The sequence below is a fragment of the Anaerococcoides asporogena genome (assembly GCF_029590275.1).
In the GTDB taxonomy this organism is placed as follows: domain Bacteria; phylum Bacillota; class Clostridia; order Clostridiales; family Clostridiaceae; genus JG1575.
The window spans coordinates 2,243,051-2,300,721 of sequence record NZ_CP120965.1 but is presented as its reverse complement, the minus strand read 5'-3'; the positions used below and the strand labels follow the sequence as shown (position 1 = coordinate 2,300,721).

Here is a 57,671-nt window from a genome sequence, read left to right as displayed (position 1 = left end):
GAGCTTCATGTGAACAGCCCCCGGCTGCAGACCGCAGAAACGGACCCTGTTCGGATTGCGATCGGAGTTCTGCGCCAGACAAAAAATTCCCTGCCGGTGCTTGCCCGCTATATCCAACAGCAGCCGGAGTATCAGGATATCCAGGTTCTGGTCAGCAAAACACTGCTCAATCGGGGACTGAAAGGGCTGGGGTTTGAGGTGACCGAACTGGAAGATACTCTTCACAATCGCTGGATTGGATTCATGCAGAGACTGATTCTGAAAGTCTACCATCCCCAAAATGAAGGCACACATATGGGTCAGCCCAAGATGGTCTGGATGACCCGAGAGGTCTTAATGACAAAATGGCTGCCGAAAGCTCAAAACCATACAGAGTAAACACCCGAGCTCCCGTGATACAATGAAATCACGGGAGCTCGATGCAAAAAAAGCGCCGGGGGCGGCTGCCCATTTTTGAAAAAACAGAATTTCATGAGATTAATTGATGAACAGAAACACAGCATGATCCTGCTGAATAAAGTGGACCCAAAAGAACGGATTATTATGAGCTGCTCCTGCTTCCGTCCGGATCATCAATGCTGGTTGTATGAGGCAAGTCAAGTCAGAAAGACAAGCTTCATCGCTCATCCGTCTCGAGAGTTATTTTGTGACCGACAAATGGACAGACCGACACGCAGGCAGACAGACTTCCACATAGACAGACAGACATCCACATAGACAGACAGACATTTACATAGACAGACAGCCGGACTGGCAGTCTGACAAATAAGTAATATTGGAGGATTAATAATTAATGATGATTGAGGAATGGATTCCAAGAATGCACCAGCTGGAAGAGGAATATTATGAGGAATTCTGCGAGCGGACGGATGACCAGGGGGTCAGTCGATACCAGGATGACTTGATCCATGATATGTATTCCCATAACTTCACACTGATTCGAGAACCGCTTGCCAAGGATGAACTGGCGAGTTTCATCGAACGGGAAATCGAACGGAGAAAGCAGGGGGGCAAGGATTTCCTGATGCTGAAGTTTCCTGTGGCGGTGGATCACACGGACATTCCGGAGCGATACCGCGACGGAGCCACCGATATTGAGTATTACCGGCTGCCGCTTGTAGTCGTGCAGCGCCTGCCTGAACGGGAGGATCTGGAGATCATTCGTGTATCCGAACTGCTGCTGGATGAGGCTGCGGAACTGGATGAACTGTGTGAAGACGGAGAGTCCCTGGATTTCACGCAGCGGCGGTTTCAGCGGCGAAGCCAGGTTTATCTGAGCGATTCAGGTCCGGATCAGTATTTGGCCCTCCTGGACTGGGAGGCGGTGGGATCCTGCGATTTTTACTCGAATGGGACGACCTGTACTTTGGAAGACTTCACGGTCGACCCGGAGTATCGCAGACAGGGCATTGGGACCTCGCTCCTGAAATCTCTGGCACTGAGAGCTTATCACCAGGGATGTGATCTGGTGTTTCTGACGGCAGACACAAAAGAAACCGCCCGGGAAATGTACCGGAAGCTGGGATTTGAAAAAATGACAGAATCGACAGAACTGCTGATTAAGTTTTAGCCATTCCAGCTCAGCTGCGGAACGGATCGAAGGAGACTGAGGATATGGAGACAGAGCGATTCTTTGAGAACCATCGGGAAGTCATGGATCTCTATCAGAGCCTGGAACAGGCATTGATCGAGCGTCATCCGGACATCACCGCCAGGGTATCCCGCTCCCAAATTGCCTTTTGGAATGACCGGCCCTTTGCCTGGGCCTGGCTTCCGATTCGTTCCGGAATCAAGGGTCGACCGGAGCACTATCTGATCGTGAGCTTTGGCCTGGACCGGGAAATCAGACATCCGCGGCTGATCGATACGGCAGAGCCCTATCCTGGCCGCTGGACGAATCACACAATTGTGGTCAGCCGGGAAGAGGTGGATGAGGAGCTGATGGGCTGGCTGGAAGAGGCTTATTGCTGGAAAAAGAAAAAATGGTCCTGGGCAGGGCAAGGAGAAAGTAAATGATTTTCAGCTACGGGAAAAATGACTGGAAGGATCTGAGACGGGGTCAGGAGAACTGTTATCTGCTGACGAATCGGCTGGGAGGCTATTCCAGTGTCACTATGATCGATTCTTTGGCCCGAAATGAACACGGGCTGCTGATGGGGGCCGTGAAAGCTCCGAATGAATGGGTGCAGTTTGTGACAAAACTGGAAGCTGTGGTCCGAATTGACGGAACGGATGTGGAGCTGACCAGTCAGGAATATCTGGATCCGGCAAAAAACCAGTATGGCTGCCGCTGGCTCAACAGCTTCTCAGTGGGTGCCTGGCCCGAATGGGATTACCAGGTTGAGGGCGTTCGGGTGAAGCGATCCATCCTGATGAAGTATGAATCGAACCTGGTCATGGCAAGGTTTGTCCTCGAAAATCAGAATCAGTCCCAGGTGCAGATTCGCCTGCGGCCCTGGTTTCGATTCACGCCGAAAGGAGTCATGCCGGAGGCCGCGCAGGAATTTCTGATCGGCGATGGTCAGATCAGCAGCAACGGCTACAAGCTGTATTTCAAATCCGATCTCCCCTTAACCCAGGAGGAACCGTTCTTCGTGGAGAATCTCTATTTTGAGCAGGATGAACGGGATGGCCGGGAGTTTGTGGGCTCCATGCACTCCAGCCACTACTTTGCCTGTGAACTGGAGCCGGGCGAAGTCCGCACCGCTTATCTCATTTACAGCATGGATCCGATTCATGAGACGCCGGATGAGCTGGCCGCAGCAATTCTGAGACGTCGGGATCAGCTGGCTGACACGGCCGGACTGACCTCAGAGCTGGGACGCACGCTCACTCAGGCAGCGGATGCTTTTATTGTCGACCGGGCTTCCACGGGCTCTCGTACCATCATTGCCGGGTATCCCTTTTTCGGAGATTGGGGGCGTGATACCATGATCGCGGTCATGGGATGCTGTGTGGCCACCGGTCGGGCAGAGGATGCCAAAAGCATCTTCCGGACATTCATGAAGTATATCCGCAAAGGCATCATGCCGAACATGTTCCCTGACGGGGCGGAGGAACCCCGGTACAACACGGTGGATGCTTCACTGCTGTTTATCTGTGCCGTCTATGAGTATTACCTCCGGTTTCTGGATGAGGACTTTGTCCGTGAAGCAATGCCGGTCATGCAGGAGATCATTGACTGGTATGAAACGGGGACGGATTTCGATATCCGAATGAATGAGGATGGCCTGATTTCAGCCGGTTCCGGCTATGACCAGGTGACCTGGATGGACGTTCGGATCCAGGATATTCTGCCAACCCCCAGGCACGGCAAGCCGGTTGAAATCAATGCCTACTGGTACAACGATCTCAGGATCATGGCCCGATTTGCTGAATTAACCGGACAGGGGAATCCGGAGCGGTTCCTGAATCTGGCGGAACGGGTCAGACAGTCATTCCGCCAGCAATTCTGGAATTCCAAAGAGGGTTGCCTGAAGGATGTTGTGTCCGGTCAGCCCTGCGATGACCAGATCCGCTGCAATCAGATCTGGGCGCTGTCCCTGCCCTTCGGCATGCTGGATCAGACGGAGGAGCTTCAGGTGCTTCATGCAGTTTACCGGCATCTGCATACTCCTTACGGGCTCAGATCGTTGTCCCCGAAGGATCCCGAGTTTAAGCCCAATTACGGCGGATCCCTCTGGGACCGGGACAATGCTTATCATCAGGGAACGGTCTGGACTTTCCCGCTGGGTGCCTATTATCTGGCATACTTGAAAGTCCATCGGTACAGCGACCAGTCCAGACAGATCGTCATAGAACAGCTGGATCAGCTCAGCAGCGCGCTGAGGGAAGGCTGTGTCGGTCAGCTCCCGGAAATCTACGACGGACTGAACCCCAATGTTTCCCGTGGCTGCTTTGCCCAGGCCTGGAGTGTGGGAGAACTGCTCCGGGCAGTCCGGGCCGTCGAGAGCGAATAGAATCACTGGTTGGAAGTCGTTCGGATCGGATCGGATCCGGGCGGCTTCTTTGCACGTTCAGGCAGTTCAATGCAAGTGGAATCAAGGCTTCCATCAACCAGTATGGAGATATAGCACTTCCCCTGTTCGGGCAGATTGGGGCGTCTGTTTATTTACTTTTCTTCATCAAAAGAATACTATTAAGATAACAAATTCAGAATATTCAAGTAAAACGGAGATGGTGAATATGCTGTTTCAGGATCGGAAAGACGCGGGACAACGGTTGGCCCAGGTTCTGAAAAAATACCGTGAGGCAGACGTCATCGTATTTGCGCTGCCCCGGGGCGGAGTCGTGCTGGGAGCTGAGATTGCCAGAGAGCTGGGCGCGCCGCTGGATCTGATTATTACAAAGAAAATCGGTCACCCGATGAATCCCGAATATGCCATTGGGGCCATTGCCGAAGATGGGGAGCCGGTCTGCAACACCAGAGAAGTGGAGCGAATCAATGAAGCGTGGTTTTCAGGGAGAAGTCGAACGGATCCGGAAGGAGATCCGGCGGCGTCGGCAAAAATATCTCGGAGATGACAGCCGGCCGGATGTAACCGCCAAGACGGCAATCATCGTGGATGACGGAATCGCTACCGGACTGACCATGATGGCCGCTGTAGAGGAACTGAAGAGCCGCAGCCCGGCAAAAGTAGTAGTGGCGATTCCGGTTGCACCGGAGGATGTCGCCGCAACCCTGATGACAATGGCTGATGAGCTCGTTTCGTTGGAGATTGATCCTTATTATCTGGGCGCGGTGGGGGCGTATTATCGGATGTTTGATCAGGTGGACGATGCGGAAGTCATCGCGATCCTGAAAAAATCTCGAACCAGTCATCGATCCTCCGAATAGGGAACTGCCTGAACAGCAAAAAACAAAGCTTGGCGAAACGGCAGTGAATCATCGCAGGGAACATCACCGATTGAATTGGAACAAGGCATCAGGATACATCGGAACTCACCGGGAAATGATCACGGATCGAGCAGCAAAGACAGTATTTCAGCCTCGGATCAGCAGTTGACGGAAAACATCCGAATCATCACCGCAGTACGTTCATTCAAGGATACGGGAAACACAAATCGACTCTTGTTCATAACAGGAGGGTAGACCAATGAAATATTCATCGAAATATATTCGCTGGTTTGAAGAAATCAGGATTGAGGATATCCCGCTGGTGGGAGGGAAGAACGCTTCCCTGGGGGAGATGTACCATGAACTGACGCCGAAGGGGATCAAGATTCCCAATGGCTTTGCCGTAACCGCAGCGGCCTACTGGGACCTGGTGGGAACCGATGGCTTGATGAAGGAACTGAAGGATCTGATGGGCGGGATCGATAAGACGGATTTAACGGACTTTGCCTTGCGGGCGAAGAAAGCCAGAGATCTCATCATCGGAGCCGGATTGCCGGATCCTGTCTGGACAGAAATTCAAGAAGCTTACCGGACACTTTGCGAGGAGTATGGCGAGGCAGCGGATGTAGCCGTGCGCAGTTCCGCAACGGCCGAGGATCTGCCGACGGCCTCCTTTGCCGGTCAGCAGGAAACGTATTTGAACATAAGGGGAGAACAGGCTCTCCGAGAAGCCTGCGCCAAGTGCTTTGCCTCCCTGTTTACGGATCGGGCGATCTCCTATCGGATCGATCATGGATTCGATCATTTTAAAGTGGCACTGTCAATCGGCATCATGAAAATGGTTCGGTTCGATCTGGCCACCAGTGGGGTTCTGTTTACGATTGACACCGAAACCGGCTTTCGGGATGTGGTTATGATCACCGCTTGTTATGGATTGGGAGAAACCATCGTTCAGGGAGCCGTGAACCCGGATGAGTATTATGTCTTCAAGCCAACATTCCGTGAGGGTTGTCGGGCGATTATTCGAAAAAATCTGGGCGATAAAAAAAACAAAATGATATACAGTCAGGGTGATTCCAAACACCTGACCCGCACCGTGAATGTTTCGGAGCCTGAACGAAAGGCCTTCTGTGTGTCGGAAGACGACATTCTGGAGCTGGCGGGCTATGGCCTGACGATCGAGGAGCATTATTCGGCAAAAGCCGGCATGAATGTCCCGATGGACATCGAGTGGGCAAAGGATGGCCTGACCGGCGAACTGTATATTGTGCAGGCGCGGCCGGAAACGGTTCAGTCGGCCAAAGCCAAAGATTATCTTGAAACCTTCCATTTGGATGGCAAAGGGACTATTCTCGCAGCCGGAAAAAGCATCGGAGAGAAAATTGGCAGCGGCAGGGCACGAACCATTAAAGATGTGAAGGAACTGAGGGAGTTTGTCCCAGGTGAAATCCTGGTGGCGGACTCGACCTCACCAGACTGGGAACCCGTTATGAAAACCGCAGCCGCCATCGTAACCAATAAAGGCGGCAGAACCTGCCATGCAGCGATCGTGAGTCGCGAACTTGGCATCCCCGCTGTCGTTGGTACGACAAAGGTGACAGAAACGGTCCGGACGGGGGATGAAATCACAGTCTGCTGCGCCCAGGGCGATGAAGGAAAGGTATATCAGGGAATGATTCCGTTCCATGTAGAAACATTCCAGCTGACGGACTTGAAACGACCTCAAACCAAAATCATGATGAATCTGGGGAATCCGGATCAGGCATTTTCCTGCTCGATGATCCCCAATGACGGAGTGGGCCTGGCGAGAATGGAATTCATCATCAATGATTTCATCAAAATCCATCCCATGGCGCTGGTTCATCCGGAACGAGTGACGGATCAAGCGGATTTTGCAACGATTGAAGAGCTGACCTGTGGTTATTCCTCCAAAGCGGATTATTTTATCGACAAGCTGGCTTACGGGGTTGGTACCATTGCCGCCGCGTTCTACCCCAAACCGGTCATCGTGCGCATGAGTGACTTCAAGACAAATGAATATGCCAGCCTGATCGGGGGACAGTCCTTTGAACCGAAGGAAGAAAACCCGATGATCGGATTCCGGGGCGCGGCCCGTTACTATGATGATAAGTACCGGGAAGGATTCGCACTGGAGTGCCGCGCCATGAAAAAGGTACGGGAAGAAATGGGTCTGACCAATGTCATCCTGATGATTCCGTTTTGCCGCAGAGTCGAAGAAGCTGAAAAAGTACTGGCGGAAATGGCCGATAATGGTTTGCACCGAGGCGAGAACGGCCTGGAAGTCTATGTCATGTGTGAAATCCCGAATAATGTCATTCTGGCCGATGACTTCAGCCGGGTCTTTGATGGTTTCTCCATTGGCTCCAATGACCTGACGCAGCTGACACTTGGCGTGGACCGGGACTCAGTCCTGGTAGCTCACGATTTTGACGAGCGGGATCCAGGAGTCTATCAGATGATATCAATGGCCATCAAAGGCTCGCAGCGAAACCACAGCCACATTGGGATCTGCGGTCAGGCTCCCAGTGATTACCCGGAGTTCGCGGAATTCCTGGTTGAAAACCACATTGATTCCATGTCCCTGAACCCGGACTCGGTGATTAAAATAACACTGCGCGTCCTGGAAATGGAAAAAAAGCTGGACCTGAAACGTCATCCAGACTAACATAGCCCAAGTGCTCCTTAAAGATGCTGTGCAATCCACAGATCATCGGTAAGGAGCTTTTTCAATGTCAATCAGAGGGTGAATCGAGATTCAGAAAGAAAGCCTCTCAGTACCCAATCCTCTTCTTCAAATAAGAAGTGATCAAATTAACCTATAATCGATTCAACAAGTATATCTATTATGACAAATATAGTGTAAAATTACACTGAACGATTGATCGGATCATTGAATGAACTGAATGGATGATATGCGAGACGTTAATCCAGGCAAATATCTAACTTAGGTAATATCCAACCAGGGCTGGCATCAAACCAAGGCAGGCATCAAAGTACTGCAGACATTAATGCGAGGCAGATAGCTAATCGAGGCAGACATTGAAACAAGGCAGAAAATGGGAGAAGAAGAATTGAATTAAGCAATCGGATGAAACGGAGTTGATTTTGATGAAAAACACTCAAAGAATCCTGCTGGCGGTGTATCTATTTCTGACGCTGGGAATGCTTTGGTTCAACTGGGTTTATGGCGGGGGGATTCCTTCTCTTCAGGTGACCTACATGGTTCGCCTGAGTATGTTTTTCACCATTCTGGTTATGAGAAAAAAGTACTGGGAACAGAAGATGCTTGTGCTTGCCTTTGCTTTTACGGTGTTGTCTGATTTCTTCTTTGTGTTTGTCAATACGTTGGATCAGCCCGTTGCAAACAGTCCGTTGTATGGCATGCTTGGGTTTGTGGGAGCATATGCCACACTGATATTCATCTTTGGCCGGCATCTGAATTTCAATAAGAACACCATACTCACACTGATTCCGTTTGTCCTGCTCTTTGGGTTTATGTTTCTGAATCTGAGGAAGTATGCCACGGGTTACATGTTTCCCGCTGCCATTGTTCTTGGAATCATCCTGTGTGTTACGGCTGCCGTGATGGTTTCAACCATAAACTCCGGGTATTTCTCGAAAAAGAGTGCCTATCTGATCGCATTGACTGGCTGCCTGATGTTCTTCAGTGATATTTTTGTAGCCTATACTTTATTTCATCCCGACTATGCCAAATTTATCCTTTGGAAAGACAACCTGATTGCTGCCACTTATGTTCCTGCCTGGACCATCCTTTTGCTGATCGCATCGGAAGAAGAGCTTTATCAGTGAACTTCGCAAAAGATGAAAATGAAAGGGCAGGCTGACGCATCCCGGTGACTGAAGATCCTCACGGAATCCAACCTGACGATGTGATCAAACGAGGCAGGTTGAACGGATCAATCAAAGAGAATGAGTCAGTCAGATGTTGCTGACCAATGAAAGGAGGCAAAGCCTGCGCCATGAAAGACAAGCCAGGGTTTGCCTGACCCCGGAGTTTTCAGCCGCCGAGATTTGCAGTACCCGCTGGGGAGAAAGAAATGCTGTTATAACAATGCGTTTTGTTACCGATTTCACCTATTTTCCCCTGAAAAAAACAGATATAATGAAAGCACACAAATATTGGGAAATCCCGATTGAGTGCACACCAGCCTCGATACTAGAAAATACAACAATATAACGGAGGTGTATGATGAGTAATTTCACTCAATCCATACGAAAAGTATTTCAAAACGCAGGAAAGTCCTTTAAGACCTTCCCAGCTGTTATGGTCAATGCAGTCCTGTTTACTCTCGTCTCCCTGGTCCGAATCGCAATGGACTGGCAGACGCAGCAGCCCTACAATTTCCTGTTCAATACTCTTCATGCTTCACTGGCTCTCGGAGCAGTTTTCAGCCTGGCTGCCATCACCTATGCCAAGAGTCGGATCAATACCAAACAATCGTTCCTGATGGCTAATCTGGCCGGCCTGATTGTTCCGGCCGTGACCTTCCTGCTGCTCTATTTCTTCGGTGGATATTACCCGAAGTATGAATTCCAGGAAGGCACCATCTACAAGGCGATAACGGTTCTTGCCGGTACCAGGGTCCTGGTCGGAGGCCTCATCTCCCTGTTGGGATTCCTCCTGTTTGCGGGACGGACCAAAGATGGTTCGGATTTTTCCGGTTCTCTGTTCATGACGCTGAAGGCATTTTTCCTGGCCCTGATCTACGGACTTGTGATCCTGATCGGCGTGTCCGGAGTGTTCGGCGCAATTCAGGCTCTGCTCTATAACAACATGAGGGGCGAAGTATATCAGGTGGTTGCTACCCTCAGCGGATTTGTCGGATTCAGCATCTTTATTGGCTATTTCCCAGACTTCCGCAAGGATGCCGAGGACGAGCACCGGCTGATCGCTCAGCAGCAGCCCCGCTTCATCACCATTTTGCTCGAATACATCCTGGTGCCCATCATGCTGGCCCTGACGGTGGTGTTGATCCTGTGGGCCGGACAGACCATCCTGGGTGGAATGAATACCCGGTTCATCAATCTGTACAGCATCGCTACGGCCTTTGCCATTGGCGGATTGCTGCTCCATATCCTGATTACGAAAAATGATTCTGCTTTGGCTAAATTCTATAAAAAAGTATTTCCCATTGCCGCTCTCTTTATTCTGCTTTTTGAAGCCTGGGCATTGATCACACAGTTCAATAAGTATGGGCTCAAGACCGCGGAATACCTGTTCACCATAGTCTGGATCATCGCATTTGCCTCCTTCATCCTGCTGATCCTGAAACAGGAGAAAGCCCATCGCTATATGGTGTATGTCACCTCGGTCCTGGCAGTGATTGCAGTCCTTCCGCTGGTTGGATTCACGGACCTGCCCTTCATGGAACAGATCAACCGGCTGGAATCGACCCTGAAACGCGAGAATATGCTGCAGAACGATACGATCGTTCCGGCATCCAAAGAGCCGGCTCGAGAAACAAAAGAAGTGATCACGGAAACGGTGGACTATCTGATCAATGCAGAAGGTGCCATCTACCCAACCTGGCTTGATCCGGTCAAGCTCAATTACAATAATTTCCGGACAACCATGGGCTTCGAGCGGCTGCGCGCCGGGGAAGAACCCCAGACGCCGGATGGCAGTCAGTCACTGTCTCTGATGCTGGATACTCAAATTCTGGATATCAAGGGTTATGAATGGGCGCTGAACTCCGCCTACTTTATGAAGGAAGCCGCAGGCACGATTCAGTTTAACGGAAGGAATGGCAAGTATGATCTGATCTGGACTCAGCAGCCCCAGTCCATTCCGGTACTGGAAGTGAAAAAGGACGGAGTGACCATTCTGAAGGGTGATTTAAAGCCATTCATCGATCAGACGCTTCAGAAGTATCCTTTGGGATCAAAAACCGGGATTCCTGAAACAACTGCTGATATGACTTACCTGATGGAATCAGATCAGGTGGCAGTGCTGGTGGTGCTGCAAAATTTGGAGATCAATGCTGGTCCGGAAAATGCAAAGCCTGTTTACTTCATCAACCTGAATTCGATGTATGTGAAGGAAAAACCTTAATCAGCCAGATGCTACTCGGAGCGACACATTGGGCGCGATGAAAAACCTTTTGGTTAGTCCTCGAGCACGAACGAAAAGACTACCTGGCCGGATCCCTGCATCCGGCCAAACTTCAGGAGGGAAACAATGGATTGGATCAAAATTAATGAATGGAGAGAGTTTTTACGGGACAACGTTCGGGAAGAAGTAGATTTTTCTACCACGGACCAGAACAATGATATTCCAATGCCCCCGGTGGAAAAACCCTGGGTCGGCGGAGAGGTCATTTCATTGCCGGGAGAAGAAACCTTCGACTTTCAATTCAAGAGTTTTATGGATATCATCCGGGATCGGGAGTCCCGGCGTGTGTTTGATCAAACGGAAATGAAGCTGAAGGAACTGTCATTCCTGCTCTGGGCAACTCAGGGCGTTCGCTCCAATAAACCCAACCGCATTCTGCGGCATGTCCCGTCGGCCGGGAATCGCCATTCAGCAGAAACCTACTTGGCCGTCTTTCGGGTGGAGGGACTGAAGCAGGGTATTTATCGGTACTTGCCGCTTGAACATCAGATTGGCCTGGTGCGGGAGTTGCCGGATCTCTGGGACCACGTCAACAAGGCAGCCCATATGCAGCTGTTTGCCTCCCGCTGCAACGTTCTGTTCCTTTGGACCAGCCTGCCGTATCGTACGGAATGGCGCTATGGTCATGCGTCCGCCAAAGTGTTCGCTCTGGATCTGGGCCATATTTGCCAGAACCTTTATCTGGCCTGTGAAGCCATAGGATACGGCACCTGTGCCATCGCAGCCTACGACCAGAAAGCATCGGATCAGCTGCTGGGTGTCGATGGCAAAGATGAATTCACGGTATATCTGGCTCCGGTGGGTAAACAGAAAACCAGAAGCTAAATCGGCGGTCAAGCCGAAACTTGATCTTTTGAACCAGCAGCATGCAAAAGAAATAGCCCGATCCTCCAAGTGATAGTATAATAAAAACAATTGACAACGGGAGGATCAAAGCCAATGTATACAAAAATCAGCCGATATATGGTGCAGCCTGAAAAGAAAGAAGAATTTCTGGACATCCAGCAGGAGATCTCTGATCTATATCTGAACAGCATGGGGGGAAGAATGCAGTTCCTCAGAAACGAAAACAATTCGGAAGAATGGATCGTTTTGCAGCAGTTTGAATCAAGGGATCTGTTTGACCGCAGAATCCAGGAAGTATTGGAAAACCTGGCAGAAACTGATCTGGAGGATCGCCTGCGTGATCTTCTTACGGCACCTGTAGAAGAAAATACTCAGGATTACTATATGTTCATGGAAGTAATTTCTGAGGATTAAATACTCAAGGATAAATCTCAAGGATAAATCTCAAGGATAAATCTCAAGGATAAATCTCAAGGATAAATCTCAAGGATAAATCTCAAGGATAAATCTTAATGGTCATCTCAAGGATTTCATTTTAAAGATTGATTTGAAAGATTGATTTGAAAGATTCATTTTAGAGATAGATCTGAAAGATAGACCTCAAAGATTGAATCGAAGAAGGTGAATCTCCAGAGGTCTCATCTCAGAAAATAAATCAGGTCAGTTCAACAAAAAAACTGGTTTCGTGGGAGACCAGTTTTTTTGTGTTTATGGTGAGCCATTATCCACGATGAAATGGATCCATTGAGAGCGGCAGTTTTAGCCAACCGGATCAACGTAACATCTAGAACCTGGATTCCCGGCGAATTATAACGGGGAATGCTGGAAATCGTTGATATCACTGGATTAGCAGCATAATTTCTCTTGATTTTGCCTCATAAACACGTTATAATTATAACGTGAGGTGGCGCATGAATATCATCGATGTCAAAAACAAGAAAAACGGAGTTATCTACGTCTACGAATCCATCGACTACTGGGACAAAGAGAAGAAACAGTCTCGAAGTAAGCGTGTTTGTATTGGCAAACGTGATGAACAGGGCAATCTGATCCCTTCCAAACGACTCACTCAACCTCCGGTCTCCACTGTGATTAAACCAGGGCCGACTCCATCTACTTCCACTCGGCATGGTTATTTTGGCGCTACGTATCTGTTTGATGCGATCGGGGAGCAGCTGGGCATCACACAAGACTTGAAGGCATGCTTTCCGCAGATTTATAAGAAGATCCTCTCCGTGGCCTACTATTTGATTTTGGAGGACCGCAACTCCCTTCTTCGTTTCCCGAAATGGGATAGGACCCATTTTCATCCACATGGGGCCTGCATCTCTTCCCAACGAAGCAGTGATCTGTTCTCGATGATTACGGAAGAAGCAAACTGACGTTTCTTTCGCTTGCAGGGCAAGCGCCGGATGGAAAATGAATATTGGGCCTATGATACCACCAGCATTTCGTCCTATTCAGAGTCTCTCAAACAAGTCAAATATGGGATGAACAAGGATCATGATCCGCTTCCCCAGATTAACCTGGCGCTGCTCTTTGGAGAAGACTCAGGCTTGCCGTTCTACTACAGAAAGCTGGCCGGCAACATCAGCGATATCTCGACCCTGAAGAAATTGCTGGCCGACTTAAAGCAACTTGATTTTGGCAAAGTTAAACTGGTCATGGATCGTGGCTTTTACAGTGAAGCCAACATCAATGCCATTTATCAGAACAACCTGAAATTCCTGATTGCCACCAAAGTATCCCTGAAGTTTGTGCGAAAAGAATTAGACAAAGTCAGAGACAGCATAAAAACAAGGACCAACTACAACTCAATCTATCAGTTATACAGCCATTCCACCGCCATTGAATGGAACTACTCTCAAACAAGACCCCGCAAAGGCGATGTCATCAAGGATACTCGCCGCATGTATCTGCACATCTATTACAGTAGCGAGAAGGCGTTGGAACATGAGAGCCGCTTCAATCTGATGCTGGATCAGTTGGAGGCTGAGCTTACGAGCGGAAATCGAAAACCAGAGAACGAGAAGCAGTACGCCAAATACTTTGAACTGTCAGATACCCCGGTACGTGGAATCAAGATCATTCCCAAACAGGATGCCATCACTCGAGCTGAAAAGGACTATGGCTTTTTCGCGCTGTTAAGTAACGACATCAAGGATCCCATCATAGCCTTGGAGATTTACCGTAACAAAGATCTGGTCGAGAAGGCGTTTGGGAATCTTAAAGAAAGGCTCAATCTGAGGCGAACTGCAGTCTCATCTGAAAGCTCGCTGGACGGAAAGCTGTTTGTCCAATTCATTGCCCTGATTTTTATGTCCCATTTGAAAAAGACGATGGCCGATAAGGGTCTATTCCAAAACTACACCATGCAGGAGCTACTAGACGAACTTGATGTCATAGAAGCATTTGAAAATCCAGGGAAGGCTCTCCAAGTAGGCGAAGTGACCAAGAAGCAGGAAGGCTTGTATACGAACTTGGGAGTAGACCCGCCATCCACGTTATAATTTTTCGGGAATTTAGGCTAGAATATGGTGATGCCTTTTTCCGTAATGAGCTTGTTGACCGGGATATCAAATTCATCAGTGGGTACTTCTTCTGTCTGCTGCAGGCTGAAGGCAATGGCGATCTTTGGTACTGAGGGCTCAATTTGCGAGAAGAACCGATCGTAGAAGCCGGCACCATAGCCAATCCGATAACCATTTTTGTCGAATAGGACACCAGGTGTGACTACCAGATCGATTTCAGCCTTGTCCTTCAATCGCAGCTGATCCTCCCTGGGACTAAGGATTCCATAATAGCCGGGGACCAGGTCTTCGTCAAAATTCAGGATCTGAGCAGGCACCATGATGCGCTCTTCGCGGATGATGTAAGGTACATAAACCTGCTTCCCTTCGGTCAGGGCATCCTTGATGAACTGGTGCGTTTCGACCTCGTCCTCGAAGGATACAAAGCACATCAGGATCCGGGCATTCTGGTATTCAGGCGTTTGCTTCAAAGTATCTATGATTCGGCTGGAATACTCATGGAAACGTTCCGGGGACTCTTCGGCCAGTTGTTTTCTTTTGGACAGGGTTTCACGTCGCAGGGCTTTTTTAAATTCTTTCAGCTCCTGGCGTTGATTAAGGTCCATGTTTCATTCCTCCTGTATTAATGATTGTCTTGTCACCATTAGTATATCAGGAGCAGGGGGGATATGCCCCGTACCCTGGTTATTTTTCCAAATAGATACAAGTTATTCACAGGCGAGGCGCCAACTCCTGGATAGAACGCTATATAATAAAAGAAACGGCCACATCCATGAACGAATCTTCTGATTGGCGGAAGCTTCGCATTGGCACCGTTCCGGAGGAGTTGAATGAATTTGCAGCAGCATTCCCTGGGGAAACCTGACATGATCTTGTCTGATCTGAAAAAGCCCGTGATCCTTACTGTCATTGCGAACTGGCTGATGGGAGACCGGGTTCTGGCCCTTGCTTCACTGCATGCCTATCAGACAGCGTTCGTCAGCCCGGGGCGGGGAACGGTACGTAAAGCATTCTTGAGGCAGGCGGGGCTGTCCGATCTGCGCAAGGAAATTGTGACGATCGTGACGGAGGAGGACCAGGCTTACCGAATTCTGGAGGATCTCAAAACCGAGATGCATCTGGAAGACGAGCACTCGGGCATTGCCTTTGTGCGCAGGGGACTAGAGCCAGTGGAACTGAGTACGGCAATGACGCCGGATAAGGAGGTTCATGAAATGGAACAGGAAAAACTCAGAGCAATCTATGTAGTGGTGAACAAGGGCTTTGCCGAAGATGTTATACTGGCGGGGGAACGTGCCGGAACCAGGGGAGCCACGGTCATCCCTGCCCATGGGGAAGCTAGGGAAGAACACATCAAGGGATTAAAAGTATCAGCTGACAAAGAATTGATTCTCATCATTACCAGCCCGGAGAAGGCGTCCCGGTTCATGGACATCATCCACCAGGATCCGGCAATTATCGAACAAGGTCAGGGACAGGCCTTTGTCATGGAAGTGGTCGATTCTGTCGGAATCAAGTTCTATTAAAGAATGATAATCAGCAGGTGGATTCGCTGACCGGAAGTGGACCATTGAGAATTCTTGTGCAGCAGGTATCCATATTTTGGATGCCTGTCATTTTTACCTGCGACTCTTTGAGGGATTACATCAGTTCTTTTACAGAATGGGCAAGGAATGATAGACTTGGTTCAGCAGCCTAATCGTTTAAAGCAATCGCTCAGGCAGACAAAGACCCAGACATTCCAGGAATAAAAAAATCAAAGGAGAATGAGGAAGCTCATCCGATTTGAGATGATGGGATCTGCGTATTAACCAGATCCACGCTTCTTTAACATCATATGGATCAATCAAGAAAAGACAATAAGGGTACAGTGGATCAGCACAGTACCCTCAATCCCGAAGAACAGCCCAAGCATCAACGACGTAAGCGATATAAGGGGACTCATCCCAAATCGTACAGTGAGAAGTACAAGGAACTGCAGCCGGAAAAATATGCGGAGACGATAGCCCGGGTCATTCAAAAGGGAAGCACCCCAGCCGGTATGCATATCTCCATTTGCGTCAATGAAATCCTCGAGTTCCTCCAGATCAGACCCGGGCAGATTGGTCTGGACGCAACTCTGGGTTATGGCGGACATACCTTGGAAATGCTGCGGCAAATGGAATCTCAAGGACATCTGTACGCCCTCGATGTGGATCCCTTCGAATTGCCGCGGACCAGGGAACGTCTGGCCGCTCAGGGATTTGGACCTGAGATTCTAACCATCCGTCAAATGAATTTCAGCAATATCGATCTCCTTGCCCAGGAGTCCGGTCCCATTGATTTCATTCTGGCTGATCTGGGCGTATCCTCGATGCAGATAGACAACCCTGAGCGGGGATTTTCGTTCAAGACAGAAGGGCCGCTGGATCTGCGGCTCAACCCCGAAAAAGGCCTGTCAGCAGCGCAGCGCCTGCGCGACTTGCGGGTAGATCAACTCACTGAACTGTTCGTGGAAAATTCCGATGAACCGCATGCTGAAGTCATTGCCCGCTCGATCATGGCAGCCAGAAAACGCGGAGCAAAAATCGATACGACCACTGAACTTCGGGAGATTATTGCCCAGGCTTTGATGTTTTTGCCAAAAGCGACCCGCGATGAGGAAATCAAAAAGTCCTGTCAGCGATGCTTTCAGGCTCTTCGCATTGATGTCAATCAGGAGTTCGAAGTTCTCTATCAGTTTCTTGAGAAACTGCCCCAAGTACTAGCTCCGGGCGGGCGCGTCGCCATTCTTTCCTTTCATTCCGGAGAGGATCGCCTCGTAAAAAAATCCTTCCAGCGATTCTTTCGGGAAGGAATATACCGGGAAATTGCAACCGGGCCGATCCGGCCTTCCGCGGAAGAATGCAGTACCAACAGCCGAGCTCGCTCTGCGAAACTCAGATGGGCTATTAAGGCATAATTTATTGGCAAGTCGTCACGGTCAAGCCGCTGCAGGAAGGGATTCAGTTCAACATCATAGTAATATCCGATTTTCATCTGTTCCAATCTGCACGATTTGATTGCGATTGGGCAGGTATTCCTGTACATGATGTTGAAAGCAGGACAGATACACACCGCCATTCGGATCATATGCTGTTTTGGCTATAATTCACTCTGCGGGTCGGACTCATTGAGTCAGGATCAAGTGATCTGGCAATAAAAAATGGCAGTCATAAATCCAGTTTGGATTACTGACTGCCATTTTTTGGCTGTTCACCAAATAACGCTGGTAAGACCACTTCAGCTGGAGATGACCTGCAGCGTTTCAAGCTGGGGGGTGAGTTCAGGTGGGGCGTCCTGGCGGTGAGATTTTTATTTCTTGTACCAGGAGAGAGGGTGGACCTTTACTGCGGCAAATTCATAATCAGCATTATGATCCTCCCAGCTTCCGTCGTGCTCATCCGGATCGCGAATCATGATTTTTCCGACGACAGCTTCTTTCCCATCCAACTTCTGGAAGGAAATGGCGTAAACGGTGGTTTCACCGGCTTTGGTCCCACTCTTTTTGCCGATCCAGGCTTTTTCCGTTGCGTCCCAGGTGCAGGCCATGACCAGATCCTTAGAATAACTACCATTGTCCTTGCATGGAACAACATACAGGGTATCGCCCTTCAACTCCGCTCTGATCCAGTAATTCGATTGCTGCTGCGGGATACCATCCGAATAGGTGAATCTAACATCACCCGCATAGTAACCCGAGTTGTCCTGTGCGGGAAGACGAAGGATGACTTCCGGCGATTGATAGCTGAACTTGACTGTCAGGTCTGGTTTTTTTGCTTTGAGTTGCTTCTTGTCTTTATAGAATGCCAGTCGGGTCGGAGCCCCGGCTTCCAAATAGTGGTAAAGATTGTACGAAAACACCGTGTTGGAGCGCTCATTGGCTGATGGCCTGGCGGTCCAGTCAGCCACTTTGGTGCCTTCCTTCAGGGGTTCAAATTGCATGATATCTGAAGCATGGTCGGAGCTGGGGAAAAACCCGCTCGGGGCGGTCGGGTCTTCAACGGAGACATCAGTCAATTCATTCAGGACAGGCCAGGCTGCCAGAACCTGACGGAAAACTTCCTTGCGCAGTTCCTCGTAGGCGGTTCGGCTCATTTCGCGGAACAGGGGCGCCAGATCATGAATCACTTCTGCTTTAAAGCGCTGATGCCAGGCTTGGGTTTCTGCGGTGTCGGGCCAGTTGAACTCTTCCAGATTGTCCTTGAACAGGACTCCGGTTTCATACTTGGCGGCATGGTCTAATACTTCCTTGCCATCCACGTCCCAGAATGCGTCGCAGAACTGATTAATGATGGAATCGATGGTTTTGGCCATTCCTTTGGGATCAAATTTATGCTCATCTTCGATTTGTCGGAAAATCTTCGCCCACGTATGGGGGAGATTGTGACTCATCAGTTGTTTTGCGTAGTCTGGCTCGTAGTCCGTGTAGCTCTTGTCAAACTGTTCTCTTGAGTAAACCCACTTGCGGCTGTCTTGAAGCCATACCATGTTTGCATCAGTAAAGAATCGATAGAACTCCTCTTCATTCGACTCAGCTGCTGCCACTGGCTGATCAGGGTTCATGTACTGGGCGTAGTCCTGCAAGCCCCAGATCCAGAAGCCAGTAGCAATGGAACCCCAGACCGGCGAGGAATAGTAGATGGCAAGACCTGTAGCAGCCGCTTCACATAGATTCACCATATTATCCCAAAGGACTGCTTGCGGTTCGTCATTGTTTTTAAGCTGATACCCGACTTTGGATACCGTCAGCAGGATGCCCAGTCCGCCAAGGACTTTTCCATGGAGCTCAAAAGGTTTCTTCTTAATGAAATCGTCAATATAGGGCGGATCAACCAAAGTACCCACGCCGTTTATCGAATCTGCTGTGACGCTGAACCAGAAGCGGTGGGTCGGATTGCTGACAATCTTAGGATCCTTGATGAATGGCCGGAGGGATTCCTGATCCAGAGCGCCCACCACCTGATCAATGCGATTGCTTGTGGTATAGACCTGTGCAGCGGGACCTTTGTTGTTTTTGAAGGGCATGAAGAGTTTGATCAGTTCTGATTCCGCAAACCCGCCCTTGGCATCCTTGAGCACACCGTAGGGAGAAAAGTGAGTTGTAGAAAAGGTTACGAGATCTTTATCATTGTCAACGGTGCTGGGATAAGCCAGCCAGGTCTGCTGTTCTTTGTCATAGTATGCAATTGAAATTCGATCCGCTTCCTCTTCCTCAGGGATATCTTTGCCGTCATAGGGCAATGTAATGTCGACGACCACTGGGAATTCACTGTGGTCTGCGCCATTCAGTTGGAAATTATAGATAGCGAAGGACGTTCCGGATTTTTGGTCGACTTTTTCGGGCAACCGGGATACCTTCAACGAGGATTTCTTTTCAAGGGCATAGGCCCCAAAATCAACCGTGGCACCTTTGATCGCGGCCACGGGGGCCTCTGGAGACACCTCGGTGGTTTCGCCGGGGGTGGCCAGTTCAGCCTCGGTCAGAATCACAGATTCGTATACGGATCTTTCGGCAGTAGACTTGATCGGTTTTGAAGCGGTAGTCTGCGTGCTGCCCGGGTCATTTGACCAGGGAGGGTTTTCCAAAAAATCAGGGAAGCACTGAACCAGAAGAATACCACTCAATCCCAGGGCTGCGAGGCCCTTGAGCAAGGAGCCTTTTTTCCGGACAGGTTGGGGAGCAAGTGCTTTCTTGGTGACAGGATCTGGCAGATTCTTTGCGGATTTTTTTGAAGGCTTTGCAGAACTGGTGGTATCAGTCTGCGGGGGCTTCTCCGCAGCTTTTGTCGTCTTTTTTCGCGACGACTTCGGCTGCTGTTGAGGTGTTTCTCGGGACGGAGAATCAGTCGCTGGTTTCTCTTCTAATTCGAGGCTTTTTGTGGACTGGTGTTCCGGCATGGCAGGGGCTGGTGACAACTGATTTCCGCAGGCTCGACAGAAGCTGGCACCAGGCTGTGCTTCGTAACCGCATTGATCACAGATCAAACTTAAAGAAGTCGGCTCCCGAACTGGTTCCCCGCAATCGGGGCAGAATTTAGCATGGTTGGACAAGTCCTTTCCGCAGGATGAACACTTCATATTGGTCTACTCCTTTTGCAGGTTTCTTCGGGCTTAACGGCGTTATTAAAGAATTAATTGATTTTTAGTGGATATTCGGTCATTGCAGAGAGTTTGGGATCTGATCTTGAAGATTGAACAGGAATTTTGATTTAATTATAGGATGTCCCAAGGTTCTCTGCAATTCCCAAAGTGCCCTTCCATTCAGACAGCCAGCGACTATGGGGACTCACTCTCAGAACAATCCGCTGATATTGGGCCCTCGGGCAGCCGACTTCGAACGACACCCTGTGCTACCGGGAAATTCACCACGGTAGATTTTTATGTCAAGAGTATGAGAATCGTCAAGCCACTGTCATTCACCTCGTTTTCACCAGCTCACTGGGCAGTTCCGCGCCTCAACGGAAGTGATGCGGCTGCTCCATTGTTCCGTTGCTTTTCCTGACAGATATTTCTTGTGAGGTTCTTTGATCGATTGTTGTATATGGACGGTCGTGTTAAAATTATCATTAATAATCATTCTTTCCTAATGATTCACAAGATACTTGCAAACCATTGATATCAGAGCATTCTGGTTGAGAAGAAATCAGATCCGATCTCCGGGCAGCGCTCAATTGCAAACTTACCTGCAGGGGGTTGAATCAGATCGAAGTCATTGGAATTCACCAGTGGATCGTCCGGCAGGTTCTGAGCAGAACTGGTTCAATGATTTTTAATAGAATCCATCAGCCCAATGAATAACCAGGGGAGGGATCCGGAATGGTTAAGATCTCAAAAAGACGAACGCTAAGCCTTCTGATCAGTCTGTTCGTATTGATTGCCGCCGGCGGCTGTTCTCTTCCGCCAAAACCATCCAATGATCAAATCAGACAGGCGATCCAATTATTCAATGACACTTCCTCTGACCCAATTGACCTTGATTACACCGTCATGGAAGTTCCGCAGCGGTTTTATGGTCAGGCTGCCGCTGTCATGTGGACCCCGAACCGGGTGATCCAGAGAAATTATCGTATTCGATATGATAAGAGGCGGGGACAGTTTGAAGTAGAAAGTTATATCACGCTGAAGCTGGATGAAACCGGAACGTATCGACAGCTGGGGGAGTCGGATGCTGATTGACGGTTGATCTCAGGCTGACGGATTAATGGGCAAAGGGGCCTTTCGGGAGCGAATCATGCCGACTAAGGATTCAGTGCTCTGCTTAAGACTAGCCTGGTGAACACTCTCTTCTCAGACATACCCCTGCATCAGCAGGCCAGGATCCATCAGATCCTTGACTTTGAATCCAAAGAGGTCTCTTTTCCCTTGAACAGTGGGGAACCGCAAGCCCGGCAGAATTCAGCCCTTGCGTCATTCTGGGCAGCACAAGATGCACAATAGAGATACAGATCCCGGCGTTTGTCATATTTTTCTAAAAAGCGCAGATCAGCCCGTTGATGGTTCTTGACCCGATCCCCGGGCAGGATGCTTTGGAACAGGATGGGATCGGAGATTGAATGGCAAATGGTCTCTCCGCTGTCCAGCGCAATGATCAGCGCCATGGACTGTCGCTTGTATTTTCCGCCTGGATCCCCTTGTTTTCTGATCACGGTGCCAATCCACTGCTGACTGTATCGACGAGTGCCTTGGACCGCATAGAATGCAATAAAAAAAAATAGAATCAACAGCATGCCCAGGACCAGGAGACCTTCCTGATCCAACTGCAAATCCCCGCTGGCAATCAACATGGCAGCAATACCATTGAAGAGCAAGAAGGTGAAGAAACTGATATAGATGCGGCGGCTCCTCTGATATTTTGCCAGTCTTGAATCATTTGCCGCTTCGGACCAACCGATGCCGCCAGCCCCGGCCTGCGGCTCTTCCCCAAAGGGAAATTCTGCCGCGATGTCGAAACCGCATAAGCTGCAGGCCGTCTGACTGCGGGAGAGCCTTGACCCGCACCGGCTGCAGTAAAAGATCTTATCAAAAGCCATTAGTGTACACCTGCCTGATGAGATTTCTGAATGAATTCATTATAACCAAACCGAACCTTATTAAAAAGCAGTGATTGCTTAAGAATTTTCTGAGAAATGAGGAGTTGCGGGTAATCAGATGTCATCAGCTGTTGATGACTGAATCAAGATTGAGAATGAAAACATAGAAAAACATATGCCGACGGCATGGGAGGTTGACACATGTACTGTGAGAAATGCGGAAAAGAACGAATCGATGATGCCAGGTTCTGCGAACAATGCGGAACGCAGTTTCTACCTGAGGAGATAACAGATCCGGGTGAACAGGGACTGGATGCAGAAAAAAAACCAACCCTTCGAGATTTACCGGCTGAAGGGGCAGAACCTGACAGCGAACACGCTGAGAATGAAACAGCAGACTGCTCATCCCACCAAGAAAAATCGATTATTGACAAAGTAGATGCTTCGCAGGAAGGCGTCGAGGAAATGCAATGGATCTATGAATATTCCTTTTGGAAGAATCCGACGATCCTTATTACCACTGCCAAAGTGATGCTGCTGGGGCTTCTGGCACCGACGCTTCTGATGTTCCTGCTGACTCTTGAAGAAGGTCTGGGTGAAGCTTTGCAGGTTACGGGCACGATTCTGAGCTATGGCTTACTATTGCTGGCGGGTCTTTTAGCGCTGGGGTATGTGCTCGTGGGAGTGATTTATGGAAAGTATATTGTACTGTTTAAAATGAATAGTCAGGGAATCGATCACATCCAGCTTCAAAAACAGGTCAAGCGAGCACAGGCTTTAGGGCTCCTGACTGCACTTGCCGGAATGGCCAGCGGCAATCTCTCAGCAGCCGGAGCGGGACTGTTAGCGGCTTCGCGGCATAACCTCCATACCAGGTTCAATAAAATAAAGTCGATAAAGGCCGTTCGGTCTCGCAATACGATTTTTCTCAATGAAGCCCTGACCAAAAATCAGATTTATCCGGAACAAGGTGAGTTTGATCAGGTGCTTGATTTCATCATCAAACATGCCCCGAAAAATGTACGGATCAGCGGCCGGTAATTTAGCAGGACATGCGTAAAAGTTCGACTCAAACAGGAAAAATGCAAGACAGCCAGTTTTTCCATCCGACCGAAGAGCCGATCTTCAGTCTTATGTTGGCTTTCCCTCCATGGAAATGTCATGGATTTAGCTGGACGAATTATGAAACCTCCATGCCTTCTGATTCAGGTCGTCATTTGTCAGATTCCGGTGATCCCGGAACTACCGGCATCCATATGATTGCTGATGGGATGCAGACATAATGCAGGATCCTCAGGACCACTTGTAAAGAATAAAAGTTGTTGCTCATCTCCACATCGGAGTGAGCAACAACTTTTTCATTAAGGCATTGGTTCAAAGTGTTGTATTTGACATAAGCTACTTCAACTTCTGACTGGTCTGAAAGAAATCAGCCCACTCCTGAATGGTATCAGTGTATTCCTGCCAGTTGCGGATCGTCACGGTGGCGGGATCAAATTGATCCAGATCAGCCCATCCGATGGGCCAGGAAATGGGGGCTCCCTTGCGGGCGCGAAGTGAAAAGATACTAACCGAAGTGGCACTGCGTCCGTTGCGAACCCAGTCCACATAGATTCTGTCTTTGCGTTTGTCTTTTCGCATATTGGCTGTATACCGATCGGGCCACCTTGCCTCCATTCCTTGTGCCATCAGTTTGGCAAAAGCTCGAACAGCTTCCCAGTCAGCGGAAGGAACCAAAGGAATGACAATATGGTAGCCTTTTCCGCCGCTGGTTTTCAGATAAGCCTGAAGATTCATCTCATCCAGCAGTGTTTTCAGATCTCGAACGCCTTGTCGAACCTTCTCCGCTCCCAGGCCTTCCGCCGGATCCAGATCAAACACCAGCCAGTCCGGTTGTTCCAAGTGGTCCAGTTGCGAACCCCAGCCATGAAATTCCAGCGCACCCATCTGGACTGCGCCCATCAGGCTGGTCGTGTCGTTCATGATCATGACCTGGGTTTCGTCCCCGTCATTATCCGGTACAGTGACGGTATCCATCCCCGGGATCGGGTGAGTCTGATGCTTTTGAAAGAAGCAATCTTCGCCAATCTGCTCGGGACAGCGGATCAAAGTCATGGGGCGGCTGATCAGATAGGGCAGGATATATTCCCTGACGGACCAGTAATAGTCGGCAACATCCTGTTTGGTAATCTGATCCTCGGGAAACAGGACCTTATCCGGCGAGGATAATGTGACGCCGTCATACTCAACTGAATCACTATTTCGGGAAGCTGATGCACTGCCTGCTGCAGCCGCTTCTTTATTCTTTGGTCTTGAAGCCCTCAGGGATTCTTTGGATTGAGACTTGTGAGAGGAGTCTTTGGACTGAGACACGTCAGAGGAGTCTTTGGACTGAGACACGTCAGAGGATTCCCTGGATCCGAGTGGATTTTTCGGAGCAGATGAGCTGACCGGTCTGCTTTTGGTATTTCTCTTAGAAGGAGGTTCTGGTAAATCACGTTCCATCACTGGTTCACTCACCGTCTCGTCAGGCGTTACCTGACTTGCCGCTTTATCCAGCCGCAGCCCCTTATAGGAAGCCTGACGGAGCAGACCATCATCGGTCAACTCTGCAAACTGGATGTCAGCGACCAGTTCGGGCTTCAGGAAATAAAAATATTCACCCGTTCGAGATTCCGGCGTGTTGGTGAACGGCGATGTTTTCCGCTGCAGATGGCGAAATTGAGCCAGGAGTTCCTGAGTGTTTTTGTGATGAAAGCCCGTTCCGGCACGACCGCTGTATATGAGCTGGTCTTTCTGGTAATAGCCCAGCAGAAGGGAAGAAATCCCGGAAGTGTTTTTGTCAGATACTGTATAGCCACCGATGACAAATTCACGTCGATTGGTACATTTGACCTTGAGCCAGTCCATGCTTCGGGTTCCTCGATAAAGGGAGGCTTTCTTCTTGGAAATTATGCCTTCCAGTGCTTCATCACAGGCTTGACCAAACACTTTGGATCCACCCTCCGTGTGATAACTGTAGTGAATTCCCTCCGGCGCGTTTTTCAGGAGTGTTTCCAGTCGGCTTTTCCTTTCTAGAAGGGGAATCCCGCGCAAATCCTCACTGCCCTGAGCTAACAGATCAAATACCACGTAATCCAGCGACTTGCTTCCAGGAGTCTTGAAGTAGGACTGCAGGGCCTGGAAATCACTTTTTCCTTTTGAATCAAAGACCACCAGCTCACCATCCAGAATCAGATTGTCCGGCGCCCACCCTGCCAGTGCTTCGGTAAGCTCCGGAGCTTTCTTCGACCAGTCCAGGCCATTGCGAGTGAGCAGGCGGGCGGTTCTGTTTTCGATCACCGCCAGAATGCGATACCCGTCGAATTTCAGTTCATGAATCCACTCTGACCCTTGAGGCACTTTCTTTGTCAAAACAGCCAGCATCGGTTTCACTTCATGAAACGGCAGGGAATGAAGGGGAGTTTGTTCGGATATTTCTCTGTCCATTTCCTTGTCCTTGTCCTTGTCCTTGTCTATCTCCATGTCCTTGCTCTGGTCTTTCTGATCGGAAGCCTTGGCGTCATTCGAGGTTGTCGAGTCTGATGCTGCTTTCAGCTTCGCTGACTTATGATTCTTTGTAACCTCTTTTTCGGTAGTGGTCTGCTTCTCGTTGGATCTCGCGGCGGATGCCGTTTTTTCTTTTGATGTCTTGTTATCATTCGTCGGTTTTTTCTTTTTAGGTGCAGCTGACTGATCAGCTTTCGATTTTGTCTTGGTGCTGTCTTTTGGCTGTTTTGCCTCCGGTTTTGGATTTTTCCCGGTTCCCTCTGCCGACAAACCTTTTGTCGCAGGAGAGGGAGTGACAGACGGATCCTGGGCGGCGATTTCCTCAAGAGTTCGGCCGGATCTGACGGAGGTAAGGAGGGAGGTAACTCCGTCTTCTGTTTGAACGTAGCTGTCCTTCTCTTTGATTAACAGCCAGTTTTTATCTTCTTCACCAGCCCTGGGTTTCATCCGAATCAGCGTCCACCGACCTTTGAGGCGATTGCCTTCCAGGGTAAATTTCAAGGATCCCTTTTGCAGGTCATCCATTGGATTTCCTTCCGGAATCCAGTATCCTTCATCAAAGAGCTGAACGGTTCCGCCGCCATACTCGCCTTCGGGAATGGTCCCTTCAAAATGGCGGTATTCCAACGGATGATCTTCCACCATGACAGCCAGCCGCTTGTCCCTGGGATTATAGCTGGGTCCCTTAGGGACTGCCCAGGACCAGAGCACACCATCATATTCCAGCCGAAAATCGTAATGAAGCCTGCTGGCGTCATGTCGCTGGACAACAAATCGCAAGGTACTGTCGGTAGAAGCCGTTTTTCCTTCCGGTTCACTGGTTCGGGCAAAATCCCGTTTTCGATTGTATTCTTCCAATTTCGCCATTAGGATGACTTCCTTTTCCGGGGAGCGGCTTTTTCATCGGACTTGCCTGAGGATTTTGAGGTCTTCGATTTATCCCCCGGAGCAGCCTTGTCGGCTGGATCGCTCCGTTTCCGGGATTTTGTTTCGATGCTTTTCTTCAGCAGGTCCATAATGTCCACCACCTTGGAGGGGGTGACTTCTTCTTCCTCGGGTTCCTCCGGCAGGTCTTTGCCTTTCAGTTTTGCCTTGGCTTCAATCCGCTTCATCAGGGCAGATGTGTATTCATCCTGGAATTCCTCCGGATTCCAGGAGGCAGTCAGCCCATCAATCAGCGAGATTGCCAGATCCATTTCCTTATCGGTTATTTTTTCGCCCTCCGGAAGATTCAAGGTTTCCGTAGTCCGGATTTCGTCAGAATAACGCAGCAGGTTTAAAACCAGAGCATCACCAACGGGCAGTATTGCTCCCATACTCTGCTTGGTGCGAATCGTTACCCGTCCGATGGCGACTTTGCCGGATTCCTTCATGGCATCGCGCAGCAGACTGTAAGGTTTCTCGCCGCCTTTGACAGGAGCCACATAATACGGCTTTTCCAGATACATGGGATTCAGCTCTTTGGCCTCAATGAACTGTTCAATTTCAATGGTTTTGCTGGCCTTGGGGTCAGCTTTTTCGAAATCCTCATCGGTGACGACCACATAGCTGCCATCCTCAAATTCGTACATTTTGACGATATTTTCCCAGGGTACTTCTTTCCCTGTTTCTGCATTGATTCGTTGATATTTGATTCGGGCGTGGTCCCGCTGGTCAATCATATTGAAATTCAGCTCTGTCCGTTCTTCCGCGCTAAGCAGCTGGACAGGAATATTTACCAGTCCAAAGGAAATGGCGCCTTTCCAGATTGGCTTCATACTGATTCCTCCTGTTCATGAAAATCTAAGATCAGTTTACAAGGTGGTGATGTCCCAGCTCTGAACACGATGTAAATCTTTCATTATCATGAATAATCTCCGGTGAATTCATCGCGTCCACCAGCAGATCTCCACTTGGACACCGGACGGGACCTCCGTCCATGAACAAAGGCAGTCAGAAATCCACAGAAGATTACTGACTGCCTTTTTGCCTTTATTCAGTTCGTCTGCTGGATTCGGGACAGCTGACATCAAAGCGGTATCGGCTTGAACTCGCCTGGAACCAGGACGTTCGGATCAAATCGGGTCTCTAGTCCAACGCTTCTTCCATCGGACCTTCCGCAGGGTCGGGAAGCTGCATCACGACTGCCAGTTCCTGTTCGGACAGAACGGGGCCAGACAGCACTCGACCTCTGGGCACGTACATTGCGTCTTTGATCTCCGTAAAGTGACCGGATGCATCCGTCTTCAACCGCACGATGATGTGATCAAACTCCAGATCCAGCTCATCCCATTCCGAGGGTTTGACAATGCGCACGTCCGCTGGATAGTTTTTTAAAACCATCAGATTGAGATCCTGGAGATTCTGGCGGGACAGTGAGGTGGTACTGGCGCCACCGTCAAAGTGAAATACCGACAATGGTTCGATGATGTGGCGGACCTGATCGATTGATAAATGGAGTTCTCCGTTCAATGGGATAATGAAGCGGTTATAGGCCGGGAGGTCTGTAAACCCTGATTCTCGGGACTCCACAATGGCTGTACTGACGCGGTATAGGAAATTACGACGGCCATATTCTGCTCCGGGGGGATAAATCAGGATTTCCCGTGTTACTCCGCCGGACCAGGCTGTAGTTTTAAACTGTTCTGGTTTTAATACTTGGATTTCCATATTCATTCCTCCGAAATCTTGGGTTTGCTCGCGGATCAAGGGAATGTGCCCCATGATGACGGGACACTTGTAACTGCTGTGTCAGATCCTCCTCCAACGGCGGTTGAACCACTTGGCTGCAGTTCGGTTTACCCTTCCAGGCTTGAGATGAAGTTCACCAGGCGATCCGCAAACTGCTCTTCGTCTTCACCTTCGATATCCAGAACCAGGGCGGATCCTTTTCTCATTCCGAGTGACATAATTGAAATAATGCTTTTCAGGTTTCCCCTCTTGTTGTTGTGGGTGACGTCCACGGTGCCCTTGAAGCTTTTGACAAAATTGACTACGGCCGCGGCAGGGCGTGCATGAATTCCTGACTCATTCACAACGATAACTTCTCTTTGGACCAAAATGCTCCTCCTTGCTCGAACGCTTTATGTTAAATTCAGAATAAAGCAAAAGAAAATGAAGTTCAAGGATTTTCACTCCGATCCCAAAATTACCTGGACGGATCAAGGAATTGTGCCGAACGGTGCGGTTTCATGCACTTCTCAGACGTTGTCGGTATGCTATAATTAATCCATCCAATGAGCTTGCGTCCCTTGGCGGTTGCCGCACCGGTCGCAGTCCTTTATGAATCATACACTGGAACAGTCGAGCTTTCGAGCAATTGAGCTGTGAACAATGGAACGGCAATCCTTGGACAAGTAAATAAACAAAAGAAAAATGGAGGGGAATCTATGAAAATCATGAGTGCCGGCCCCACATCGATCGCGGAACGGGTGCAACAGGCCTTAGTGCGCGATTTTACCAATACGGATCTGGACCGGAATTACCCGGAAATTCAACATGAGGCTGAACGAAAGGTTTCCAGTCTGCTGAACACAAAAGCCGCCACCTTCCTGATGCTGGCTGAACCCATGGCCGGTCTTGATGGTGCGTGTGCGTCCTTTGTGGAACCTGGCAGCCGCGCCCTGTGTCTGGTCAATGGTCCGTTCTCACAATTTTTGGCCGATTTCGTCAAGCTATATGGGGGAGATCCGGTCTGCTGGAACCTGAATCAGAGGACTGGGGTTGACCTGGAAGAGCTGAAATCGTACCTCGAATCCGACCATGATTTCCAGCTTGCAACACTGGTTCATTGTGAAACGCCCACCGGTGTCAGTCAGGATATTCATGCCATCGGCGCCTTGTTAAGATCCTACGGAATTATGACGATTGTCGATTCCGTTTCCGGACTGGGCGGAGAAGCCATCGACTTTGATCGCTCCCAGATCGACTGTCTGATCAGCGGCTCCCAAAAGTGCCTGTCTGCGCCCGTTGGACTGACTACGATCACTTTATCAGAACGTGCCACGCAATTTCTGATCAACCGACAAAGCCCGGTCCGCACCTACTACACGAATTTTAGGACCTACCTTCTGGAAGAAGAATTTGAATTTCCCTATACTCAAAGCGGGAATCTGGTCTATGCCCTGAGTGAAGCCCTTGATATGACTCTGTCTCATGATTATGCCGCTCATCATGCCAGCTATGCTCAAAGAACCCGCCGGGCCATCGAGATGGCCGGTCTGGAGATCTTCGCCCAAAAGAACCGTTCGAACACCGTGACGGCAATTCTGCTGCCCGATGGAGTCGATGGAGACCGGATTTTGGATCGGATGCAGGATCACGGCTATATTTTATCTGGCGGTCTGAATCAGTGGCATGGTCATATTGTCCGAATTGCCCATATGGGCAATAATATTGCCGAAGAAAGTGAATTCATAAAAATGCTGGCGCAGCTTAGTGTCATACTCCGGGAGGAGGGAGTCTCTTTATCTATCGATCTGGATGAGGCATTCCGTCAATCCGGACAAGAGTTATAATCGCGGCTGCCCGTATCAATGCAAGAAAGGAAGAAACTGATGGTAAATCACCCCAATCAACTGTTCAAACGAAACAGGTTCTGGCTTTTGAGTCTGATGATGCTTCTGCTTCTGACCTCCTGTCAGAAAACCACCCAGTTCAGCTATGATCCGAAGGCGGATCCCATCCAGCAAGTGGAGCAAACCATGAACGATCTCAAGATCGACTATAATCCTCCGGTAGAACGAATGGTTATCGTTGCTGCAGCCTTAAAGGATGGCGTTGGATTTCTCCAGGAACATCATCTCTATGATTTCTCGAACATTAACCTGCAAACCTCCCCCGGTGGTAAAATCATCATTTCTGTCCCGCAGGATCCCAGTCAGAAAGGTTCCTGGAAGCTGGTGAAGAATGTGAACCAGACATCGTCCCGGCCCTTTCTCCCGGAAGTATTCAAATCTCTGCCAGGTGTTCAGTATGATCGGCTGAATTTTCTGCTTGAACCAACCTTGAACTCGGATACCACCTTTGTGTTCGAGGATGAAGTCGGCAACCGAAAAATGACCTTCCGGGTTAACATCAGCGGCCTGGACTAAAACGCTGAAGAAGGATCGGCTGAAGATGACGTACAATCATTCTTGAAAGCATACCCTGTATTCAACAGCCCCTGCAAATCAAATTATTTGATTTGCAGGGGCTTATTGGGTTCCTGCGCAAATGCAAAAGAGGGTAATTTCATGACCAGGCACTCTTCTTTCAGTGTTTCAATGGCATTTTCTTGAAGTGGATTTTGAAAGGCATCTTAAAAAAAGACATCTAAAGAAAGTCATCCGAAGGCGGATTCTGGGTTGAACTCTGAAGGCGTCTTCTGGCATGACATCTCTGGAAGTGGAGTCTGCTGAAGTGGAGTCTGCTGGTAGGAGTGACTGTTGAACCATTCGATTTAACCGTTTGAAACAACCGAAAGTATAAGGGAATGACCGATCTGCCCGACTTGATTATAAAAATATAGCTATATAGTTGACATAATAAAAGTGAAATGATAAAATAGTACAGTCAAGTATTCTGTTTTAATTTCATTGAATCTCCCGGGGAAATAAGAAATTAAGATTTACTCTTCAACCCAGGATCTCGTGAATTTATATCCATGAGGGAAACAGACAGAATCAAAAATAATGTGTTCCATAGCTGAGATTTTTTGAAAAAAATCGTGAGAAGAAGGGAAGGGGTCATTTGAGTGTAATCGGAGCTAAATTGAAAGAGGTTCTCATGTCTGTAGCTCCCATCGTGGGAATTGTCCTGCTGCTGAATTTTACGTTAGTGCCCTTGGAAGGGGGCGTATTGATGCGGTTTTTAGTCGGCGCGGTGCTGATCATCCTGGGACTGACTATTTTTCTGTTTGGTGTGGATGTCGGAATTACTCCGATAGGCGAAAGACTAGGTTCCAGTCTGGCAAGATCAAATAAACTGTGGCTCCTGATTACAGGGGGACTGGTTCTCGGCTTTTTCATTTCCATTGCGGAGCCTGATCTGCATATTCTGGCGGATCAGGTGGACCTGGTTACGAGCGGAACCATCTCAAAACTATCAATACTCATTGTAGTATCCGTCGGAATCGCGGTGATGCTGACCTCTGGATTAGTTCGTATCGTCTATAACTTTCCATTGTACCGGCTGTTGACCGGTGTGTATGGGATTATTTTTGTTCTTGCCGTGTTCATGTCACCGGAATTTCTGGCCATTTCCTTTGATGCTTCCGGTGCAACCACGGGAGCTCTCACCGTTCCGTTCATGCTGGGTCTGGCATTGGGTGTTTCACGCCTGAAAAAAGACAGCAAAGCATCCGAAAAAGACAGCTTTGGACTCGTTGGGATAGCATCCACCGGTGCGATCTTGGGGGTCATGGTCATGAGTCTGCTGTTTCAGGTGCGCGAGGCATCCGGTGAAGTGGAGATCGGGACTTCTGTCAGTGGCCCGTTCTATGCAATCTTTCTTGAGAAACTGCCCCTGATTTCAAAAGAAATAGCCTTAGCCCTGGTGCCGGTTCTGCTTATTTTTGTCTTCATGCAGAAAGTATCCTTTCGGATGCACACTTCCGCCTTTCGTAAAATTCTGTTTGGCCTGGTGTTTACATTTATCGGACTGGTCCTGTTCATGCTCGGCGTAAACGGAGGCTTTATGGAAGTGGGGAGAGTCGCAGGATTCGAACTGGCTTCCCTCGATAACCGATTCTATATCATCGGAACCGCCTTTGTGCTTGGTATGGTAACAATCCTGGCGGAGCCTGCTGTCTATGTCCTGACGCATCAGATCGAAGAGGTAACCAGCGGATATGTCCGCCGCAACATCGTCATGGTAACATTAGCCATTGGCGTTGCGCTGGCAGTCGCTCTGTCGATTGTTCGGATCTTGATTCCCCAGGTGCAGCTGTGGCATTATTTACTTCCAGGTTATGTACTGTCGATCATCCTGTCCTATCTTTCGCCCAAGCTGTTCGTTGGCATTGCCTTCGACTCTGGGGGAGTCGCTTCCGGTCCCATGACGGCCACATTCATTCTGGCTTTTGCTCAGGGAGCCGCCCAGGCAGTGCCGGGAGCCAATGTCATGGTCGATGGATTCGGGCTGATTGCCATGGTGGCCATGACGCCCATTGTGGCACTTCAAATTTTGGGCATCATCTTTAAAATCAAGTCGAAGAAGGAGGCGGTGAATAATGCTTCATGATGTTCCGGGCTTGCGCACCGAACTGATGCACATTATTGTCAATGACGGAGAAGGGGAACGGATTCTCAAGTTTGCCCGCGGTCACGGCGTAAAAGGCGGTACCATTGCGCTTGGACGTGGTACTGCCAACAGTCGGATTCTTGATTTCATCGGCTGGGGTGATGTCCGCAAAGACATCGTCTACCTGGTAGCGGAAGAGGACCTGGCCAACAAAATTCTGGCTGAAATGGATGTCCATTTTCAGTTTCATAAACCAAACCACGGCATTGCGTTCACCACCACAGTATGCGAAGTCGTAGGAAGCAGGAATATTGCCTGTGACAGCAGAGAAGGAGATGAGCTTTTGGATTCAGCAAAGTATCATGTAATTAATGTCATCGTCGACAAAGGCAAAGCCGAGGATGTCATTGCGGCCGCGGAACAGGCCGGATCAAAAGGCGGAACCGTCATCAATGCAAGGGGTGCCGGCGTTCATGAAATCAGCCGGGTGTTCTCCATGGATATTGAACCCGAAAAAGAAGTGGTTCTGATTCTGTCAAGAGTCGAGAGGACGGATCAGATCGTGGATCATATCCGAAAGGAGCTGAAAATTGATGAGCCGGGCAATGGGATCATATTTCTGCAAACCGTAAACCGGGCATATGGTGTTCCTGAGGGAACAGAGGATTCGAACGTCCTCTGATCGCGAAGGACCTGACACAGCTAAAAGTCCTGATTGAAGGCAGGTTCTGACTCTTTTTCTTTGAAATGAGTTTCAGAAGTGAGAAATAACGAGGAAAAAGTGACTGACATGTTGTCAGTCACTTTTTTTGAGAAAATTTAGGGTCAATCACAAAAACTGTGGGATTTTCCCAAGTTGACATGGAGCCTCTGTCGGCGTGGTTCCGCCAGCCTTGCCGCTAGGCTGCATAAATGCTGGGCTAGTCGGTCAGTCAGGCTACCACGTCGACCTCTCCGTGTAAACAGGGAAAATCATAATCCCACATAAAAAGTGATTGAGCCAAAATTTAAGCAAAGTAATTTTTGCCTGAGAACTATTCACGTTATAGAATAATTAAAACAGTGATGCTTTTCAGACATTAATTCCGAACAGGAGGTGCAAATGCTATATTTTGAGAATCAAAGCAGAGATCCCTTCTTTAATCAGGCGCTGGAAGAGTATGTTTTTGAGCAGATAAAAGATGAAGTTCTGCTGCTTTGGCGTAATGAGCCCACGTTAGTCTGCGGAAGGTACCAGAATATATTTGCCGAAGTTGACATCCAGGAAGCGCAGCGGCAGGGAGTACGGCTCGTCCGGCGCATGACCGGCGGCGGAACCGTCTTCCATGATCCGGGAAACATCAATTATGCCATCATCCGCCATCATCCCAATCAGATAATAACCTATGATGCTTTTCTGGAACCAATGATACATGTTTTACAATCCATGGGAGTCCCGGCCGAGCTGATTCCCGGGAACGGTCTGGGCATCGGCGGCAAAAAAATATCAGGAAGCGCTCAGTGCTGCTCCGGTCATCGGACGCTCCACCATGGAACGCTTCTCTATGATACGGATATGAACCGGCTGGCCCAACTGGCCAATGGACACCGCAGATATTTTTCTTCCAGGGGAACGCCATCCGTCCCCTGGCTCGTGACCAATATTCAGAAGTACCTTGCTGGGGATCAACCCGTCGAAACGTTTCAAGAACAGCTGCTGGCGGCTCTGAAACAGCATTTTTCAGTCACAGAAGCAGTCTTGATGCCGCAGGAGCAGAGGATCATTCAACAGCTGGCCAAAGAAAAGTATGAGAATTGGGAATGGACCTTTGGCCGGAATCCTGGTTATGGCTTTAGCCGGAACCTGCAAATTCAGGGACAAGATATCCTGGCAGAATATGAGGCGAAGAATGGCCGCATTGCGCGCTGGCAGTCGCCGGACCCTGACAGGCTGGCTCAGCGGCTGGAAGGAAGCAGGCTCCATCCGGCTGATTTGCTCAAAGCGTTGGACGGTACCGGATACGAGGAACTCGTCCCCTGGATGATCTGATTGGCAGAACCTTGACCGTTCTGCAATTCCGATCAGTCCGTTCGGATCCATGAGAAGGAATCTGACCAGGATTGTTCGATCAGTCGTGATGACACTTAAAAATACAACTCAAATTCACTGGAGGATTTCATGATGAAAAAGCAATTAACGATGCCCCGGCTAAGACCTGAAATGACGAAAGGGGTTCTGGCTGCCTGGCTGAAAGAACCTGGGGAAGCCTTTGTCAAGGGAGAGCCGATTTTTGAGGTTGAGACCGATAAGGTTGTGAATCAGATTGAAGCTGATTGGGATGGGACAATGAAGAGTCAGCTGGTGGAAGAAGGCGATGAAGTTCAGGTGGGCGATATCCTGGCAGAGGTCGAGTAGCCATGCAGCGAAAAAAACCGGAGTGGCTGAAGGTATCTTTTAACAATGAGGCTGTGGAAGAAGTTGCCTTGCTGATGCACGATATGAAGCTCAATACTGTCTGCAAGGAAGCGAATTGTCCCAATTTGGGCGAATGCTATTCAAAGAAAACGGCCACCTTTATGATTATGGGCAGTCAGTGCACCAGAAACTGTCGATTTTGCAACGTTACCTCCGGCAAGCCTCACCTACTGGATCCAGATGAACCGCTGCATCTGGCAGAAGCGGTGGAACGACTGGGACTGGAGCATGTCGTGATTACCCAGGTAACCAGGGTGACCTGCCGGACGGGGGAGCGGCTCATATGGCTGAAACAGTTCGTCAGGTCAAGAAACGCTGTCCCGGCGTTACCACCGAAGTCTTGATTTCAGATCTGCTGGGAAATCGGGAAGCCTTGGCCGTCCTATTGGATTCCAAACCGGATGTATTAAACCATAATGTGGAAATGGCTGCCCGTCTGTATCCGCAGATCAGGCCACAGGCTAAGTACCAGAGATCTCTTCAGATCCTGGCTGACAGCAAAGCCATCGCACCTCATATTCTGACGAAAACCGGTTTTATGATTGGTCTGGGTGAAACCGATCTGGAAATCAGCGAACTGATGAAGGATGTCCGTTCAACCGGCTGTGATATTCTGACAATCAGTCAATACCTTCAGCCTTCCGCGGAGCACTGGCCGCTGGATCGCTTTGTCGAACCCGCCGGATTTGACCGGTTGAAAGCGGAAGCGATGGCGATGGGCTTCCGGTATGTCGCTTCCAGCCCGCTGGTTCGATCCTCCTATCGGGCTCAGGAAGCCCTGGTTTGCGCAAAGCAGGAAAGCAGGATCAGCGAATGATATATGTGGAAACCGGCTCGACCGATGTATACTTTAATTTTGCGACAGAATATTACTTTGCCAGTGAAAAAAAACTGGAGGATACTGTCTTTCTGTTCTGGCGGACGGAGCCAACCCTGATGATCGGGAAATACCAGAATACTTTCGAAGAGATCGATCTGGAGTATGCCAGAGAGAAGGAGATCCAGGTAGTGAGACGCCTGAGCGGCGGCGGAACCATCTATACCGATCTGGGGGGATGGCAGTTCAGCTTTATTGATTATAGGCAGGGGAATGACATCCAGTTTCAGGATTATATCAAACCGGTAATTGAAGCGCTGCACGAACTGAATGTTCCTTGTGAATTCAACGGGCGCAATGACCTTGTAATCAAAGGACGTAAATTTTCAGGCAATGCCCAGTTCAAGTTGAATGGATGTACCGTTCACCATGGTTCCACGCTGTTTTCGACAAATATTGAGGAAATGGTTCGGAGTACGCAGGTTGACCCTCACAAGATTCTGTCAAAGAGCATCAAATCGGTTCGTGACCGGGTCACCAACATTCAGGATCACCTGGACTTTGCTATGGAACCGGAAGTGTTTAAACAGCATATGGTGAAGTACATGATGAACGGGAGTACCAGTACCTACGAACTTTCCGGGGAGGAACGCCGGCAGATCCAGCAGCTGGCTGATGAGAAATTTCGCTCGGACGCTTTTCGTTTCGGAGCCAATCCCAAGTTTACTTTGACCAGGACAGGGCGGTTCGCCGGCGGTAAAATTACCATTCAGCTGGAATTTGAAAAAAGCCGGATCAGGCATGCAAAGCTCTGCGGTGATTTTTTTGGAAATGAACAAGTGGAACGGCTGGAACAGGTAATGACAGGGATGCCGCTGGAGCGAGAAGCTCTGCTGGATGCCATGCGAACTAATGCACTGGAAGGATCAATATACGGCATTACGGTGGAGGAAATTGTCGAGACAATATTGTCATAGTCAAGGACTGAGGGCGATCGGCGAAAGTCAGTACAGGCCATGATCTCTCCATGATGGATTGTACGATGAAAGATTTAATAGTCATTGGATCATTTAATGAGAGTATATGAATAAAGAAGATCCGGCATCGCCGAATCTTCTTTATTTTTACCTGAATCCTGAAAGATCGACTATAATGAAGAAAAGATCGTATCAAATACAAGGAGTGGACACGATGGATCGTAAAATCACTGTCAAAGGAACAGGCCAGGTTAGCAGAAAACCGGATCAGGTGATTCTTGATCTCATGCTCGAATCTTTGGATCTAAGTTATCAGGAAGCCATGAACCAGGCAGCTGTTTCCGTGGATCAACTGAAAAATACACTGAAAAATGAGGGGTTCGAACCGGATCAGCTAAAGACTACTACGTTCGATGTCACCACCCAATACCGGTCCGAACGGGACAGCAGGGATAATTATATTCAGATTTTTGAAGGTTACCGGATCTCACATGGCTTGCAGCTTGAATTTGACTGGGAACAGGAACGCCTTACCACTGTTTTGAGCGCAGTAGCCCAAAGCAGAACAAATCGCCATCTGGATATCCGGTTTTCCATCAAAGACCGCAATGCCGTCATTGATGAAGTTTTAATCCAGGCAGCCCAGAATGCCAGATCCAAGGCTCTGGTACTGGCTCGAGCGTCCGGTGTGGAATTGGGAGAACTGATAGAAATTGACTATACCTGGAGTGATATCCACTTCTATTCCAATACAACCTACATGGCCAAGCAAGAAATGCTTATGGACCGGGCTATGGCTCCTTCCATCGAACCTCAGGACATCTCGGTTTCGGATTCTGCCGAGTTTATCTGGGAAATCAAAGGGTAGGCTCAGGACCCCATCCAGGACTCAAGCAGGGTTCAACCAGTAGTTCAATCAAACGTGAAGTCAGGAATCATTATGATTAGGGACTGAGACTGACTACTCGTATTCCCGCTGAAAAGGCAGAAGCATCCGGGTTCAAGAATGTAACATGGTGTCCATCCGGACAGTTCCAGGCACATTTGGAACGAAACATCTATTTAACAGGGAATTTTCAATAGGGAATCTTCAATAAGAAAGTTTAAATAGTGAAGTTGAATTAGAAAATCATCAATAGTTACTCTAGGAGGACGTATGGAAATCACCTACTATGTGGCAGATCCTGCAGGGAATATGACAGGGTTGGTTCAGACCGTTCTGCCCAGGTCAATGTATCGCGACATCTCAACATTTCTACTGGAAAACAATGATCATCAGCTGGAACAGATCGGTTTCATGGAAGAGTGTGCCGATTGCGCCGGTCATTTGGAAATGATGGGGGGCGAATTTTGTGGGAATGCCGCTCGAAGCTTTGGCTTGTTTACAGTCTCCCGGACAGACTCCGGAGCGGAAAAGAATGGCGCGAAGAAAGTCGGGATCCGAATCTCGGGAGCAGCCGATGTGCTGGAGGTAATGGCTGATCCGACTGAGCAGACTGCACAGATTCAGATGCCGGCCATTCGATCCATGGACTTGGTGGAGACCAGCAGCTACGGTCGGATTCCTCTGGTAATGATGGAGGGAATCTCTCATGCACTGGTCATTGACAAAGCCATCGATAAACCGGCGGCCGAAGCTCTGATTCGGGAACTGGCACAGCACTGTGACAGTGATGCCATTGGCATCATGTACTATGATTCCGCGGAAAACTTCATGACCCCACTGGTATGGGTAAAATCCACAGATACCTATATCTGGGAGTCATCCTGCGGCTCAGGCAGCTGTGCATTGGCTTCCTGGCTGAAACAAGCTGATCCTGGGGAGTGGAGGATCCAATTCAACGAACCCGGTGGAATTCTGGCTGTTTCAGGGACGGCGGATAATAAACTGTTTCTGGGCGGACCAGTAAAGCTGACAGGACCATTCCGGGCGGAGCTGCCAAAGGAGTTTGAAGTTTAAAGAAGGAATCACATCATTGGGAGCCTGCTTCAGGAAATTCGTGAAACCAAACAGTTTTGTAAATAGTTGAGCAAACATCTGCTCTCACGGAACAGGAGTCAGGCTCATTCCATACACATCGGCCATCTGACCAAGGCACGCGGGGATTCGGAAGTGTCTTCTGATCCAGCGAATGAAAGGAGTATAAAAAATGAAAATGCCAGTTTTGTTTGTCGGACACGGATCTCCGATGAACGCGGTCAATGATAATCCCTTCAAGGAGGAATGGATTCGCCTGGGAAGCCAACTGAAGCCGAAAGCGATCCTGTGTGTGTCTGCCCACTGGTATACCAAAGGTACAAGAATCAATCCAAAAGAAACTCCGGAGCAAATCTATGATATGTACGGCTTTCCACCCGAACTGTATCAAGTCAGATATCCAGCACCGGGATCTCCGGTGCTGGCTGAGCGGGTGAAAGAACTGTTGGGCGACACGGTCAGTTTCAACGAGGACTGGGGAATCGATCATGGAACCTGGTCGGTGCTGAAATGGATGTTCCCCCATGCGGATATCCCCATTGTGCAGTTATCCATTGACGGAACGCAGACGGGATCATTCCATCTTGGCCTTGGTCATGAACTGGCACCGCTGAGAGATGAAGGGATACTCATCATCGGCAGCGGAAACATCGTTCACAATCTGCGCCGCATTGACTGGAACTCCACAGGCGGGTACGATTGGGCGTACGAATTTGACGGCACAATCAAGGCAATGATCCAGGCAGGGCAGTTTGAACAGATCGCTGATTATAAAGCACTGGGTCCCTCCGCGGTGCTGGCCGTTCCGACGCCGGATCATTTTTATCCCCTGCTCTATGTTTTGGGGGCTGCCGATCACTCCGACGCAGTCCATTGCTTCAACGAGTCCTGTGAACTGGGCTCGATCTCAATGACTGGATATCTGATCGGATAACAGGGAGCCGCTCAAGGCGAACGGCTTCCCTTGAATTGAACCAGACCGGAGAGACAATCTTTACGGGGACAATAAAAAAAGTCATCCTGATCTCACCGTCCGCCGGACGGGAAGCATTCACTGCTTGGTTCAGGATGACTTTTTATTTTGACTCATGACCTATAATCCGATGGGGATCTTTTTGGATTTTTCGAATCTACTCGGCCGCTGGGAGAACCGTCAGGTCCTTGCTGATTTCGTTGAGCACCTCGCAGCCGTGCTCCGTGATCAGTACGAGATCCTCAATTCGTACACCGAATTTTCCAGGAAGATAGATTCCGGGTTCAATGGAGAAAATCATCCCAGGTTTGAGAAGATGATCGTTGATCCCGGAGACATCCTCCGGCTCATGAACATCAATACCGATGCCGTGACCGGTGCGGTGCGTGAAGTAGGGGCCGTAGCCTTGAGCTGTAATAAAATCTCGGGCTGCCCGATCCACATCGGAAAATCGATTGCCGGGTCTGGCCTGGGCAATGGCACGTTCATTCGCCTGCCGGACAATTTCATAAACTCGGCTGGCTTCTTCGGGAACTTCCCGGAAGAAATAGGTTCTGGTCATATCAGAGCTGTAGGAATCTTTTTTACAGCCAATATCGAAAATGACAGTATCTCCGGGCTGAATCACCGAGTCATCCGTTTCGTGGTGAGGATCTGCTCCGTTTGCCCCGAAGGCGACAATCGGAGTGAAAGAGGGGCCGTCGCACCCAAGCTCCGCATAAATCTCCATGAGTCTTCTGGCAAGCTGCTTTTCCGTTACGCCATCTGTGACTTCCTCGGCCAGCAGATGCATGGCACTGTCGTTCAGATTGGAGGCGGCGTGCATGGCTACCTGCTCGGAAGGGTCTTTTAACAGCCGGGCACCATCGGCGATGGGCGAGGCAACAATGTATCGGGCAGCCGGATATAGTGACATCAAAGGAAGCAGGAAACGAGCCGGCCAGGTTTTGTCCACGGCAATGACTTCTCCGTCCAGTGCGCCAGCCAGGCGGGACAGATAATCATCCGTATCCTTATACCATACAACCGGAAGGCCAACATCTTCGGGCAAAGGGAACAGTTCGTTGTTGAACAGCATAGTATCGCCCCTGCGCGAGATCAGCAGAACCAGCAGACGTTCGCCGGGTGAGAACCATCTGCCCGTAAGATAAAAGATCGTGGATGGATCCGATATGATCAGCTGATCGGCACCATACTCTTCCATTAAATGACAAATGGCATCAAATCTAGTTGGATGATTCATAGAAGTCTCCTTTATGTGAATGAATGAAAATCATATTCATTATAACAGGAACTTGGATTCCCAAGCACCTCCTTCCATTGGTGATAGGCAAAATCGAAGCATTGGTGTAAGATAAAAATGAAAAATGACGATAGGGGGAGACATATGCAAGTAGATGTCAATTTCCTCGGTGAGCCCAGGCTTTGGGTGGAACAGAAGGAAAAAACATTGGGAAAGAACAAGTTGGAGGCACTACTGTTCTATCTTCTGTTTCAGGAGGAGGTCGACCGCGATGAAGTAGCGTCAGTTTTTTGGCCGATGCATGATTCGAATAAAGGGAAATCTTCTCTTCGAAACAGTCTCTATGAAATTCGTCAGATTCTGGGATTCGATCTGTTCAGCGCTTCAACACGGGATAAGATCCTGCTGGACAGGAATATTCTGCTGTTCAAGGACGTGGATGAACTGGTGGAAGCCCATGCGAAAGGTGAATATAGAGATTATCCATCCCATATCTTCATGCAGAACAAAGACCTGAAAAACAACCCGGTGTATGAATCCTGGTTGCTTTCCATCCGGAACGCTTATCAGAATATTTTGCTGAACAATCTCCGGGCTCAGCTGCTGCGGGTCCAGCAGTCGGGACGCGGTCCGGAGATTGTTGCCATCGCCCGCCAGATTTTGGAAACGGAACCGTATGATGAGGACACGCTGCGGATCTTAATGCAGTACTATGCGGATAATCAGCAGTATAATGACGCAATGGCTGTGTTTAAGCGGATGAAGGATCTCCTGAAGGATGAACTGATGGTCGAGCCCGAGCCTGAAACTTTGAAGCTGGCGGATTTCATTCAATTCCGCAAGGTTCAGACAGAAGTGAATCCGGTGACCGGCTTTCAGAGCTCCCGTCTTTTAATGAATTTAACTCAGGAATACCAAAGCTTTCTGAATGGATCCAGTCTGAGACATGTCGTCATCTTCGGCGAGCCAGGCTCCGGACGGACCGATTTGATTCAGTCCTTCCTGGACCCGTTAAATCTAAAGACTGTTTCGATCCGACTGGACAGCCCGAATCAGAAGATTCCGGAAGGCTTTCTGCTTAAATGGGCAAGAGAATTCCAGGGAAAAGGGCAGGAAGACTTTCGCAAGCTTCTGCTCCATCTGCCGGAGAAACCACTGATCTGCGTGATTGAGAATCTGGAATATATCGATAATAAGAGCCTGATCTATCTGACGGATTTTTTATCATCCAGTCAGAATCGGATCTTTTTCATTCTGGAAGCCACTCGCGAATTTCTCCGACGAAATGACAGCATAGCCCTGCTGGTTCAAAACGACAATTTGAGTCAGATCGAAGTTCCGTTATTGTCACGGGCGGAACTGCATCATTATCTTCAAAGCTGCGTGGAGAAGGATAATCGCGTCTGGAGTGAAGATCGCTTTGAAGAGGTTTATGAACACAGTCAGGGAAACCTGCTGCTGGCCAGAGAATATTTGAACCCCACCGGCCAGGCGGAGCGACTGTTTCTGCGGCTTACTGCCGGACTTTCCGAAGAGGAGAAGAGCCTGTTGGAGGCTTGCTCCATTTACACCACAGGTTTTACTCCGCAGATGCTAAGAATCCATACCCAGGAACCGGGCTCCCTGATGAAAATATTGCGCAGTCTTTTAATGCGAGGCTTGCTGTCAGAAGAAAACGAACTGCTTCGAATTAAGTACCCCCCACTGCAAAAGTGGCTGTATGATCAGCTTCCAGGCTTTTATCGAACACATCTTCATGAACTGGCTGCGGGAAATACGGCCGGACTGAATCTGTCGCGCCGACAGGAATCGCAGTATCAGGCTATGCATTGGAAAATGGCCCGGCATACGGGAAAATTTCTGTATCACCATCTGCGCGAAGTCGAGCAAACCTTGAACCTGTTCGATCAGATGTACCCCACCGACATTGAACCGGATGATCTGCCGGAACATTTCCACCAAAACAGCCGTCAGTATGATGATCAGCTGAAAACGCTGGTGCAGCAGGTGAATGAATATTGCGAGTCTTCCAGCGGGCCCGATGCCGTTAAAATGGAATTGATTTCCAATTACCTGATGGGCCGGCACTTAATCGCCGGTGGAAAAAGGGAAGACGGAATTAAACTGATCCATGAGGTGATTCGCCGCTCCAAGTTTGCCAATGATCCGGAATACCTGTTGAAAGGGTACATCGAAGTGGTTCATTATGGCATTCAAAAAGATGATATGGACCTGATGGGGCGCTATATCAAACTGGCGGAAGAACTGAACGAGCGGATGGAATGGGGGACGGATCAGAGGAAGCGTGCAGAAGTTCTTCGCTTGTCCGGGCTGTATGAATACAATATCGGCAATCTGGAAGCGGGTCTGGAAAAATTGATCCAGGCAGATGATATTCTGAAACAGTCCTGGTATCGGAAAACCGGTTTCCTTGCCAGAGCCGGTACACTGAATTACATCGGACATATCCGCAAAACCTTGGGTGATCTGTCAGGGGCAGATGCCGCTTATCAGGAATCGATTGGTCTGGTGAACGGGAAACTCCATAAGTGTCTGGATATTCTCTACGCGGATTATGGACGATTCCTGTGGGAGAACAACCGAATTGATGAAGCCGACGGGATTCTCGAAAAAGCACTGACTGAATACCAGATCCTGGGAACTCATTGGAAACGGCCGGCGACGGAAGCGATTCTCGGATTAATTGCCGTCTCGCGCAAAGACAGCCGGAAAGCCAGAACCCATCTCGTCAACGCTCAGATTTTTCACAGAGCAGATCATCGGAAGGGAGAAGAGGAACTGATTCGCCAATTGTCCCATGCCGTACGCGTTCGTCAGAAAAACTGACGATGTTAAGGAAATAACAATAAACTTGTTAAAAAATTATGGATTTTACGGTGTAAATGTTTAAGAAGCTTCCTGAAAAATGACGCAAAAATGATGATAATCCTTTACAATGATGGTGAATGAACAAAATTCTCCCGGAAACGGGCAAAAACTGAAGGAGGAACCCATGAATCTGAGCAACGATCAAATCAAGAATGCGATGACCATTCGTCTGGATGATGCGTTACCGGAATATCCCGTATTCAAAGAAGGGATCCGGCGTGCACCCAAGCGGACAGTCAACCTGTCAAAAGCGGACAAGCTGCTGGCGGTGAAGAATGCGCTGCGCTACATTCCGGAACAGCATCATGAGGCAATGGCCAAGGAATTTTATCAGGAACTGGAAGAAAAGGGGAAAATCTACGGCTATCGCTACATGCCAAAGGAGGCTTTGTACGGAAAGTCCATCGATGAGTACAAATCCAACTGTATTGAAGGAAAAGCCTTCCAGGTCATGATTGACAATAACCTTGACTTTGAAGTGGCACTCTACCCGTATGAACTGGTAACCTACGGAGAAACAGGTTCTGTTTGCCAGAACTGGATGCAGTATCAGCTGATCAAGAAATATCTGGAACAGCTCGATGAAAATAAAACCCTGGTTCTCTACTCGGGACACCCGGTCGGACTGTTCCATAGCCGCCCGGAAGCACCCAGAGTCATTATTACCAACGGTCTCATGATCGGAATGTACGATGATCTGGAAAACTACAACCGGGCACAGGCGCTTGGCGTAGCGAACTATGGACAGATGACTGCCGGAGGCTGGATGTATATCGGACCTCAGGGAATCGTCCATGGAACCTACAACACGCTGCTTAACGCCGGACGTCTGGTGCTTGGCATTCCCAATGAAGGCAACCTTGCTGGCAAGCTGTTCATCACCTCCGGTCTGGGAGGAATGAGTGGTGCTCAGGGAAAAGCCGTTGAGATCGCCGGTGGAGTAGGTATTATTGCAGAAGTTGATGCTTCCCGGATCACAACCCGTCATAGTCAGGGTTGGGTCGGACAGGTTGTGGAGACACCCGAAGAAGCCTTCCAGGTCGCCTATGCCGCGATGGAAGCCAAAGAACCCAAATCCATCGCTTTCCATGGAAACATTGTAGATCTGCTGTATTATGCCATTGATAAGAACATCGGCATTGACCTGCTCAGTGACCAGACTTCCTGCCATGAACCCTACACCGGAGGTTACTGCCCGTCAGGAATAACTTTTGAAGAACGCACCAGACTGCTGGCTGAGGATCCTGAGAAATTCCATGGGCTGGTAGATGAGACGCTGAAGAAACATTATGAGGCAATCAAAACTCTGACTGCCCGCGGAACGTATTTCTTCGACTATGGCAACTCCTTCATGAAAGCAATCTACGATGCAGGCGTCATGGAAATTTCAAAGAATGGAATTGACGACAAAGACGGCTTTATCTGGCCATCCTATGTGGAAGATATTCTTGGACCCCGACTGTTTGACTTTGGATATGGCCCCTTCCGCTGGGTGTGTCTCTCCGGCAAGCCGGAAGATCTCAGAAAAACGGATATGGCCGCCATGGAAGTCATTGATCCGGATCGCCGCTATCAGGATCGCGACAATTGGGTCTGGATCCGCGATGCGGAGAAGAACAAGCTGGTTGTCGGCACCCAGGCTCGGATTCTCTACTCCGATGCTCTTGGCCGCCGGGATATCGCCTTGAAGTTCAATGAAATGGTACGCAATGGTGAAATCGGACCGGTTATGCTCGGCCGCGACCACCACGATACCGGTGGAACGGATTCGCCATTCCGCGAAACATCCAATATCAAGGATGGATCGAACATCATGGCTGACCAGGCAACACAGATCTTTGCCGGAAACGCTGCGCGCGGCATGAGCCTGATCGCATTGCATAACGGGGGAGGAGTCGGAATCGGAAAATCAATCAACGGCGGCTTTGGCTGCGTACTGGATGGTTCAGCCCGAATCGACGAAGTATTGAAATCCGCTATGCCATGGGACGTAATGGGTGGTGTGGCAAGACGTGCCTGGGCACGCAATGAAAACGCCATGACCACGTCCATGGAATACAATGAGATCATGGCAGGCCACGACCACATCACGCTGCCTTACCTTGTCAATGAAAAGGTTGAGCAGCAGATTCAGGAGCTGATCCAGGAATAAGCAGACCTCCGAATGAAGAGCGCCGGCCCGTTACACCCGGTGCTCTCCATCCGGCTATCAGAACCTGCATTGCAGCAAGATCCAAATGACATCCGGTTTTTACATCAAAAGAAAAAAACGACCACAGACCTTATTGTTCAAGCATCACCAAAATATTTATTTATGGGGGAAACTCACATGCTAACAAATCCTGTGCTCATATCAGTTATAGTCATGATTGTATTGTGTCTGGTCAAAGTCAACGTTCTTATCGCAATTCTGCTTTCCGCACTCGTTGCCGGTCTTCTTGCCGGCATGCCGATTCCAGATATCATGAAAAATCTGATCGGCGGAATGGGCGGATCTTCTGAAACTGCTCTATCCTATATTCTGCTGGGAGCCATGGCCATGGCCATTGCCCACACCGGCGTTGCGGATCTTTTAGTACGAAAACTGTCTAAAATTGAGTTTAAGCGCAAGTGGATTTTCCTGCTTCTGCTGGCCGGTGTTTCCTCGCTGTCCCAGAACCTGATTCCGGTGCACATTGCCTTTATTCCGATCCTGATTCCACCGCTGCTGCTGTTCTTCAATAAAATGAAGCTGGACCGTCGCGCCGCTGCCTGCGCCCTGACGTTTGGTCTGAAAGCCCCTTATGTTATGCTGCCGGTTGGGTTCGGCCTGATCTTCCATGGCATCGTCTCCAAGGCGATGACAGAAGCCGGAGTACCTTTCAACCAGATGGATGTCTGGAAGGCGACTCTGGTTCCTGGACTGGGTATGGTATTGGGTCTTCTGATTGCCGTTTTCTTCAGCTACCGCGGAGATCGCAATTATGCCGATGTCCAAATCACAGAAGTTAAGGAAGAGGATCTTTCCAAGAGTGGACTGACCATGGGACAGTGGGGTGCCATTGTCGGCGCTGTCGCGGCCTTCGCGATTCAGCTGCTGGGCGGCGGACTTCCGCTGGGTGCTCTGGCTGCTCTGTTTGTCATGATGCTGTTCGGTTCCTTCAAGCTCAGCGAACTGGATAAGATCATGAACTCCGGTATCGGACTCATGGGCTTCATTGCTTTCGTTATGCTGGTAGCTGCCGGATATGCCAATGTCCTGCGTGAGACAGGCGGCATACCCTCACTGGTTAACGCTTCTGTTGCGATCATGGGCGGCAGCAAAGTCATCTCGGCATTCATCATCCTGCTCATTGGACTTGTCGTCACTATGGGAATTGGAACTTCCTTCGGAACGATTCCGATCGTCGCTGCCATCTTCGTTCCCCTGGCCGCTCAGCTCGGTTTCTCCCCCCTCGCCATTGCCAGCCTGATTGCTGTTGCCGGCGCGCTGGGTGATGCCGGATCACCGGCTTCTGACTCGACGCTGGGACCCACATCAGGACTCAATGCCGATGGACAGCACGACCACATTTGGGATACCTGCGTTCCGACTTTCCTTCACTACAATATCCCGCTGATCGTATTTGGAACCTTTGCGGCAGCCTTCCTTCTGTAACAGAACAAAATATCTTGGCCACTGGCCTTTCGAATTTGAAAAGAGGTAAATTACAATGGAAAAATTACTCCTGGATGGCAGCTCGCTGACCATCGAAGATTTCATCAGTGTGACCAGAGGCATGCGGAAAGTTGGTCTGACCGACGCATCCAAGCAGGCCGTACTGAAAGCAAGAGAACTGGTGGACCGGTTTGTCAGTGAACACCGCGTTGTATACGGACTCACTACCGGATTTGGTAAATTCAGTGATGTCAGCATTGATCAGGATGAAACCGAAGCACTCCAGAGAAATCTGATTACCAGCCATTGCTGTGGCGTGGGTGAACCGTTCCCGGCGGACATTGTCCGCGGCATCATCCTGCTGCGCGTCAATGCGCTGTCCAAGGGCTTCTCCGGAATCCGTCTGGAAACTCTGGAATCTCTCATTGGCATGCTGAATGAAAATGTGGTTCCGTATGTACCGGAAAAAGGCTCCCTGGGAGCATCCGGTGACCTGGCTCCCTTGTCTCATGTCGCGCTGACCCTGATCGGTCAGGGACAGGCTTACTATCAGGGAGAACTGATGGATGGCGCTGAGGCGATGAAAAAAGCCGGAGTGCCCATCATTACACTTTCTTCCAAAGAAGGCCTCGCACTGAATAACGGAACTCAGGTTATGACCAGCGTCGGTACCCACACGATCTGGGATGCGTTCAACCTGATTCGTCAGGCCAACGGAATTGCCATGCTGAGCTTTGAAGCTCTTACCGGTATTACCGATGCATATTTTGAAGGAACCCACAAAATCCGTAATCAGGCCGGACAGGTCAGCTGCGCCAAGAACTTCCTGGAACTGGTTGAAGGCTCTGCCAACACCACCAAGCAGGGGGAACTGAGAGTGCAGGATGCTTACTCCCTGCGCTGCCTGCCCCAGATCCACGGTGCATCACTGGACTGCTTCAACTACGTTCGGTCCAAGGTAGAAAATGAAATTAACGCTGTTACCGACAACCCGATCATCTTTGTGGATGAAGAGCGCGTTGTTTCCGGAGGAAACTTCCATGGACAGCCGATGGCTCTCCCATTTGATTTCCTGAAGATTGGTCTGGCAGAACTGGCCAACGTTTCCGAACGCAGAGTGGAACGTCTGGTTAACCCGGCTTTATCCAATGGATTGCCGGCATTCCTGACCGAGCGCGGCGGAGTCAACTCCGGTTTCATGATCGTTCAGTATTCGGCGGCTTCCCTGGTTTCTGAAAACAAAGTCCTGGCGCATCCGGCTTCTGTGGATTCCATTCCGTCTTCCGCCAATCAGGAAGACCATGTATCCATGGGTACCATCGCTGCCAGACAGGCCAGAGAAATCCTGGGCAATACCCGGAAAGTTCTCGCCATGGAACTGCTGACCGCGTGCCAGGCACTGGATCTGCGCGGCAACAAGGGACTTGGCAAGGGAACCCAGGCATTCTATGACAAGGCACGTTCTGTGGTGGACACACTTGGTGAAGACCGCGTAATGTACTATGACATTGATAAAATGGAAAAACTCATTGAATCCAATGAGCTGGTCAAGGCGCTGGACGAACTCCAGATCACACTGAATTAATTAGCTCCGGCTCTTTACCCAAAGTGCTGGTAAGCGATACTGTAAAATAAGTGGAAATCGGTCGTAATTCTAATGGGTTGCGACTGATTTCTTTTTCAGAGGAATATCATTCTCCCGATAGCCTTTCGGCTATCAGACGAAGAATTAGCCGTGAACGCAGATGATCGGGTTGAACTCCTTGATGGATAATATTCAAAATAACGGGGTATTTGATCGAGCAGCTTAGGATGTCTTGTTCTTGAAGTAATTTTGGTTGGGGATCATTTCGACTCCAATGGGATTCAATACAAAAACGGCTTATGGAAGACCATAAGCCGTTTTTGTATGTGGATCATCGTTCAGTGGCCTGCAGCCATCTTTTCGTTCATATTCTGGTTCGGATTCGAGCAGATTCAAGGATCGGATCAGTGGTTGAATCCGTTCATCATCGAGATTATCCCGGGCAACTATTCATTTCCTGCCGGCTGGTAGGGGACAGCTTCTTTCTGAATCTTATCAGGAAGTTCGATCTCGGGAGCGCTGTTGTATTTGCTGTAATCATAGGTTGTTACCGTATGGGTGCTTACTCCCGCTGTGGTGGTGACCTGTTCATAGGACACTTTTTTATAACGATATTCCTGATCCAGTATAAACTCGACCATCGTCTCCATGGTCTGTCCCTGAGCTTCCATCTGGGCCAGGGTATCCTTTTCCTTGATCTCTATACCGGTCAGGGAGTAGAATTCCAATGCGCTCAAGGGATGGGTTGACACAAGGATTATATCATCACCGCTGCGAGTCACATCGATGTAGTCGTTGACCCGGGCATGGATTCGGATGGTGGAGGTTTTATCCACGGGCATATCCAGATAGACCCAGGAACCGGTAGAAGGATCTTCCATGTACATCCGGTGATTCAACAGGTAGGTGGTATCGAGTATATCCGCCTGCTTGGTCATAATTTTACCGTTCCCAAGCAGTGGATGAATGGTGGCCTTAGTGGTTGTAACAACTTCCGTATCACCAAATTCGGCTACACTGGAAGAAGTATAGTCATAGCTTTGTACTCGCATCATTGCATCGGCTGACTTTTGCAGGATAAATCGTGCCGTTGGTTCGGCCGGCCTGGTATCGGGAACTGAAGTCTGCGTTAACGTCGCGACGGGGACTGTCCCGGGTGAAGGGATGGACGCCGGCGTCTTTGTTGCCACTGATCCGGCGGGCCTGGATTGGGTTGTTGGTGATGCGACTTCCAGCTGGCAGCCGGTCAGTGGAAATGACAGGGCCAGGCAGGCAAATATAATAACTTTTGCTTTCATGGAGTCCTCCCAAGGAATAATGAAAATAAAAAACTCAGTCCGTGGTATCAGCTACACGCGGACTGATGTGAGATGAATAAAGCTTTCCATTGAAAACCGGTTCATGTTAATTGATACTGAAAATGTCTGGGATATCTTTTTTTGCGTTTATGGTATATCCAGAACCTGACTCTTCAGCGTTAGCAGTTACTCCACTTTGCAGGGTAATTGCAAAAGCCGCAGTAAGTGCGAGCAGCAGTGCTATGATTCGTCTTTTCAACAAAACATCACTCCCTTGTAGTTAATTTTTGATTCTGAGAATCCTGAGAATGGCTGATTTTGTGGTACATTTTCATTCTTATCCTTATTATAACAATGATTTAAAGAAAATTACTTTAAAATTGTGAAATATTTGTAAAATATGTATATGACAATACAAGAACCTGTAAATGAAAAACTCATGGGTTGGTAAGAAAAATTCGCCGTATAAATGTGATATTATTAGTGACAAGGAGGGGAGAAGATGAAAGTATTATTGATACGACACGGAGTTGCACAGGATCCAATCTCCGGGCAATCGGATGAAACAAGACAGCTTACCCGGGATGGACGTCAGGCTCTTCTGGATCAGGCAGTCTATTTGGCGATCTACCTGTTTCAGGATGATGTCCGGCTTATTTCTTCTCCTCTGATCCGGGCGGTTCAAACGGCGGAAATTCTTGCCGCTGCCGGGCTGGGTCCCATTGAGATCCAGGATTATGTCCAATCGGGAGATTTTGAAACGTTCAGGCAGGAGGTACTGGGTTCGCCGGACCGGACTCTGGTAATTGTTGGCCACTCGCCTCATCTGGAAGACTGGATTCAGAGGGTTACCGATCAATCATTTCAGTTGAGGAAAGGATCCTGTGTCCAGCTTGAGATCCAGGATGAGCTTGAGTTTAAAGGATATGTGGAGTGGTGCCTCAGACTGAAGGAGTTCAGAAAGCTGATGCGCCTGGAACGCTCCGGAGAAGCTCTCAGCTGCTTTGAGCATGACATAGGGCTTGTGATTCGCCGTTCAGTCCGAACGATTCTGGAGCACCGTGAAGCCTTTCTGAAGGATCCTGCGGAAATTGAATCGGTCCATAAACTGAGAGTCAAAATACGGCAGTTCCGCTCGCTGATCAGCTTTTTCAAGCCACTGATGTCAAAGAAAAACCAAAGGCGTATTCAGCAGCTGCTTCGACAGATGACTGGAGAATGCGCCTACCTGAGAGAGCTGGATGTGCTGATGATCGAGTGGCGAAAGCATCAGGAGTCATTTGATCTGGCCGGGGAGAGCGGGGACGAGTTTTTTGAGATTTTGAAATCGGAACGAGCAGCAGAACAGCATCGGCTGTTTCAATCCCTGGAAAAGCCAGGCTTTGCAGAAGACCTGAACCGAGTCGAAGAACAGCTGAAGGGGGCTGTTCGAATTAAGCGCGCAGCCCACTCCTCACTGGATTTTATGGTCCGGGAGACCCTGGACCGATGGATCCGGAAAATTCAGGGGATCTACGAATCCATCAATCAGAATGATCTGGCAGCCATCCATGCACTGCGCATTAAAGCTAAAAAAATTCGGTATCTCATGGAGATTTTCGGGCTAAGTGAAGTTCAGCCGATCAAGGATCATTATAAGGACATTAAGCGCTGGCAGGAAACATTGGGCGAACTGACCGACGCCAACCGCAACAGTGAAGCGGTCCGGGAGATTTCAGCGAAATTTCCCGGACGGCCGATTGTGCAGGAAATTGAGATTTTCACCAGGATTCAGGAAAAGCGAGCAGAAGAGCTGTTCCAGGAGTTTTTTCAGTCCCGTCTCTTGTCCCTGTCATCTGCCGCTGAACCGGACAGACTCGTAAAATAAAGACAATCAATCTTCAGCCCTCTGTAATGAATCGACTGATGTTATTTCAATAGAGGAAACTAGGCATAACAAGACCATAAGAGGCACCATCGAACGCTTTGAACGTTCGGTGATGCCTCTTTTAAACTTACTTAAACTCTCTTATCTGAATGAACGGGGAGAGCTGACTGACCTGCCATCTGAAGGGATCGATCAGATATCACAAGACCAGCGGGTATATCCTGGATTCCCGGTTCACCTAACGAGGAATCCTTTGTATTTTCTCAAAAACTATTGATATTACTTACTTTACAGCTATAAAGCCTTGCGAATATCCTAGTTATGTGTTACACTATACATAACTAGGAGGGCGTATTATGGCCATTGTTAATCAGTTCGATAAGCGCAGCGGAATTACTTACGTTTATGAATCAGTTTCCCATTGGGATAAGGAAAAACAACAGCCTCGGTCCAAACGGTCGCTCATCGGCAAACGAGATCCGGTCACCGGCGAAATCATCCCAACGGATGGACGGGGTAAAAAACGTCGGAACCCAGAGGCGGGTACAACTGAAGTCAATCCTGGCCCTGTGCCCTTTACCGTAGCTGATCGTAAGTTCTACGGTGCCACGTATCTGTTGGATCAAATCGGAGACTCTCTCGGGCTTACAGAGGACCTCAAGGCTTGCTTTCCCTCTCTCTACAAGCAGATTCAATCCATCGCCTATTATCTGATCCTGGAGAGCGATTCCCCCTTGTTTCGATTTGAAAAATGGAGTACGCTCCACCGGCATCCCTATGGAGCCAATATCCCATCTCAGCGCAGCAGCGAGCTGTTTGCGGGCATCTCGGAAGAGTCCAAACAACGTTTTTTCAGCTGTCTTGCCAAGCGCCATCAGCCCGATGAGTATTGGGCCTATGACACCACCTCGGTGTCGAGTTATTCCCAAACCCTTCGTCAGGTCCAGTACGGGAAAAACAAAGAAAATGACCCCCTAGCGCAGCTGAACCTGGCCTTGGTCTTTGGACAAGACTCAGGGTTGCCGTTTTATTACAGAAAGCTCTCTGGCAACATTCCAGATGTCAGCACGATCAAAAATTTGCTGGCTGATTTCAAAGTGCTGGGCTTCGATAAAGTCAAGTTGGTCATGGACCGGGGATTTTACAGTGAAGCCAATATCAATGCGCTTCTTGGGGAGCGACTGAAGTTCATCATTGCCGCTGGCACGCATCTGGCCTATATCCGAAGACATATCGACGGGATCTATGACAGCATCCGATCCTTTGAAAACCTGGATGAGCAATATGGCTTATACTCCTCAACCATTCTGACTGACTGGGAGTTTCAAAAAGAACGCCCCAACAAGAAAGATGTCATCCGAGAAAAACGCCGGGTCTACCTGCACGCTTACTTCAACATTGAAAAATACGCGGATGAAGAAGCTCATTTTGATCGACGACTGCTGTCGATGAAGGGGGAAATCCTAAGCGGAAAACGTAATCCCGATCATGAGACGTTCTACAAGAAATACTTTGAAGTGACAGATACCCCGGTAAGGGGCATTAAAGTTACCGTGAAAGAAGATGTGGTCAAACAGACGAAGCGCTATTTTGGATTCTTTGCGCTGATGACCAATGAAAAGATGGATGCCATCACGGCTTTGACGCTGTATCGGAATAAAGATCTGGTGGAAAAGGCCTTCGGCAATATCAAGGAACGGCTCAATCTGAGGCGACTCTTGGTTTCCTCAGAAAAAAACCTGGATGGAAAACTCTTTGTGGCCTTCGTCGCGCTCATCTATTTGTCCTACCTCAAAAAGCAGATGCAGGATAAAGGAATGTTCAAAGATTACACAATGCAGTCTCTGCTGGACAAGCTGGACGTCATAGAGTGCTTTGAAAACCCAGGCCATGACTTGAGGGTTGGTGAGATTCTCAACAAACAGAAGTTGATCTATGAATTCATGGGTGTTGAGACCCCATCATAGTTATGTGTTCCGGGAATCCAGGGTATATGCACTCAAGCAATCAGCAATGTGCCGGGTCAGTTTCAGCGGGCCGGGCGTTTTGGCCGGACTAAACGGCGAGTTCAAACTGACTGTTGTACAGGTCCGCGTAGAAGCCGTTTCTGCCAAGCAGGTCTTTATGATTGCCGCTTTCGATGATATCTCCGTCCTTCATGACCAGAATCAAATCGGCATTCTTAATGGTAGAAAGACGATGGGCAATGACAAAGGATGTCCTGCCTACTGTCAGGCCGTCCATGGCAGTCTGAACAATCCGTTCGGTTCTGGTGTCAACCGAACTGGTGGCTTCATCCAGAATCAGCAGGGGTGCGTTCTGGATCATGGCACGGGCGATGGTGATCAGCTGTTTTTGGCCTTCGGACAAGCTCGCCTTTTCATTGAGAATGGTGTCATACCCATCAGGCAGTGTCTTGATGAAGTGGTGCAGACCCACTGTTTTGCAGGCTGAAATGACATCTTCTTCTGCCACGCCTTCCTTGCTGTAAATGATGTTTTCTTTGATGGAACCTTCAAACAGCCATGAATCTTGTAAGACCATGCAGAATTGCTCATGGACATTTTCTCTGGGAACACTGTCGATGGGAATTTTATCCAGCAATATTTCACCGCCGTCTAGATCATAAAATCTCATCAGCAGATTGACCATGGTCGTTTTGCCCGCTCCGGTGGGACCCACGATGGCTACTTTCTGGCCTGCGGAGATGCTTGCGGAAAAGTCATGGATGATCGTCTTGTCCGGGTCATAGCCGAAACGAACATGCCTGAATTCGACGTCTCCCCGGATCCCCTGGAGTGCTTTGACCTTCTCGCTTTCATCGGCCAGTTCCGGTTCACCCAGGAACTCAAAAACTCGCTCCCCGGCAGCAGCGGTGCGCTGCAGATTGTTTGCCGCCTGAGCCATTTGTGAGAGGGGCTGAGTGAATAGCCGGATATACAGCATGAATGCCACGATAACGCCAAAACTGATTTTGCCGTCCAGCGCCAGGGCTGCTCCAACGACACAGACAGCCACATAACCCAGGTTGCCGATAAACTGCATGAGGGGCATCATCAGTCCGGAGAAAAACTGAGATTTCCAGGCACTGGTATACAGGTTGGTGTTGATTGCCTCAAAGGTCTGCTTGGCAGCATTCCCTCCATTGTAAACTTTAACGACATTGTGGTTGGAATAGATTTCTTCAATGTGCCCATTAATGCTGCCCAGTTCCTTTTGCTGCGCACTGAAAAAACTCTGTGATTTCTTCATGATCAGGATCATGAGGGCAAAACCGATCACACTGGCTGCCACAGCTGTCAATGCCAGGATCCAGTTCGTGTAGAACATCATGATCAAAGCTCCGATAAACATGGTGACGGAGGTAACCAGGGTGCCAATACTCTGGTTCATTGTCTGACCAATGGCGTCCACGTCATTGGTTACGCGGCTCAGGACATCGCCATAGCTGACTTTGTCAAAATAGCGCAGGGGAAGACGGTTGATTTTCTGTGCGATGTCAGTACGCAGTGCTTTTGAAATTTTCTGGGTCACAGTGGCCATAATGAAACTCTGGGCAAACCCAAGCAAAGCGGCGCCTGCATAGAAGAAAACAAGCAACATCACCAGGTTCTGAATTGCGCTCATGTCCATCTTTCCCAGAACTGGCTTGCCATTGATCAGGGCAGGCAGTCCTTTGGCGATCTCATTGGTAATGTCCTTCAGCACGTCTGGACCAACAATCTGCAGAACAGTGCCAATGGCAGCAGCGAGCAATGAAATGATGATAACCGGGACATACGATTTCATGTAGTGGATCAGCTTTTTCCAGGTGCCCTTAAAGTCTCTGGCTTTTTCAACGGAGCCGCCCATTCCTGGCCCCATTCCGAAGCGGCCGTTGGAGCCGGGGCGTTTTTCTGTATTTTTACTCATGAAACAAGCTCCTCTTCACTAAGTTGGGACATGGCGATTTCTCGATAGACCTGGCATTTCTCCAGTAGTTCCTTATGGGTGCCAGAACCCACGACGCGACCTTCATCCAGGACGATAATCCGGTCCGCATCCATGATGGTGCCAATCCGCTGAGCCACGATGAGATTGGTGACACCGGCGGTTTCTTTCTGCAGAGCTGTTCGCAGAACACGGTCAGTCTTGTAGTCCAGGGCTGAAAAACTGTCATCGAAGATATAGATTTCCGGTTTTCGGCAGATCGCCCGTGCGATGGCAAGACGCTGTTTCTGACCGCCCGAGAGATTGCTGCCGCTCTGAGCGATGGATGCCTCATATTGTCCATCCATCGTTTCCACAAAATCCGTTCCCTGGGCAATGGCAACCGCTTTTTTTACCTCTTCTTCGCTTGCTGGCATCTTGCCGTTCTCACCGTAATTCACATTGAAGGAAACCGATCCCATAAACAGAGCTGCCTTTTGCGGCACATAACCGATTTTGTTGTATAACGCATTCAGGGCATAGTCTTTGACATTGACACCGTCAATCCGGACTTCACCTTCTGTGGCATCAAAAAAACGTGGAATCAGATTAATCAGGGTACTTTTACCGCTTCCGGTGGATCCGATAAAGGCCACAGTTTCTCCCTGCTTCGCGGTAAAGCTGACATCCTGGAGAACGTACTCGGCAGCTCCGGGATATTGAAAACTGACATGACTGAATTCAACCGTGCCAGTCTCACCGGGCAAACCTTCCGTTTGACGGCCATTCACAATGGCAGGCTCAGTATCCAGGACTTCGTTGATCCGGCGGGCAGAAACAGCGGCCCGGGGCAGCAGTATGAACATCATGGCCAG

Annotated in this window: 47 protein-coding genes and 2 pseudogenes (2 of these 49 running past the window's edge); 36 read left to right on the top strand and 13 right to left on the bottom strand. The window is 49.2% G+C overall.

What is annotated here, in order from left to right:
* From P6M73_RS10590 to P6M73_RS10525, 13 genes and pseudogenes are all read left to right on the top strand, one after another.
* Positions 1-378, top strand: the final stretch of a protein-coding gene (locus P6M73_RS10590; RefSeq protein ID WP_277853028.1) for a polysaccharide deacetylase family protein. It extends 867 nt beyond the left edge of the window; only the last 378 of its 1,245 coding nucleotides appear in the window; the start codon falls outside the window, past its left edge; it ends in the stop codon at positions 376-378.
* A gap of 415 nt (positions 379-793) precedes the next feature.
* Positions 794-1,570 (top strand): GNAT family N-acetyltransferase, encoded by a 777-nt coding sequence (locus tag P6M73_RS10585; protein WP_277853027.1) that lies wholly within the window; start codon positions 794-796, stop codon positions 1,568-1,570.
* Positions 1,571-1,614: 44 nt separating this feature from the next.
* Entirely contained in the window at positions 1,615-2,016 is a 402-nt protein-coding gene (locus P6M73_RS10580) for a DUF5655 domain-containing protein (protein ID WP_277853026.1), read from the top strand.
* Positions 2,013-3,959, top strand: coding sequence for an amylo-alpha-1,6-glucosidase (locus P6M73_RS10575; protein ID WP_277853025.1), 1,947 nt, complete (start codon positions 2,013-2,015; stop codon positions 3,957-3,959). Before P6M73_RS10580 ends, P6M73_RS10575 begins: the two co-directional genes overlap by 4 nt.
* Positions 3,960-4,185: 226 nt before the next feature.
* The gene (locus P6M73_RS10570) at positions 4,186-4,524 is read left to right on the top strand and encodes a phosphoribosyltransferase family protein (protein WP_277853024.1); all 339 of its coding nucleotides are present in this window, start codon (positions 4,186-4,188) and stop codon (positions 4,522-4,524) included.
* Entirely contained in the window at positions 4,445-4,837 is a 393-nt protein-coding gene (locus tag P6M73_RS10565) for a phosphoribosyltransferase family protein (protein WP_277853023.1), read from the top strand. The genes P6M73_RS10570 and P6M73_RS10565 overlap by 80 nt, the downstream gene beginning before the upstream one ends.
* Positions 4,838-5,096: 259 nt before the next feature.
* Positions 5,097-7,523, top strand: a complete 2,427-nt coding sequence (gene ppsA, locus P6M73_RS10560) for a phosphoenolpyruvate synthase (protein ID WP_277853022.1) — start codon at positions 5,097-5,099, stop codon at positions 7,521-7,523.
* A 443-nt stretch (positions 7,524-7,966) separates the two neighbouring features.
* Positions 7,967-8,668 carry a lysoplasmalogenase family protein gene (locus P6M73_RS10555; RefSeq protein WP_277853021.1) on the top strand — a complete coding sequence of 234 codons (702 nt, stop codon included), beginning with the start codon at positions 7,967-7,969 and terminating at the stop codon, positions 8,666-8,668.
* Positions 8,669-8,801: 133 nt separating this feature from the next.
* Entirely contained in the window at positions 8,802-9,056 is a 255-nt protein-coding gene (locus P6M73_RS10550; protein WP_277853020.1) for a hypothetical protein, read from the top strand.
* 12 nt (positions 9,057-9,068) lie between these two features.
* Positions 9,069-10,931, top strand: a complete 1,863-nt coding sequence (locus P6M73_RS10545; RefSeq protein ID WP_277853019.1) for a DUF4153 domain-containing protein — start codon at positions 9,069-9,071, stop codon at positions 10,929-10,931.
* A gap of 126 nt (positions 10,932-11,057) precedes the next feature.
* The gene (locus P6M73_RS10540) at positions 11,058-11,816 is read left to right on the top strand and encodes a SagB/ThcOx family dehydrogenase (protein WP_277853018.1); all 759 of its coding nucleotides are present in this window, start codon (positions 11,058-11,060) and stop codon (positions 11,814-11,816) included.
* 114 nt (positions 11,817-11,930) lie between these two features.
* Positions 11,931-12,251 carry an antibiotic biosynthesis monooxygenase family protein gene (locus P6M73_RS10535; protein WP_277853017.1) on the top strand — a complete coding sequence of 107 codons (321 nt, stop codon included), beginning with the start codon at positions 11,931-11,933 and terminating at the stop codon, positions 12,249-12,251.
* A 497-nt stretch (positions 12,252-12,748) separates the two neighbouring features.
* Positions 12,749-14,347: pseudogene (locus P6M73_RS10525) on the top strand (IS1634 family transposase).
* 17 nt (positions 14,348-14,364) lie between these two features.
* On the opposite strand, the gene P6M73_RS10520 reads toward P6M73_RS10525, so the two are convergent.
* Entirely contained in the window at positions 14,365-14,973 is a 609-nt protein-coding gene (locus tag P6M73_RS10520) for a 5-formyltetrahydrofolate cyclo-ligase (RefSeq protein WP_277853014.1), read from the bottom strand.
* A gap of 225 nt (positions 14,974-15,198) precedes the next feature.
* On the opposite strand from P6M73_RS10520, the gene P6M73_RS10515 reads away from it, so the two are divergent.
* Together P6M73_RS10515 and rsmH are read left to right on the top strand one after the other, a co-directional pair.
* Positions 15,199-15,894 (top strand): P-II family nitrogen regulator, encoded by a 696-nt coding sequence (locus P6M73_RS10515; RefSeq protein WP_277853013.1) that lies wholly within the window; start codon positions 15,199-15,201, stop codon positions 15,892-15,894.
* Positions 15,895-16,205: 311 nt separating this feature from the next.
* A complete protein-coding gene (gene rsmH / locus P6M73_RS10510) occupies positions 16,206-17,309 on the top strand; it encodes a 16S rRNA (cytosine(1402)-N(4))-methyltransferase RsmH (RefSeq protein ID WP_277853012.1) in 1,104 nt (367 codons plus the stop codon).
* A 392-nt stretch (positions 17,310-17,701) separates the two neighbouring features.
* Here rsmH and P6M73_RS10505 read toward each other — a convergent pair whose 3' ends face one another.
* Complete coding sequence (locus tag P6M73_RS10505) at positions 17,702-20,041, bottom strand: hypothetical protein (protein WP_277853011.1); 2,340 nt, start codon at positions 20,039-20,041, stop codon at positions 17,702-17,704.
* Positions 20,042-20,323: 282 nt separating this feature from the next.
* Positions 20,324-20,467, bottom strand: a pseudogene (locus tag P6M73_RS17005) (double zinc ribbon domain-containing protein); the annotation flags it as partial.
* A 738-nt stretch (positions 20,468-21,205) separates the two neighbouring features.
* Between P6M73_RS17005 and P6M73_RS10500 the strand changes: the two are divergent.
* A complete protein-coding gene (locus P6M73_RS10500; RefSeq protein WP_277853010.1) occupies positions 21,206-21,565 on the top strand; it encodes a hypothetical protein in 360 nt (119 codons plus the stop codon).
* Positions 21,566-21,711: 146 nt separating this feature from the next.
* On the opposite strand, the gene P6M73_RS10495 is transcribed toward P6M73_RS10500, so the two are convergent.
* On the bottom strand, positions 21,712-22,419 hold the full coding sequence (locus P6M73_RS10495) for a hypothetical protein (RefSeq protein ID WP_277853009.1): 708 nt from the start codon (positions 22,417-22,419) through the stop codon (positions 21,712-21,714).
* A 201-nt stretch (positions 22,420-22,620) separates the two neighbouring features.
* Here P6M73_RS10495 and P6M73_RS10490 point away from each other — a divergent pair, with 201 nt between their 5' ends.
* Together P6M73_RS10490 and P6M73_RS10485 are read left to right on the top strand one after the other, a co-directional pair.
* Positions 22,621-23,460: a zinc ribbon domain-containing protein gene (locus P6M73_RS10490; protein WP_277853008.1), complete on the top strand. Its 840-nt coding sequence runs from the start codon at positions 22,621-22,623 to the stop codon at positions 23,458-23,460.
* Between the two features lie 11 nt (positions 23,461-23,471).
* On the top strand, positions 23,472-23,702 hold the full coding sequence (locus tag P6M73_RS10485) for a hypothetical protein (protein WP_277853007.1): 231 nt from the start codon (positions 23,472-23,474) through the stop codon (positions 23,700-23,702).
* A 115-nt stretch (positions 23,703-23,817) separates the two neighbouring features.
* Here P6M73_RS10485 and ligD read toward each other — a convergent pair whose 3' ends face one another.
* The 4 genes from ligD to P6M73_RS10465 form a co-directional block, all read right to left on the bottom strand.
* Positions 23,818-26,835 (bottom strand): non-homologous end-joining DNA ligase, encoded by a 3,018-nt coding sequence (gene ligD, locus P6M73_RS10480; RefSeq protein WP_277853006.1) that lies wholly within the window; start codon positions 26,833-26,835, stop codon positions 23,818-23,820.
* Entirely contained in the window at positions 26,835-27,725 is an 891-nt protein-coding gene (gene ku, locus P6M73_RS10475; RefSeq protein ID WP_277853005.1) for a non-homologous end joining protein Ku, read from the bottom strand. Before ku ends, ligD begins: the two co-directional genes overlap by 1 nt.
* Before the next feature lie 310 nt (positions 27,726-28,035).
* Positions 28,036-28,617, bottom strand: coding sequence for a HutD family protein (locus P6M73_RS10470; protein WP_277853004.1), 582 nt, complete (start codon positions 28,615-28,617; stop codon positions 28,036-28,038).
* A 128-nt stretch (positions 28,618-28,745) separates the two neighbouring features.
* Positions 28,746-29,006, bottom strand: coding sequence for an HPr family phosphocarrier protein (locus P6M73_RS10465; RefSeq protein WP_277853003.1), 261 nt, complete (start codon positions 29,004-29,006; stop codon positions 28,746-28,748).
* A gap of 330 nt (positions 29,007-29,336) precedes the next feature.
* Here P6M73_RS10465 and P6M73_RS10460 point away from each other — a divergent pair, with 330 nt between their 5' ends.
* The 12 genes from P6M73_RS10460 to ygiD all read left to right on the top strand — a co-directional run bounded on the left by P6M73_RS10460 (position 29,337) and on the right by ygiD (position 40,329).
* Positions 29,337-30,464, top strand: a complete 1,128-nt coding sequence (locus P6M73_RS10460; protein WP_277853002.1) for a pyridoxal-phosphate-dependent aminotransferase family protein — start codon at positions 29,337-29,339, stop codon at positions 30,462-30,464.
* A gap of 39 nt (positions 30,465-30,503) precedes the next feature.
* Entirely contained in the window at positions 30,504-31,040 is a 537-nt protein-coding gene (locus tag P6M73_RS10455; protein ID WP_277853001.1) for a hypothetical protein, read from the top strand.
* Positions 31,041-31,677: 637 nt separating this feature from the next.
* Positions 31,678-33,168 (top strand): DUF1538 domain-containing protein, encoded by a 1,491-nt coding sequence (locus tag P6M73_RS10450; RefSeq protein WP_277853000.1) that lies wholly within the window; start codon positions 31,678-31,680, stop codon positions 33,166-33,168.
* Positions 33,158-33,850, top strand: coding sequence for a P-II family nitrogen regulator (locus P6M73_RS10445; RefSeq protein ID WP_277852999.1), 693 nt, complete (start codon positions 33,158-33,160; stop codon positions 33,848-33,850). Before P6M73_RS10450 ends, P6M73_RS10445 begins: the two co-directional genes overlap by 11 nt.
* Before the next feature lie 420 nt (positions 33,851-34,270).
* Positions 34,271-35,197 carry a lipoate--protein ligase family protein gene (locus P6M73_RS10440; protein ID WP_277852998.1) on the top strand — a complete coding sequence of 309 codons (927 nt, stop codon included), beginning with the start codon at positions 34,271-34,273 and terminating at the stop codon, positions 35,195-35,197.
* 129 nt (positions 35,198-35,326) lie between these two features.
* Entirely contained in the window at positions 35,327-35,563 is a 237-nt protein-coding gene (locus P6M73_RS10435; RefSeq protein WP_277852997.1) for a lipoyl domain-containing protein, read from the top strand.
* Between the two features lie 2 nt (positions 35,564-35,565).
* Entirely contained in the window at positions 35,566-35,967 is a 402-nt protein-coding gene (locus tag P6M73_RS16850; RefSeq protein ID WP_347276273.1) for a radical SAM protein, read from the top strand.
* The gene (locus P6M73_RS16845) at positions 35,907-36,440 is read left to right on the top strand and encodes a lipoyl synthase (RefSeq protein WP_347276272.1); all 534 of its coding nucleotides are present in this window, start codon (positions 35,907-35,909) and stop codon (positions 36,438-36,440) included. Before P6M73_RS16850 ends, P6M73_RS16845 begins: the two co-directional genes overlap by 61 nt.
* Positions 36,437-37,417 (top strand): lipoate--protein ligase, encoded by a 981-nt coding sequence (gene lplA / locus P6M73_RS10425; RefSeq protein WP_277852996.1) that lies wholly within the window; start codon positions 36,437-36,439, stop codon positions 37,415-37,417. The genes P6M73_RS16845 and lplA overlap by 4 nt, the downstream gene beginning before the upstream one ends.
* Before the next feature lie 214 nt (positions 37,418-37,631).
* Positions 37,632-38,285 carry an SIMPL domain-containing protein gene (locus tag P6M73_RS10420; protein WP_277852995.1) on the top strand — a complete coding sequence of 218 codons (654 nt, stop codon included), beginning with the start codon at positions 37,632-37,634 and terminating at the stop codon, positions 38,283-38,285.
* 288 nt (positions 38,286-38,573) lie between these two features.
* On the top strand, positions 38,574-39,377 hold the full coding sequence (locus P6M73_RS10415) for a histidine racemase CntK family protein (protein WP_277852994.1): 804 nt from the start codon (positions 38,574-38,576) through the stop codon (positions 39,375-39,377).
* 190 nt (positions 39,378-39,567) lie between these two features.
* Entirely contained in the window at positions 39,568-40,329 is a 762-nt protein-coding gene (ygiD, locus tag P6M73_RS10410) for a 4,5-DOPA-extradiol-dioxygenase (protein ID WP_277852993.1), read from the top strand.
* A 196-nt stretch (positions 40,330-40,525) separates the two neighbouring features.
* Here ygiD and P6M73_RS10405 read toward each other — a convergent pair whose 3' ends face one another.
* A complete protein-coding gene (locus tag P6M73_RS10405) occupies positions 40,526-41,611 on the bottom strand; it encodes a M24 family metallopeptidase (protein WP_277852992.1) in 1,086 nt (361 codons plus the stop codon).
* Between the two features lie 144 nt (positions 41,612-41,755).
* Between P6M73_RS10405 and P6M73_RS10400 the strand changes: the two genes are divergently transcribed.
* The 4 genes from P6M73_RS10400 to hutH all read left to right on the top strand — a co-directional run bounded on the left by P6M73_RS10400 (position 41,756) and on the right by hutH (position 49,722).
* On the top strand, positions 41,756-44,458 hold the full coding sequence (locus P6M73_RS10400; RefSeq protein ID WP_277852991.1) for a BTAD domain-containing putative transcriptional regulator: 2,703 nt from the start codon (positions 41,756-41,758) through the stop codon (positions 44,456-44,458).
* Positions 44,459-44,624: 166 nt separating this feature from the next.
* Positions 44,625-46,652 carry a urocanate hydratase gene (gene hutU, locus P6M73_RS10395; RefSeq protein ID WP_277852990.1) on the top strand — a complete coding sequence of 676 codons (2,028 nt, stop codon included), beginning with the start codon at positions 44,625-44,627 and terminating at the stop codon, positions 46,650-46,652.
* A 177-nt stretch (positions 46,653-46,829) separates the two neighbouring features.
* Positions 46,830-48,137 (top strand): Na+/H+ antiporter family protein, encoded by a 1,308-nt coding sequence (locus tag P6M73_RS10390; RefSeq protein ID WP_277852989.1) that lies wholly within the window; start codon positions 46,830-46,832, stop codon positions 48,135-48,137.
* A gap of 55 nt (positions 48,138-48,192) precedes the next feature.
* The gene (gene hutH / locus P6M73_RS10385; RefSeq protein ID WP_277852988.1) at positions 48,193-49,722 is read left to right on the top strand and encodes a histidine ammonia-lyase; all 1,530 of its coding nucleotides are present in this window, start codon (positions 48,193-48,195) and stop codon (positions 49,720-49,722) included.
* Between the two features lie 446 nt (positions 49,723-50,168).
* On the opposite strand, the gene P6M73_RS10380 is transcribed toward hutH, so the two are convergent.
* Positions 50,169-51,020, bottom strand: coding sequence for a hypothetical protein (locus P6M73_RS10380; RefSeq protein WP_277852987.1), 852 nt, complete (start codon positions 51,018-51,020; stop codon positions 50,169-50,171).
* 106 nt (positions 51,021-51,126) lie between these two features.
* Positions 51,127-51,279, bottom strand: a complete 153-nt coding sequence (locus P6M73_RS10375) for a hypothetical protein (RefSeq protein ID WP_277852986.1) — start codon at positions 51,277-51,279, stop codon at positions 51,127-51,129.
* 243 nt (positions 51,280-51,522) lie between these two features.
* Here P6M73_RS10375 and P6M73_RS10370 point away from each other — a divergent pair, with 243 nt between their 5' ends.
* Together P6M73_RS10370 and P6M73_RS10365 are read left to right on the top strand one after the other, a co-directional pair.
* Positions 51,523-52,887 (top strand): CHAD domain-containing protein, encoded by a 1,365-nt coding sequence (locus P6M73_RS10370; protein ID WP_277852985.1) that lies wholly within the window; start codon positions 51,523-51,525, stop codon positions 52,885-52,887.
* Between the two features lie 356 nt (positions 52,888-53,243).
* On the top strand, positions 53,244-54,854 hold the full coding sequence (locus tag P6M73_RS10365) for an IS1634 family transposase (protein ID WP_277852984.1): 1,611 nt from the start codon (positions 53,244-53,246) through the stop codon (positions 54,852-54,854).
* A gap of 88 nt (positions 54,855-54,942) precedes the next feature.
* Here P6M73_RS10365 and P6M73_RS10360 read toward each other — a convergent pair whose 3' ends face one another.
* Entirely contained in the window at positions 54,943-56,799 is a 1,857-nt protein-coding gene (locus P6M73_RS10360; RefSeq protein WP_277852983.1) for an ABC transporter ATP-binding protein, read from the bottom strand.
* On the bottom strand, positions 56,796-57,671 hold the 3' end of the coding sequence (locus P6M73_RS10355; protein WP_277852982.1) for an ABC transporter ATP-binding protein. 885 nt of this gene lie beyond the right edge of the window; only the last 876 of its 1,761 coding nucleotides appear in the window; its start codon lies beyond the right edge, outside the window; it ends in the stop codon at positions 56,796-56,798. The genes P6M73_RS10360 and P6M73_RS10355 overlap by 4 nt, the downstream gene beginning before the upstream one ends.

Bases quoted from the DNA above. Each gene is read 5' to 3' on its own strand.
- P6M73_RS10360 (WP_277852983.1), bottom strand. From the start codon at position 56,799: ATGAGTAAAAATACAGAAAAACGCCCCGGCTCCAACGGCCGCTTCGGA.
- P6M73_RS10575 (WP_277853025.1), top strand. From the start codon at position 2,013: ATGATTTTCAGCTACGGGAAAAATGACTGGAAGGATCTGAGACGGGGT.
- ku (WP_277853005.1), bottom strand. From the start codon at position 27,725: ATGAAGCCAATCTGGAAAGGCGCCATTTCCTTTGGACTGGTAAATATT.
- P6M73_RS10580 (WP_277853026.1), top strand. From the start codon at position 1,615: ATGGAGACAGAGCGATTCTTTGAGAACCATCGGGAAGTCATGGATCTC.
- P6M73_RS10495 (WP_277853009.1), bottom strand. From the start codon at position 22,419: ATGGCTTTTGATAAGATCTTTTACTGCAGCCGGTGCGGGTCAAGGCTC.
- lplA (WP_277852996.1), top strand. From the start codon at position 36,437: ATGATATATGTGGAAACCGGCTCGACCGATGTATACTTTAATTTTGCG.
- P6M73_RS10435 (WP_277852997.1), top strand. From the start codon at position 35,327: ATGATGAAAAAGCAATTAACGATGCCCCGGCTAAGACCTGAAATGACG.
- P6M73_RS16845 (WP_347276272.1), top strand. From the start codon at position 35,907: ATGGCTGAAACAGTTCGTCAGGTCAAGAAACGCTGTCCCGGCGTTACC.
- ygiD (WP_277852993.1), top strand. From the start codon at position 39,568: ATGAAAATGCCAGTTTTGTTTGTCGGACACGGATCTCCGATGAACGCG.
- P6M73_RS10540 (WP_277853018.1), top strand. From the start codon at position 11,058: ATGGATTGGATCAAAATTAATGAATGGAGAGAGTTTTTACGGGACAAC.
- P6M73_RS10585 (WP_277853027.1), top strand. From the start codon at position 794: ATGATGATTGAGGAATGGATTCCAAGAATGCACCAGCTGGAAGAGGAA.
- P6M73_RS10500 (WP_277853010.1), top strand. From the start codon at position 21,206: ATGGTTAAGATCTCAAAAAGACGAACGCTAAGCCTTCTGATCAGTCTG.
- P6M73_RS10515 (WP_277853013.1), top strand. From the start codon at position 15,199: ATGAATTTGCAGCAGCATTCCCTGGGGAAACCTGACATGATCTTGTCT.
- P6M73_RS10570 (WP_277853024.1), top strand. From the start codon at position 4,186: ATGCTGTTTCAGGATCGGAAAGACGCGGGACAACGGTTGGCCCAGGTT.
- P6M73_RS10535 (WP_277853017.1), top strand. From the start codon at position 11,931: ATGTATACAAAAATCAGCCGATATATGGTGCAGCCTGAAAAGAAAGAA.
- P6M73_RS10420 (WP_277852995.1), top strand. From the start codon at position 37,632: ATGGATCGTAAAATCACTGTCAAAGGAACAGGCCAGGTTAGCAGAAAA.
- P6M73_RS10365 (WP_277852984.1), top strand. From the start codon at position 53,244: ATGGCCATTGTTAATCAGTTCGATAAGCGCAGCGGAATTACTTACGTT.
- P6M73_RS10455 (WP_277853001.1), top strand. From the start codon at position 30,504: ATGGTAAATCACCCCAATCAACTGTTCAAACGAAACAGGTTCTGGCTT.
- ppsA (WP_277853022.1), top strand. From the start codon at position 5,097: ATGAAATATTCATCGAAATATATTCGCTGGTTTGAAGAAATCAGGATT.
- P6M73_RS10390 (WP_277852989.1), top strand. From the start codon at position 46,830: ATGCTAACAAATCCTGTGCTCATATCAGTTATAGTCATGATTGTATTG.
- P6M73_RS10555 (WP_277853021.1), top strand. From the start codon at position 7,967: ATGAAAAACACTCAAAGAATCCTGCTGGCGGTGTATCTATTTCTGACG.
- ligD (WP_277853006.1), bottom strand. From the start codon at position 26,835: ATGGCGAAATTGGAAGAATACAATCGAAAACGGGATTTTGCCCGAACC.
- P6M73_RS10520 (WP_277853014.1), bottom strand. From the start codon at position 14,973: ATGGACCTTAATCAACGCCAGGAGCTGAAAGAATTTAAAAAAGCCCTG.
- P6M73_RS10470 (WP_277853004.1), bottom strand. From the start codon at position 28,617: ATGGAAATCCAAGTATTAAAACCAGAACAGTTTAAAACTACAGCCTGG.
- P6M73_RS10490 (WP_277853008.1), top strand. From the start codon at position 22,621: ATGTACTGTGAGAAATGCGGAAAAGAACGAATCGATGATGCCAGGTTC.
- P6M73_RS10440 (WP_277852998.1), top strand. From the start codon at position 34,271: ATGCTATATTTTGAGAATCAAAGCAGAGATCCCTTCTTTAATCAGGCG.
- P6M73_RS10405 (WP_277852992.1), bottom strand. From the start codon at position 41,611: ATGAATCATCCAACTAGATTTGATGCCATTTGTCATTTAATGGAAGAG.
- hutH (WP_277852988.1), top strand. From the start codon at position 48,193: ATGGAAAAATTACTCCTGGATGGCAGCTCGCTGACCATCGAAGATTTC.
- P6M73_RS10400 (WP_277852991.1), top strand. From the start codon at position 41,756: ATGCAAGTAGATGTCAATTTCCTCGGTGAGCCCAGGCTTTGGGTGGAA.
- P6M73_RS10545 (WP_277853019.1), top strand. From the start codon at position 9,069: ATGAGTAATTTCACTCAATCCATACGAAAAGTATTTCAAAACGCAGGA.
- P6M73_RS10565 (WP_277853023.1), top strand. From the start codon at position 4,445: ATGAAGCGTGGTTTTCAGGGAGAAGTCGAACGGATCCGGAAGGAGATC.
- P6M73_RS10550 (WP_277853020.1), top strand. From the start codon at position 8,802: ATGTTGCTGACCAATGAAAGGAGGCAAAGCCTGCGCCATGAAAGACAA.
- P6M73_RS16850 (WP_347276273.1), top strand. From the start codon at position 35,566: ATGCAGCGAAAAAAACCGGAGTGGCTGAAGGTATCTTTTAACAATGAG.
- rsmH (WP_277853012.1), top strand. From the start codon at position 16,206: ATGGATCAATCAAGAAAAGACAATAAGGGTACAGTGGATCAGCACAGT.
- P6M73_RS10460 (WP_277853002.1), top strand. From the start codon at position 29,337: ATGAAAATCATGAGTGCCGGCCCCACATCGATCGCGGAACGGGTGCAA.
- P6M73_RS10380 (WP_277852987.1), bottom strand. From the start codon at position 51,020: ATGAAAGCAAAAGTTATTATATTTGCCTGCCTGGCCCTGTCATTTCCA.
- hutU (WP_277852990.1), top strand. From the start codon at position 44,625: ATGAATCTGAGCAACGATCAAATCAAGAATGCGATGACCATTCGTCTG.
- P6M73_RS10370 (WP_277852985.1), top strand. From the start codon at position 51,523: ATGAAAGTATTATTGATACGACACGGAGTTGCACAGGATCCAATCTCC.
- P6M73_RS10415 (WP_277852994.1), top strand. From the start codon at position 38,574: ATGGAAATCACCTACTATGTGGCAGATCCTGCAGGGAATATGACAGGG.
- P6M73_RS10485 (WP_277853007.1), top strand. From the start codon at position 23,472: ATGCGTAAAAGTTCGACTCAAACAGGAAAAATGCAAGACAGCCAGTTT.
- P6M73_RS10445 (WP_277852999.1), top strand. From the start codon at position 33,158: ATGCTTCATGATGTTCCGGGCTTGCGCACCGAACTGATGCACATTATT.